At 51.6% G+C, this 43150-nt stretch carries 40 protein-coding genes, 1 rRNA gene and 1 pseudogene; 23 read left to right on the forward strand and 19 right to left on the reverse strand.

Annotated elements, in window-relative coordinates; all coding sequences use genetic code 11:
* Positions 1–66 (reverse strand): 16S ribosomal RNA (locus AB5Y68_RS05950); the annotation flags it as partial.
* Between the two features lie 492 nt (positions 67–558).
* Here AB5Y68_RS05950 and AB5Y68_RS05955 point away from each other — a divergent pair.
* Positions 559–1755: an NnrS family protein gene (locus tag AB5Y68_RS05955; protein ID WP_039040109.1), complete on the forward strand. Its 1197-nt coding sequence runs from the start codon at positions 559–561 to the stop codon at positions 1753–1755.
* Here AB5Y68_RS05955 and AB5Y68_RS05960 read toward each other — a convergent pair whose 3' ends face one another.
* Positions 1756–2328 (reverse strand): helix-turn-helix domain-containing protein, encoded by a 573-nt coding sequence (locus AB5Y68_RS05960; RefSeq protein ID WP_039040110.1) that lies wholly within the window; start codon positions 2326–2328, stop codon positions 1756–1758.
* Between the two features lie 113 nt (positions 2329–2441).
* On the opposite strand from AB5Y68_RS05960, the gene AB5Y68_RS05965 reads away from it, so the two are divergent.
* Together AB5Y68_RS05965 and AB5Y68_RS05970 are read left to right on the forward strand one after the other, a co-directional pair.
* Positions 2442–3593 carry a benzoate/H(+) symporter BenE family transporter gene (locus AB5Y68_RS05965; RefSeq protein ID WP_039040111.1) on the forward strand — a complete coding sequence of 384 codons (1152 nt, stop codon included), beginning with the start codon at positions 2442–2444 and terminating at the stop codon, positions 3591–3593.
* 147 nt (positions 3594–3740) lie between these two features.
* The gene (locus AB5Y68_RS05970; RefSeq protein ID WP_039040112.1) at positions 3741–4805 is read left to right on the forward strand and encodes a DUF3103 family protein; all 1065 of its coding nucleotides are present in this window, start codon (positions 3741–3743) and stop codon (positions 4803–4805) included.
* 63 nt (positions 4806–4868) lie between these two features.
* Here AB5Y68_RS05970 and metF read toward each other — a convergent pair whose 3' ends face one another.
* Positions 4869–5765, reverse strand: a complete 897-nt coding sequence (gene metF / locus AB5Y68_RS05975; RefSeq protein ID WP_039040113.1) for a methylenetetrahydrofolate reductase — start codon at positions 5763–5765, stop codon at positions 4869–4871.
* 327 nt (positions 5766–6092) lie between these two features.
* Here metF and AB5Y68_RS05980 point away from each other — a divergent pair, with 327 nt between their 5' ends.
* Complete coding sequence (locus AB5Y68_RS05980) at positions 6093–6884, forward strand: GNAT family N-acetyltransferase (protein WP_039040114.1); 792 nt, start codon at positions 6093–6095, stop codon at positions 6882–6884.
* 60 nt (positions 6885–6944) lie between these two features.
* On the opposite strand, the gene AB5Y68_RS05985 is transcribed toward AB5Y68_RS05980, so the two are convergent.
* The 3 genes from AB5Y68_RS05985 to AB5Y68_RS05995 all read right to left on the reverse strand — a co-directional run bounded on the left by AB5Y68_RS05985 (position 6945) and on the right by AB5Y68_RS05995 (position 11204).
* Positions 6945–8408 (reverse strand): extracellular solute-binding protein, encoded by a 1464-nt coding sequence (locus tag AB5Y68_RS05985; RefSeq protein WP_039040115.1) that lies wholly within the window; start codon positions 8406–8408, stop codon positions 6945–6947.
* A gap of 8 nt (positions 8409–8416) precedes the next feature.
* On the reverse strand, positions 8417–10396 hold the full coding sequence (locus AB5Y68_RS05990; protein WP_039040116.1) for a methyl-accepting chemotaxis protein: 1980 nt from the start codon (positions 10394–10396) through the stop codon (positions 8417–8419).
* A gap of 196 nt (positions 10397–10592) precedes the next feature.
* Positions 10593–11204 carry an OmpW family outer membrane protein gene (locus tag AB5Y68_RS05995; RefSeq protein ID WP_010674216.1) on the reverse strand — a complete coding sequence of 204 codons (612 nt, stop codon included), beginning with the start codon at positions 11202–11204 and terminating at the stop codon, positions 10593–10595.
* A gap of 325 nt (positions 11205–11529) precedes the next feature.
* Between AB5Y68_RS05995 and AB5Y68_RS06000 the strand changes: the two genes are divergently transcribed.
* Positions 11530–11655, forward strand: a complete 126-nt coding sequence (locus AB5Y68_RS06000) for a hypothetical protein (RefSeq protein WP_010674215.1) — start codon at positions 11530–11532, stop codon at positions 11653–11655.
* Positions 11656–11771: 116 nt separating this feature from the next.
* Here the strand turns inward: AB5Y68_RS06000 and uvrA are convergent, their stop codons facing one another.
* Positions 11772–14600 (reverse strand): excinuclease ABC subunit UvrA, encoded by a 2829-nt coding sequence (gene uvrA / locus AB5Y68_RS06005; RefSeq protein ID WP_039040117.1) that lies wholly within the window; start codon positions 14598–14600, stop codon positions 11772–11774.
* Between the two features lie 93 nt (positions 14601–14693).
* Positions 14694–15332 carry a LuxR C-terminal-related transcriptional regulator gene (locus tag AB5Y68_RS06010; RefSeq protein ID WP_010674213.1) on the reverse strand — a complete coding sequence of 213 codons (639 nt, stop codon included), beginning with the start codon at positions 15330–15332 and terminating at the stop codon, positions 14694–14696.
* 517 nt (positions 15333–15849) lie between these two features.
* On the opposite strand from AB5Y68_RS06010, the gene AB5Y68_RS06015 reads away from it, so the two are divergent.
* From AB5Y68_RS06015 to AB5Y68_RS06045, 7 genes are all read left to right on the forward strand, one after another.
* On the forward strand, positions 15850–16419 hold the full coding sequence (locus tag AB5Y68_RS06015; RefSeq protein ID WP_010674212.1) for a single-stranded DNA-binding protein: 570 nt from the start codon (positions 15850–15852) through the stop codon (positions 16417–16419).
* Between the two features lie 181 nt (positions 16420–16600).
* Positions 16601–17773 (forward strand): site-specific integrase, encoded by a 1173-nt coding sequence (locus AB5Y68_RS06020; protein WP_162624114.1) that lies wholly within the window; start codon positions 16601–16603, stop codon positions 17771–17773.
* Complete coding sequence (locus tag AB5Y68_RS06025; protein WP_235656026.1) at positions 17739–19277, forward strand: site-specific integrase; 1539 nt, start codon at positions 17739–17741, stop codon at positions 19275–19277. The genes AB5Y68_RS06020 and AB5Y68_RS06025 overlap by 35 nt, the downstream gene beginning before the upstream one ends.
* The gene (locus AB5Y68_RS06030) at positions 19274–21337 is read left to right on the forward strand and encodes an integrase (protein WP_235656025.1); all 2064 of its coding nucleotides are present in this window, start codon (positions 19274–19276) and stop codon (positions 21335–21337) included. Before AB5Y68_RS06025 ends, AB5Y68_RS06030 begins: the two co-directional genes overlap by 4 nt.
* On the forward strand, positions 21334–21753 hold the full coding sequence (locus tag AB5Y68_RS06035; protein WP_058059301.1) for a hypothetical protein: 420 nt from the start codon (positions 21334–21336) through the stop codon (positions 21751–21753). Before AB5Y68_RS06030 ends, AB5Y68_RS06035 begins: the two co-directional genes overlap by 4 nt.
* The gene (locus AB5Y68_RS06040) at positions 21750–22256 is read left to right on the forward strand and encodes a hypothetical protein (protein WP_058059302.1); all 507 of its coding nucleotides are present in this window, start codon (positions 21750–21752) and stop codon (positions 22254–22256) included. Before AB5Y68_RS06035 ends, AB5Y68_RS06040 begins: the two co-directional genes overlap by 4 nt.
* Positions 22253–24502 carry an AAA family ATPase gene (locus AB5Y68_RS06045; protein ID WP_113725419.1) on the forward strand — a complete coding sequence of 750 codons (2250 nt, stop codon included), beginning with the start codon at positions 22253–22255 and terminating at the stop codon, positions 24500–24502. Before AB5Y68_RS06040 ends, AB5Y68_RS06045 begins: the two co-directional genes overlap by 4 nt.
* A gap of 58 nt (positions 24503–24560) precedes the next feature.
* Here AB5Y68_RS06045 and AB5Y68_RS06050 read toward each other — a convergent pair whose 3' ends face one another.
* Positions 24561–25127, reverse strand: a complete 567-nt coding sequence (locus tag AB5Y68_RS06050) for a hypothetical protein (RefSeq protein ID WP_111875195.1) — start codon at positions 25125–25127, stop codon at positions 24561–24563.
* Positions 25128–25245: 118 nt separating this feature from the next.
* On the opposite strand from AB5Y68_RS06050, the gene AB5Y68_RS06055 reads away from it, so the two are divergent.
* The 3 genes and pseudogenes from AB5Y68_RS06055 (at position 25246) to AB5Y68_RS06065 (ending at position 27112) form a co-directional block, all read left to right on the forward strand.
* A complete protein-coding gene (locus AB5Y68_RS06055) occupies positions 25246–25452 on the forward strand; it encodes a helix-turn-helix domain-containing protein (protein ID WP_005895552.1) in 207 nt (68 codons plus the stop codon).
* A gap of 532 nt (positions 25453–25984) precedes the next feature.
* A pseudogene (locus tag AB5Y68_RS06060) lies at positions 25985–26218 on the forward strand (DUF4172 domain-containing protein); the annotation flags it as partial.
* Between the two features lie 66 nt (positions 26219–26284).
* A complete protein-coding gene (locus AB5Y68_RS06065) occupies positions 26285–27112 on the forward strand; it encodes a Fic family protein (RefSeq protein WP_235656027.1) in 828 nt (275 codons plus the stop codon).
* Between the two features lie 681 nt (positions 27113–27793).
* On the opposite strand, the gene AB5Y68_RS06070 is transcribed toward AB5Y68_RS06065, so the two are convergent.
* The 3 genes from AB5Y68_RS06070 to AB5Y68_RS06080 all read right to left on the reverse strand — a co-directional run bounded on the left by AB5Y68_RS06070 (position 27794) and on the right by AB5Y68_RS06080 (position 29155).
* Positions 27794–28201 (reverse strand): H-NS family nucleoid-associated regulatory protein, encoded by a 408-nt coding sequence (locus AB5Y68_RS06070; protein WP_111875117.1) that lies wholly within the window; start codon positions 28199–28201, stop codon positions 27794–27796.
* A gap of 342 nt (positions 28202–28543) precedes the next feature.
* Complete coding sequence (locus AB5Y68_RS06075) at positions 28544–28924, reverse strand: hypothetical protein (protein WP_235656277.1); 381 nt, start codon at positions 28922–28924, stop codon at positions 28544–28546.
* Positions 28925–28951: 27 nt separating this feature from the next.
* Positions 28952–29155: a hypothetical protein gene (locus AB5Y68_RS06080; protein WP_111874286.1), complete on the reverse strand. Its 204-nt coding sequence runs from the start codon at positions 29153–29155 to the stop codon at positions 28952–28954.
* 111 nt (positions 29156–29266) lie between these two features.
* Here AB5Y68_RS06080 and AB5Y68_RS06085 point away from each other — a divergent pair, with 111 nt between their 5' ends.
* Positions 29267–29722, forward strand: coding sequence for an antitoxin Xre/MbcA/ParS toxin-binding domain-containing protein (locus tag AB5Y68_RS06085; protein WP_111874371.1), 456 nt, complete (start codon positions 29267–29269; stop codon positions 29720–29722).
* Positions 29723–30196: 474 nt separating this feature from the next.
* On the opposite strand, the gene AB5Y68_RS06090 is transcribed toward AB5Y68_RS06085, so the two are convergent.
* The 4 genes from AB5Y68_RS06090 to AB5Y68_RS06105 form a co-directional block, all read right to left on the reverse strand.
* Positions 30197–30577 (reverse strand): diacylglycerol kinase, encoded by a 381-nt coding sequence (locus tag AB5Y68_RS06090; protein ID WP_039026395.1) that lies wholly within the window; start codon positions 30575–30577, stop codon positions 30197–30199.
* A 117-nt stretch (positions 30578–30694) separates the two neighbouring features.
* Positions 30695–32320 (reverse strand): MCR-3-related phosphoethanolamine--lipid A transferase, encoded by a 1626-nt coding sequence (locus AB5Y68_RS06095; protein WP_101531736.1) that lies wholly within the window; start codon positions 32318–32320, stop codon positions 30695–30697.
* Positions 32321–32386: 66 nt separating this feature from the next.
* Positions 32387–34009 (reverse strand): phosphoethanolamine--lipid A transferase MCR-3.18, encoded by a 1623-nt coding sequence (locus AB5Y68_RS06100; protein WP_111273847.1) that lies wholly within the window; start codon positions 34007–34009, stop codon positions 32387–32389.
* 205 nt (positions 34010–34214) lie between these two features.
* On the reverse strand, positions 34215–34649 hold the full coding sequence (locus AB5Y68_RS06105) for an EamA family transporter (RefSeq protein ID WP_033113892.1): 435 nt from the start codon (positions 34647–34649) through the stop codon (positions 34215–34217).
* A 134-nt stretch (positions 34650–34783) separates the two neighbouring features.
* On the opposite strand from AB5Y68_RS06105, the gene AB5Y68_RS06110 reads away from it, so the two are divergent.
* The 4 genes from AB5Y68_RS06110 to AB5Y68_RS06125 all read left to right on the forward strand — a co-directional run bounded on the left by AB5Y68_RS06110 (position 34784) and on the right by AB5Y68_RS06125 (position 38720).
* A complete protein-coding gene (locus AB5Y68_RS06110; protein WP_042865977.1) occupies positions 34784–35569 on the forward strand; it encodes a membrane protein in 786 nt (261 codons plus the stop codon).
* A 115-nt stretch (positions 35570–35684) separates the two neighbouring features.
* Positions 35685–36470: a hypothetical protein gene (locus AB5Y68_RS06115; RefSeq protein WP_111874288.1), complete on the forward strand. Its 786-nt coding sequence runs from the start codon at positions 35685–35687 to the stop codon at positions 36468–36470.
* 30 nt (positions 36471–36500) lie between these two features.
* Positions 36501–36686, forward strand: a complete 186-nt coding sequence (locus tag AB5Y68_RS06120; protein WP_080631783.1) for a hypothetical protein — start codon at positions 36501–36503, stop codon at positions 36684–36686.
* Positions 36687–37949: 1263 nt separating this feature from the next.
* Positions 37950–38720: an ABC transporter substrate-binding protein gene (locus AB5Y68_RS06125; protein ID WP_039040118.1), complete on the forward strand. Its 771-nt coding sequence runs from the start codon at positions 37950–37952 to the stop codon at positions 38718–38720.
* A gap of 46 nt (positions 38721–38766) precedes the next feature.
* Here AB5Y68_RS06125 and AB5Y68_RS06130 read toward each other — a convergent pair whose 3' ends face one another.
* Positions 38767–38889, reverse strand: a complete 123-nt coding sequence (locus AB5Y68_RS06130) for a hypothetical protein (protein WP_010675895.1) — start codon at positions 38887–38889, stop codon at positions 38767–38769.
* Positions 38890–39185: 296 nt separating this feature from the next.
* Between AB5Y68_RS06130 and yjbD the strand changes: the two genes are divergently transcribed.
* Positions 39186–39470 carry a DUF3811 domain-containing protein gene (gene yjbD, locus AB5Y68_RS06135; RefSeq protein WP_039040119.1) on the forward strand — a complete coding sequence of 95 codons (285 nt, stop codon included), beginning with the start codon at positions 39186–39188 and terminating at the stop codon, positions 39468–39470.
* A gap of 392 nt (positions 39471–39862) precedes the next feature.
* The gene (locus tag AB5Y68_RS06140; RefSeq protein ID WP_010675897.1) at positions 39863–40072 is read left to right on the forward strand and encodes a cold shock domain-containing protein; all 210 of its coding nucleotides are present in this window, start codon (positions 39863–39865) and stop codon (positions 40070–40072) included.
* Positions 40073–40249: 177 nt separating this feature from the next.
* Here the strand turns inward: AB5Y68_RS06140 and AB5Y68_RS06145 are convergent, their stop codons facing one another.
* Together AB5Y68_RS06145 and AB5Y68_RS06150 are read right to left on the reverse strand one after the other, a co-directional pair.
* Positions 40250–41635: an ATP-binding protein gene (locus AB5Y68_RS06145; protein WP_010675898.1), complete on the reverse strand. Its 1386-nt coding sequence runs from the start codon at positions 41633–41635 to the stop codon at positions 40250–40252.
* Between the two features lie 7 nt (positions 41636–41642).
* The gene (locus AB5Y68_RS06150; protein WP_010675899.1) at positions 41643–42365 is read right to left on the reverse strand and encodes a response regulator; all 723 of its coding nucleotides are present in this window, start codon (positions 42363–42365) and stop codon (positions 41643–41645) included.
* A gap of 199 nt (positions 42366–42564) precedes the next feature.
* Between AB5Y68_RS06150 and AB5Y68_RS06155 the strand changes: the two genes are divergently transcribed.
* Entirely contained in the window at positions 42565–42921 is a 357-nt protein-coding gene (locus AB5Y68_RS06155) for a hypothetical protein (RefSeq protein WP_010675900.1), read from the forward strand.
* Positions 42922–43150: the final 229 nt, after the last annotated feature.

The following is a 43150-nucleotide window of genomic DNA, read 5'->3' on the forward strand; positions in this document are numbered from 1 at the left end:
CTCGACTTGCATGTGTTAGGCCTGCCGCCAGCGTTCAATCTGAGCCATGATCAAACTCTTCAATTTAAGTTTGGTTGCTTCGAAAAGCGGCTCAACGAATTGCTGAATTAACTGCTGCAACTAAAAGTTGCTTTGGTCACTTCATCAGACATTGATATCAAAAATTGTTTTTGATGCTCGATGCTGCGAGTGCCCACACAGATTGCTTGATTCAAATTGTTAAAGAGCGTCACGCTTATCGCGTTGAGGAGGCGCATCTTACGCTCCTCACCTCGAAAGTCAAGCGGTTGTTTTCGCTTTTCTTTCGGCGCCCACTTCGCTAGGAAGCTGGCTCATCAGTTCGGCGTGGTCCGCCGTGCTGGTAGGGGCGCATTATAGGGAGCCGCGCCGTGATGACAAGGGCTTTTTCACCGAAAAGAACCGTTCGCTCAGATATACAGCAAAGCGGTTCTATTTCGTTCGCATCACCACCATTTCGGGCTGTCATTGGATTTAAATTGAACATTTGAAAAGCCACTTTATAATTGGCTTTTCAAATGTCCAATTAAGGTTTCATTCATGCACCAGATCCTGGATAGCCGCAAAGAGGAGAGAATCGTTCCTCTGTTCCGCCTCGGGTTTCGGCCTTTCTTCCTGTTCGGCGCCTTGTTCTCGGCTTTGGCGATGCTGGGCTGGCTGGGGCAACTCAACGGCTGGTTCGCTCTGCCCGGGATTAGCACCCCCATCTGGTGGCATGCACATGAAATGCTGTTCGGCTTTGGTGCCGCCATAGTGGCGGGTTTTCTGCTTACCGCCGTCCAGAACTGGACCGCTCACCCAGGTGTACGCGGTTGGCCGCTGGCACTGGTCGTGGGATTGTGGGCCATCCCGAGAGGCCTGCTCCCCTGGTTTGGAGAAAGCAATGTCACTCTGATGGTCATGGACCTGGCCTGGTTGCCCCTCTGTACGTGGTTTCTCGCCAGACCCATCATAGTGACGCGCCAGTGGCGCAATCTCTTTTTTGTTCCCCTGCTTCTCGTTTTGACCCTGCTCAATACCGCTTGCTGGCGGTGGCATGCCGAATGGCCATTGGTGGAACATATCCTGCTTGCAACCGTGCTCCTCTTCACGACCCTGATTGCCGTCATGGGAGGACGTGTCATTCCCTTTTTTACCGCCAGAGCCACTGAGACGGAAAAAGCATTACCACTGCCGTGGCTGGAGCGCATTGCCCTCGCGTCTCTGTGGCTCATCCTGCTGCTCTGGTTAGTACTCCCGACCCAGTGGGTCATCGGAATTCAGATGTTCCCTCTATATATAGTGGCGGCAGGGGCTCACCTCTACAGGCAGCTGCGCTGGCGACCCGGCATCACGGTGGCCCAACCCCTGCTGTGGTCGCTTCACCTGGCCTACCTCTTTATCCCACTGGGGCTGACCGCCCTGGCGGCACGCACGGCTGGCTGGCCGATTGCCTTGTCACTGGCCAGCCATCTGTTCAGCGCGGGCAGCATGGGGGCCATGATCCTCGGGATGATAGCCCGTGTATCCCTCGGACACAGTGGCAGAGCCCTGCAGATAGGACGCAGGATCACGGCGGCATTTGCACTGGTCATCCTGTCCGCACTGTTGCGGGTCTTGCTCCCCCTCTTTTGGCCAGACCTCACCCTCACGGGATGGAACCTCAGCGGATGGAGCTGGGTTGCCGCCTACGGTCTCTTTGTCTGGGTCTATACCCCCATACTGACCAGTCCCAGAGCGGATGGCCGCCCCGGCTAGTCATCGCGTGACCATGGCCGGATAGTGGATCAGATTGTGGAAGATGGCGGGAGCGACCCCAAGATTGCGATAGCCATGGGGACGATCCGCTGCAAACCGGACGGCCTCACCCTGATCGAGGGAACGCCACGCCCCGTCCACCAGCACCTCCATCACACCGCTGATGACGATGACATGTTCGGTCACCCCGGGTTCATGGGGTTCTGACTCCCGCTGGTAGCCAGGTAGCAGGGTCAGTTCGAACAACTCGAAACCAAAGCGGGCCTCATAGGGGAAAAGCGGGGCAACCTGCATCCCCTCTCCCGCCGGCTGCTGTCGAATATCATCGGCAATACGGTATACCGTCTCTCCCTGCGCCGCTGGTGTCGGCTCAATGAAACTGGAGAAAGAGACCCGAAAACCGGTGGCAATCTTCCACAATGTTGCCACCGTCGGACTGGATTCACCTCGCTCGATCTGTCCCAGCATGGCCTTGCTCACCCCCGTTTCACGGGCGGCCATATCCAGGCTCCATCCTCTTTCAGTGCGCAGCCCTTTCAATCGCTGGGCCAGATAGCGACTCATCTCCTGCATCTGTTCTCCGATTTCTTTGAGCCATATTGTGCGCCATAACGCACAGCGTTATAGTCAAAACCACATTGTACGCAATAGCGCACAAGCTATCAGCATCCACAAGGAAGTTTCCCATGCCCCTAGCCCTCCCCCACATGGTCGCGGGACTCATCGCCGTATTGGTGGGTTACACGAGTTCTGTCGTCTTGATCATCCAGGCCGCCACGGCCGCCGGTGCCGATGCAGCCCAGGTCTCTTCCTGGTTATGGACACTGGGTATCGGCATGGGGGTCAGCTGCATCGGCCTCTCCCTCTATTACCGGATGCCTGTCTTGACGGCCTGGTCTACCCCGGGTGCCGCCCTGCTCATCACCAGCCTGGGGAACTTCAGTCTGGCGGAGGCCATCGGCGCCTTCATCATCTCTTCACTGCTGATCACCCTCTGCGGTATCAGCGGCTGGTTCGACAGGCTGATGCGTCACATTCCCGCCCCCCTGGCGGCCGCCATGCTGGCCGGAGTCTTGCTCAGGTTCGGGCTGGATCTCTTCAAGGTGGCACCGCAAGATCCTTTGCTGCTTGGCACCTTGCTACTGGCTTTCTTGCTGGGTCGCCACCTCTGGCCCCGCTACACCATGGTGCTGGTCCTGGCTGCCGGCATGCTGCTCTGCACCCTGAGGGGCGAGCTGCAACTCAACGAGGTTCACTGGCAACTTTCCACCCCGGTCTGGATCTCGCCAGCCTTTTCCATCGACGCCCTGCTCGGCATCGCACTCCCGCTCTTTCTCGTTACCATGACCTCGCAAAACATGCCGGGCATTGCCATCCTGCGCGCCCACGGCTATCAACCGGCCACTTCTTCCCTGATTGGCTGGACCGGATTCATCGGCGTGCTGCTGGCACCGTTTGGCGGCTATGCCTTCAACCTGGCCGCCATCACTGCCGCCATCTGCATGGGCAAGGAAGTGGATCACGATGTCACTCGACGCTGGCCTGCTGCCGTGTGGGCTGGATGTTTCTACCTGCTCACAGGCTGTTTCGGTGCCACCGTGGTTGCCCTGTTCAGCGCATTCCCTGCGGTGCTGGTCACCTGCGTGGCCGGGCTGGCGCTGCTCGGCACCATAGGCAGCAGCTTGCACAGCGCCTTGCAGCAGGACGAGGAGCGGGAAGCCGCGCTACTGACTTTCCTCGTGACTGCCTCGGGGATCACCCTGCTCGGGGTCGGGTCTGCCTGCTGGGGATTGCTGATCGGAGTGACATTGCATCAAGTCAACCGGCTCCGCGCCTGACCTGACCATCTGGGGAGACTCCAGTGAGACGCAGCACATAATCCTGAGAAGAGCGTTCACATATGAACCTTATTCCTTTCTAGTGACAAAACGGCGCAGATCCTTCCCGACAAGCGCCGTTGTCAGACTCAATACCGGAGAACGAAGATGAGGAATCAGGCTGCCATTTTGTTACTGGCACTGCTGGGCGCCACCACGACCCAGGCTGCCGACACCGATCGGGAGCTGGCACGCCAGCTCGCGCTGCAGCAGAAGAACCTGCTGCCACTCCTGAACAATCAGGAATACCAGAGTCCACTGCCCAACCTGCTGCAAAAGGCCAGCCCGCGCCTGAAGCGTCAGGCTCGGGATGCCAACCAGGCGGCCATCAGTCGGCAAGGGCTGGATGGTGAGGTCAGGGAACTGATGCAACTGCGGCTGGCCAATCCGGATCAGGCGGATGCACTGCAACAAGGGGTTGAGCCACTGGTTGCCTACATACCAAGTGGTGACGAAAAGAGCTGGAGCGCCATCGAGGCGTTCGACAGCGCTGGCAGCCCGATCTATCTCGATGTGAACCAGCCGCCGGCGCGACCGGTACTGGTGGTGGAGGCCGATCCGGTCAAAGCCAAGAATGCCGGCCTGAAGGTGATGCGAAAGGCGCTGGCTGCCGCCGACATGCAGGTGACGCCCCGTGCCACCAGCAACACCACGCCCCTCAAGACCAGCATTCTCAAGAAGATCAGGCTCAACGATGATCAGGAGCCCTGGCTGCTGGGCGCCGCCGAGGTCTATGCCGTCGTGGCCGGGGTCAACCCTGGCAGGGACGAGCCCGTGGTGGATATCGTCGACATGCCCTATCTCGACTACGACAACACCGACTACACCCCCAACCAGATCCTGGTCTATTGGGATCGCTACCGCTGGGGAGCCGTCGACGTGGTCATGATGGAGCAGGATGACAACGTCAATTACAAGGAGCTGAGCGCCCTCCTGATTGACGCACTCAAACTCGGCTTCACTGCGGGCGGCGTACCCGAGGCCCTGCCCTTCCTCGACCTCGGCGGTCGTATCGTCAAGGCACTCCCGGACTCCTGGATGACCAACAACGACGACTACCTCGACACCTTCTATACCCTGGAGCAGGACCAGAGCTATCACCAGTATCCCGGTGCCGCCGGCAATGCAGTCATCGATCTCGAGCCCAGGGAGATCCAGCCAACCCGGCCCTGACTGTCGCCCAAAACAAAAAGCCAATGAGAAGACTCATTGGCTTTTCTGTATCAGAGCCACGGATCAGGCCTGACCTTTCGGCCTCACGCCCAGTGTGTGACAGATGGCGTAGGTCAGCTCTGAGCGGTTCAGGGTATAGAAGTGGAAATCCTTCACCCCTTCCTGACTCAGCACACGCACCTGGTCGATGGCAATGCTGGCTCCCACCATGTTGCGCGTCATCTGATCGTTTTCCAGCCCTTCGAAACGCTGGTGCATCCAGCGCGGGATCTTCACGTTGGTGAAACCGGCAAACTTGGCCAGGGTCTGGTAGTTGGAGACCGGCAGTATCCCCGGCACGATCTCCGCATCGATACCGATGGCGGCGCAGCGATCCCGAAAACGCAGATAGGTCTCCACATCGAAGAAGAACTGGGTAATGGCCCGGTTGGCACCGGCATCTATCTTGCGCTTGAGGTTCAGCAGGTCGGATTGCGCACTGCGAGCCTCGGGGTGGCCTTCCGGATAGGCGGCGACCGAGATATCGAAATCGGCTTCGGATTTGAGCAGGGCGACCAGGTCGGTGGCATACATGTCAGGCTTGTCGAGACCGGGAGGCAAGTCTCCGCGCAGGGCCACGATGTGGCGAATACCGCTGTTCCAGTAGTCACGGGCAATGGTGCGCAGCTCGCCACGGCTGGCGTCGATACAGGTCAGGTGCGGGGCGGCGATGAGGCCGGTACGCTCCTTGATGTCCTTGATCACCTTGTGAGTGCGGTCCCGGGTGCCCGAATTGGCGCCATAGGTCACAGAGACGAATTTGGGCTCCAGCACCTGCAGGCGCTCGATGGACTGCCAGAGGGTGTTCTCCATCCCTTCGCTGTTGGGCGGGAAAAACTCGAAACTGACCGATATGTCGCCACCCAGATCCGCCAAACTCTGGTTGAGTGCCTCAACCTGACGCGCGCTGTGAAATCCCATCTGCTCTCTCCCTGTCCTGCAACCCATTCCTTCACGCCAAAACGGATGTTTGGACGTCTAAACGTCTTTCTATCTTTATGAGAAAACGGATCAAAGTCAATACCGATTTGTCAGCGACAAGGGGGATTGCCGATTTTTTTATTTTGCAATTCAACCTAAGTAATGAGCGACCCCATCCCAAAATGCTGTCAGGCACGCTATGATGCGGGCGGATCGTCCTGGACGTTCTGAATCTGCGTGTGATTGTTTGGCCGGGTTTCCCGGCCTTTTTTTAACTTCTTTCCCCGCCTGCCGATAAGCAATTCAAGCGTTTGCAGGAGCCCCATCATGGAAGATCACCCCGGTTTTGCCACCGATCTGCTGTTCGATCGCTATCAGGGCGAGGTGACGGATCATGATGCGTTCTGGACCGTGCGCACCCCGGGCTCTCCAGACTACTACTTCGGCAACTACCTGTTGCTACCCACCCCCCCAAGCGATCGTGACAAGGGCTGGCTCGAGGCCAGTTTCGACAGGCTGATTGGCTGGGATCCCCGTATCCGCCACCGTACCTTCCAGTGGCCCCTCGCCGCAGGCCAGAACAGCCGGGTCGCCGGGTTCGTGGCGGCGGGATACCAATACATGGAGTGCGTGGTACTGGCGCTGAGTGCAATGGAGTGGCAAGCCCCCACCGGCAGCGACCTGGCCCCGGCTCGCCCGTTCACCGCGACGGACTGGGATCAGTGGCTCGCCTTCGAGCTGGCAGAGCGGGATCCCGCCCATTCGGAGGAGCGCTATCTTCCCTATCTCTTGTCACGCCGCCAGCTCTATCAGGCCATGATCGATGACGGGCTCGGACAGTGGTGGGGGTTATGGCACCAGGATCAACTGGTTGCCAGCTGCGGACTCTTCTTCACCGGCACCCTGGGACGCTTTCAACTGGTGCGCACGCACGCAGAGTGGCGAAACCGGGGGCTCTGTCGTCTGTTGCTGAGCCAGGTCGCACGCCAGGGACTGGCACGGGCCAGTTCGCTCATCATAGTGGCAGACGAGCACTATCACGCCCAGCGGGTCTATCGCGCTCTGGGTTTCGTGCCGGTGGCCCGTATCGGCAGCCTGTGCCGCTGGCCACGGGAATGACAGGTCATCACGCAGATGCAAAACGGGAGGCCAAGGCCTCCCGTTCTTCATGGTGAACCATCAGGGTTGTGCCCCCTCCAGTTCACTGGCGAGCGCCTCCTCCACTTCGGCAGGAGGCGCTGGAGCGACGGCTCCGGACACCGGTACTGACGGAGGCTGGGTCACGCTTGCTCCGGAGGGCGCTTGTCCATCCGGCACCACAGGTGCAGCAGGCTCGGTCCCGATGGCACCCGACACGGGGACGGCAGGCACGCTCGCCTCACACTGACACTCCTGTCCCTTGCCCTGGTTGCCCTGATGGGGGGCATACCACCCTTTCAACCCCTGTTCCAGGCGATCGGCCGCCGCCTTGGGTGCCACGGTTCCCAGCAATACCTGCTGGCTCACCTCGGCCAGTTCATCCCCGAGCTTGGGAGTGCCGCGGGAGAGGATCTGGGTGGCAACCCGGATGGTGGAATCGCACTGATCCCGCCACTCCATCATCTCTCTGGCCGCCGGATTGGTGGCTTCAAAGAAGTGGTTGGAGAGCGAGAAGAAGCCGGGCAGCGAGTTGGTATAGAGCTCGGCAAACTGGGGAGTGGTCAGCCACTGCAGGAAGGTCATGGCGGCCTCCTTGTTCTTGCTGGCCGGATTCATCCCCATACCGATATCGGTGTGATCGGTGAAGAAACAGCCATCCCCCTGCTTTGCCACGGGCGGGCGCATGACACCGAAGTCCACCTTGCCGGTGAAGGGGGCGATCTCCCAGGATCCCGCCGCATAGAAGGCAGCCTTGCCCGAGGTGAAGAGCTCGTTGGTGGTGGCGTAGTCGCGGCTCTCGCCCCCCTCCCCCAGGTAGTCACGCCAGCGGGCCAGCTCCTCGAACACCTTGACGTATTGCGGGTTGTTGAAGCGCTCCTGGCCCCCGATCAGCGCCAATCGACCATCCTCCCCCTTCCAGTAGTTGGGGCCTATGTTCTGGAAACCGAGCTCGGAGGCAACCCAGCTCTCCGAGCCGCTCACGGCGAGGGGAACATAGCGACCATCCGCCTTCACCTTGTCCAAGGCTGCGAAGAATGCCTCGCGGGTCTGGGGTACCGTCAGCCCCAGCTCACTGAATATCTTCTTGTTGTAGAAGAAGCCGTGAATCACCGATGCCATGGGTACGCAGAAAGTCTGGGCGCCGCTGTCGGTCTGCCAGGGGGATTGGGCAAAGCTCGGGAAGTTCTCCATCCCCGCCATCTCGCTCAGCTCCACCAGATGGCCCGCCTTGAACAGGGCCAGGGAGTCGTCAAACGGGCGGCAGGTGATGAGATCCCCCGCCTTGCCCGCCTTGAGGCTGGCCCAGAGGGTCGGCATGTACTCGACGTTCTGCACCCCGTTGAATTTCACCTGAATACCCGGGTGGGCGGCCTCGAAAGCAGGAATGATCTTCTGTTCCCACAAGGCCTTGTCATCAATGCGCCAGCTCTCTATCACCAGCTCGCTGGCCATCAGCTGGCCACACAACAGGAGACTCAGGGCCCCGATCCACTTATTAGCCATAAGTCCTCCTACACCTTGAAATGGGCGATCAATTGCTGCTGCTTGGCGACCAGATCCGCCAGCACCTCACTGCTGCTGGCCGATTCCCGCGCCTCCCGCTCGGTCTCGTAAGCCACATCCGCAATGCCGGCGACATGACGGGCAACCCCCTGACTCACGGAGATCTGTTCCTGGGCGGCATGAGCCACCTGATCCGCCATCGCCTTGATGGCGCTCATCCGCTCGGCAATGGATTGCAGTGCTTCGTCCATCACCCGGGTCTGGGCCACGCAATCCTGGGTCTGCTCCTGGCTGCGTGCCATCACGGCCACCACGTGCTTGCTGGAACTTTGCAGGTTCTCGATCATGGCCTGGATCTCCTCGGTCGAGGTCTGGGTCCGGTTCGCCAGTGCCCGCACCTCGTCCGCCACCACCGCGAAGCCGCGACCGGCGTCCCCCGCCCGGGCCGCCTCGATGGCCGCGTTCAGCGCCAGCAGGTTGGTCTGCTCGGCGATGCTGCGGATCACGTCGAGGATGCTGCCGATGTTGTCGCTGAATTCCCCCAGCTTGTGGGTGATGCCGACCGCCTCTTCCATGGCACCCGCCAGTTGTTCGGTGATCTGGCGCGTAGTCGCCACCTGTTTGCGTCCGGCGCGGGCCTCTTCGTCCGCCAGGTCCACCTCACGCTTCGTGCCGTCAGTGGAGCGCGCCACCTCGGTCGCACTCACCTCCAGCTCGGTGATGGCGGCAGCCACCTGATCGGTCTGGCTCTTCTGATCCTGCACCCGTGACATGGCCCGCTCGCTTATCTCGGCGGCGCGGCTCGCCTCGTCCACCAGATGGCGCGAGCCGGCATTGATCTGGGCGAGCAGTTCGCCAGTCTTGTCTGCCAGGGTATTGATCGAGCGGGTCAGGCTGCCGAACTCGCAGCGGCTCTGGTAGTCGATGCGCCGGGTCATGTCACCCGTGGCCATGCGATCCAGCTCCCGATCGATGAGTTGCAGCGGACGCTGGATGCTGCGGGCCGTGGTGTAACCGATGAGGAGCGCGGCGGCCGCGGAGATGGCAGACACGATCAGGATCCAGGCGCTGGCGCTGCTGACGGCGTCATCCGCCCCGACCCGGCTCGCGCTGGCAATGCTGCCCGCCGATTTGGCCATCTCGTCCAGCAGCGCCAGGCTGTTGACCAGACTGGTGTCGAGCTGCTGGTTCAGGGACTGCAGCGAGGCCGCCAGTTGCTGGCCATTGCGCATGGTCGCCAGCAACCCTTTCGGGCCGAGGGCCAGCTCCTGCATCCGATCGAGGTTGACGATGAAACGCTGCCTCACGTCATCGGGCACCTGCACCCGTTCGAGCCGTTTGCGTGCCATCTCGATATCCTTGCCGAGCACCTTCTCCAATTCATTGAGATCGGTCTTGGCATCGGCCCGGCGGATGTTTTTCAGATCCCGGGCAATGCCGGAGGTGATGAGTTCGGCCTTGTTGCGCATGGAGCGTTTGCTCGCAGTCTGCTGCAACAACAGGTCGGCGGCCCACTGGTAGGTATCTTCCAGCCGGATGAACGCCAGCTCCAGTTCATGGCGCCGATCGAGTGCGGCCACCCACTGGCCGTGCTGGGTCAGCACCTGATCCGCCAACCCGTAGAACTCGCGGGTCGCCCCGTCGACCTGGCGGAACCGCTCGCTCGCCTCCGCCACCCCGTCAAACCGGGCCATCTCCTTGCTCTGGGCCAGGAAACGCTCCTGCTGCGCCTTGAACTGGCTGGCCAGTTGCGGCAACTGGGCCGCCTCCTCGCTGGTTCTGTAGGTGAGCACCCAGCGGTTGCTGTCCTGCAGTGCGCCCTTGAGCCCGGCGACCGCGATCACCAGGGGGGTGGCACGATCAGAAACCTGGGAGAGCCCCTCGTTGATCCCCCGGATCTTCAAGATACTGATGAAGCCGAGCAGAACCAGCAACAACAGCATCAGCACGAAGCCGGCGATGATCCGCTGCACAATAGATAAACCCATGGAGGCATCCTCACTCGTTGGGGAAAGGGGTGAATGCCGAGGTTATCGGCAGCGGGATGCAATGGAATAGCGGTTCGTGACGCGATGGCGGGCCAGATCACAGTTGGCGTGACATGGCAGGCAGAAAAGGGCCCGAACAGAGCCGGGCCAAAGAGACATGCTTGTTGTCATGGCCGTGCACCGGCCACGTTTGTCATCAGAAGCGGTAACCGACGCCGAACATGAAGGCCACCGGATCGATGGAGGTGTTGATGGTGCCCACGGCGGTATGCACATCGGTATCGATGTCGATGAGCCAGGCAGAGGCGTTGACGAACCAGCGGTCATTGATCGCCATGTCCAGGCCCACCTGACCCGCCATCCCCCAGGAGGAGTCCACGCTCACATCCGTCCCGGCCAGGGCACCGCGCCCTTCCTCGTCGAAGAAGGTGGTGTAGTTGATACCGGCACCCACATAGGGGCGCACCTTGCTGTTGGCATCACCGAAGTAGTACTGCGCCATCAGGGTCGGCGGCAGGTGTTTGACCTTGGCGACCTCACCCAGGCCGGCAGTCGACACCGAGTGGGAGAAGGGGGTCGCGGCCAGCAGCTCGACACCCCAGTTGTCCGTCAACATGTAGGAGAGGGTCAGGCCAAGCTGCATGTTGCTGTCGATCTCCAGCTCGCCCGTCCCCAGCACGTTGTCACTGCTGGTCTGGGGAGAGACGAACGCCAGGCCACCACGGACCAGGATGTCACCGGCCTGATGTGCCATGGCGACGGGGGAAGCAAAAGCGGCTGCGATTAACAGAGGAAGGATCTTTTTCATCACATTATTCCTTTTTTGTTTTCTTTCTATGTTGCAAGCCCGAAAACTATAAAAGGATGTGAATGGCCGGTTATTGATTTAGCTCAATAGTTATCAAGAAATAGATAGATGTACACGGCAGCTTTGATTGGACAATCAAACCGCAGATGAAAATAAAAAGTCATTCAAATACATGATGATGCCTTAAATTACCGCATCATCATGAAATGTAAAATACCAATTAAATACACCTTAAACACCTTCATATCACCTTTCAATTGTTGTTTAATTATGCCCCGGGGCGTATTTTATTAATGCGATGTAACCACGCTGTAATTTGAATTTTATGAAACCACAGACACGCAAAGACAAAATTCTCGGCATTCTTGCCGCCATCTGGGGGATAGGTTCCTTCCTCTTCATTCTGCTGGGTTTCCTGTTCGCCCTCGCCTTCCTGATGCTGACACACTGAGTCTGCCGGACGAGTCCCTCTTTTCTCCCTCTCATCCCTGGCCGGGCGCCAGACCGGCGCACCTCGCCCACCGGCCAACAAAAAAGGGGCCCTGGCCCCTTTTTCTCGAGTGACGCTTATTTCTCCAGTAGAGGAGCGAGGAAGCGCGCCGTGTGGGACTCCTTGCAACGGCTCATCTCCTCAGGCGTACCCGTCACCAGAATACGACCACCACCAGCGCCCCCTTCCGGGCCCAGATCGACGATCCAGTCCGCGGTTTTGATGACGTCCAGGTTGTGCTCGATGATGACGATGGTGTTGCCCCGATCCCGCAGCTGGTGCAGTACCTTGAGCAACTGCTGGATATCGTGGAAGTGCAACCCCGTGGTCGGCTCATCCAGAATATAGAGGGTCTGGCCGGTGTCCCGCTTGGAGAGCTCCCGCGCCAGCTTGACCCGCTGCGCCTCGCCGCCAGAGAGCGTGGTGGCGGACTGACCGAGCCGGATGTAGGAGAGGCCCACGTCCATCAGGGTCTGCAGCTTGCGCGCCACCGCCGGCACCGGATCGAAGAAGGCACGGGCATCTTCCACCGTCATCTCGAGGATTTCGTGGATGTTCTTGCCCTTGTACTTCACCTCCAGGGTCTCGCGATTGTAGCGCTTGCCCTTGCAGACGTCGCACGGCACGTAGACGTCCGGCAGGAAGTGCATCTCCACCTTGATGACCCCGTCCCCCTGGCACGCCTCGCAGCGTCCCCCCTTCACGTTGAAGGAGAAGCGGCCCGGCTGGTAGCCACGGGAACGCGCCTCCTGGGTGCCGGAGAGCAGCTCGCGGATCGGGGTGAACAGGCCGGTGTAGGTGGCCGGGTTGGAGCGCGGGGTGCGGCCGATGGGGCTCTGGTCGATATCCACCACCTTGTCCAGATGCTCCAGCCCCTCGACGCTGCGATAGGGAGCCGGGGTGGACTCGGTGGCCTTGTTCAGCTCGCGGTGGGCGATGCGGAACAGGGTGTCGTTGATCAGGGTCGACTTGCCGGAACCGGAGACGCCGGTGACGCAGGTCATCACTCCGATGGGCAGATCCAGGTTGACGTTGCGCAGGTTGTTGCCGCTCGCCCCTTTCAATTTCAGCCACTTGCCAGTGAGCGGGGTGCGCTCGGCCGGGATGGCGATCTGCTTGCGCCCGGAGAGGTAGTCACCGGTCAGGGACTCGGGGTTCGCGATGATCTCTTCCGGCGTCCCCTGGGCGACGATGGCACCGCCGTGCACGCCAGCCCCCGGGCCGATGTCGAGCACATGGTCGGCGAGGCGAATGGCATCCTCATCGTGCTCCACCACGATCACGGTGTTGCCGAGATCACGCAGGTGAGTCAGGGTCTTGAGCAGCCGCTCGTTGTCACGCTGATGCAGACCGATGGAGGGCTCGTCCAGCACGTACATGACCCCCACCAGGCCAGCCCCGATCTGGCTGGCCAGCCGGATCCGCTGCGCCTCGCCACCGGAGAGGGTCTCGGCGCTGCGCGACAGGCTCAGATAGTTGAGGCCGACGTTCACCAGGAAGCCGAGCCGCTCGACGATCTCCTTGAGGATCTTGTCCGCTATCTGGGCACGCTGACCGGACAGGTTCAACCCTTCGAAGAAGGCCAGGGCATCGCCGATGGACTGCTCGGCGATGGCGGGCAGGTTGCGATTGTCCACGAAGACGTGGCGGGCTTCTTCCCGCAGTCGGCTGCCACCGCAACTGGTACAGGACTTGTTGGCAATGTATTTGGCCAGCTCTTCCCGCACCGCGTTGGATTCGGTCTCCCGGTAGCGGCGCTCCATGTTGTGCAGGATCCCCTCGAACGGGTGCTTGCGCACCACCACGTCGCCGCGGTCATTCATGTAGCGGAACTCGATCTCGGTGCGCCCGGAGCCGCGCAGGATCACCTCCTGGGTCTTGAGCGGCAGATCCTCCCAGGGGGTCTCCAGGTCGAACTTGTAGTGATCGGCCAGGGATTTGAGCATCTGGAAGTAGTAGAAGCTGCGCTTGTCCCAACCACGGATGGCGCCGCCAGCCAGGCTCTGGCCTGGATCATGGATGAGCTTGGCGGGATCGAAATACTGCTGCACCCCGAGACCGTCACAGGTGGGGCAGGCCCCCGCCGGGTTGTTGAAGGAGAATATCCGGGGCTCCAGCTCCGACATGGAGTAACCGCACTCGGGGCAGGCGAAGTTGGCGGAGAAGGTCATGGGGGCAACCCCATCCTCCCCGTCCATCGGCACCACCAGCACGATGCCGCCGGAGAGAGTCAGCGCCGTTTCGAACGATTCGGCCAGGCGCAGGGCCAGGTCATCGCGCACCTTGAAGCGATCCACCACCACCTCGATGGTGTGCTTCTTGTGCAGCTCCAGGGCGGGAGGATCCGACAAATCGCACACCTCGCCGTCGATGCGGGCGCGGATGTAACCCTGGGCCGCCAGGTTCTCCAGCAGCTTGGTGTGCTCCCCCTTGCGGTTGCGCACCACGGGGGCCAGCAGCATCAGCTTGGCGCCTTCGGGCTGGGCCAGCACCTGATCCACCATCTGGCTGATGGTCTGGGCCGCGAGCGGAATGGCGTGGGTCGGGCAGCGTGGCTCCCCGACCCGGGCGAACAGCAGCCGCAGGTAGTCGTAAATCTCGGTGATGGTGCCGACGGTCGAGCGCGGGTTGTGGGAGGTGGACTTCTGCTCGATGGAGATGGCAGGCGACAGCCCCTCGATGTGGTCCACGTCCGGCTTCTCCATCAGGGAGAGGAACTGGCGGGCATAGGCGGAGAGCGACTCCACATAGCGGCGCTGCCCCTCGGCATAGAGGGTATCGAACGCCAGGGAGGATTTGCCCGAACCGGACAGGCCGGTGACCACGATCAGCTTGTCACGTGGCAGGATCAGGTTGATGTTCTTGAGGTTGTGGGTGCGGGCACCCCGGATCACGATTTTTTCCATCTTGTTGCGCGCTCGATACGGGAACCAGAGCGGGCCAGTATGGCATAGAGACTACTGGATGAATAGACAGTCTTTCCTTCCGTGCCCCCTTCCTCAGAGATACTCCTTGGCCCAGCTCACCGCCTGCAACCGGTTCTTGACGTTCAGCTTCTTGAAGACGTTGTAGAGATGGGATTTGACGGTGTGTTCACTCACGAACAGGCTGTCGGCGATCTCGGTGTTGGAGGCCCCCGTCATCAGGTGACGCACGATCTCCTGCTCGCGGGCGGTCAGCAGCGTCTGCTGACGCTGAGGTTGCCCGCTCCCCTTGCGGTAGTAGTCCACCAGGTCGCACAGCAGGTGGCGCGGGATCCAGTACTCCCCCTGCAACACCTTGCGGATGCCGAAGACCAGCCTGTCCAGCGTGTCCTGACGAAAGAAGAGCCCGCTGGTATGGGGCCACATCAGCAGCAGCTCTTTGTTGGTGCTGGTCGGGGCATTGAGCAACACGGCACTGGCCTCGCCAAAGCGCTGGCAGATGGCATTGCTCCACAGCTCCTGCTGGGTCGACTTGAGGTAGTCCAGATCGATCAGCAGCAAGGTTTTGGGGGCGCCCTCTGCAACGTCTGGCAGGTCATTCAGCTCCCCCACCAGCAAGATGGGCAGACCAAGCTCTTCACTGAGGTGACGCTGGAAACGGGAGGCTTGTGCGTTATTTTCGGTGATCAGCACCAGGAGGGAGTCGGGCGTCATCAAGAGAACTTCCTTGCACATTCGAGTCGGGGCTTTTTGGCAAGGAAGAGTACCAATCCCCCTCCTGGCTGCAGCATTAAAAAAGTATTAGACGCATCGGTGGCTCCTTTGAAGCCCAGCAATTTTCCAGCCAATACAATTGGCTAGCACGCCCCCCCCATTTGGGGGGTCAAGTAGTGCCGGTGCGCACCATAACAGCTCCGCCCTCTTCACGCAGCCTGCCCCAGCCGCCTCCCCTTGCTGGTGACACCTGACCTCGGGTAAGTTACTCAGGCTGTGGCGATCCATTGACGCCACAGTGGCAGGGAAGATGTGCGCTCATGCCCGCCAACTGGTACTATGGCGGCCAAACGCTGCGGCCGATCCATGACGCCTCTGCCGGCAAGCTCCGGCGCAGCCAGGACACTGAAGAGAGATGACACCCAGCCAGGGCGCGCATCTCGTTGCAAACAAACACATTATTGAATGGGCCCAGGCATCTGGCCTGGCCGGTATACATAAGGGTGGAAGAGAGATTATGGCCAGTCGAGGCATCAACAAAGTCATTCTGATCGGTAACCTGGGGCAAGACCCGGAAGTGCGCTACATGCCGAGCGGCGGTGCCGTGACTAACATCACCCTGGCCACCTCCGATACCTGGCGCGACAAGCAGACCGGTGAGCAGAAAGAGCGCACCGAATGGCACCGTGTCGTCTTCATGGGCAAGCTGGCCGAAGTGGCCGGCGAGTACCTGAAGAAGGGCTCCCAGGTCTATGTGGAAGGCAAGCTCCAGACCCGCAAATGGCAGGATCAGAGCGGCCAGGAGCGCTACACCACCGAGGTGCTGGTCGACAGCTTCACCGGTGTGATGCAGATGCTGGGTGGCCGTCCGCAGGGCGGTGGCCAGGGCATGGGCGGCCAGTCATCCCAGGGCAACTGGGGCCAGCCGCAACAGGCTGCACCGCAACAGAACATGCAACGTCCTGCTGCCCCGCAGCAGAACATGCAACCGCAAGGCGGTTACGGCCGTCCGGCCCAGCAGCCGCAATCCGCCCCGCCGGTCTACAACGAACCGCCGATGGATTTCGACGACGATATTCCGTTCTAGGGCCGGATTTTTTAAAATGTAAAGCACCTTGTAAAGCAAAATGCCTAAAAACCCCGATATTTCGGGGTTTTTTCATTTCTAAACATGTAAAGATTGCACATTCTGAAAGCACGGAGTATACATTAGGGATGGGTGTATAAAAGTGTAAAGGAGTGATGCAGTGAAGCTCAGAACGGTCAACATGAAGCAGTACAATGAACGTAAGTATCTAATCGTTGATGAGAACGGACTCCCCATCCCAAGGCTATGTGAGTTCACACTGACACACCTGTATGGTGCGGAAAAAACACAGGAGAATAATGCAAACCACCTAATCCATATCGAACGATGGGCAGCAATGCTAAAAGTAGATCTAGCAGAAATTGTTGCTGACACAGGGTTTGCTGATACGGGCTTATACCAGAGTTTTCTCAAACACCTTGAGCATCACTCATACGATATCAACGGAGCAAGACCCCTCCGGCCAGATATTGTTAGTCCTGATTATTTCAATCAACGCCTTGATCTAGTATTGGTTTACTTTCAATTTTTAGCCGATAAAGCAATTTCCAAGCGCCGTAATACAGATCCTCTATTCCATCAAATACCCAAGATGATGGAAAAACTTCAAGTAAAACTAGCCAAGCTGAGAAGACCAAAGACAGCTCAAGGCCGCGCCCTTGGTTTGTCATTAGTCCAACAAGCAACACTGTATGATGTCATGGAAATGCCAAGTTTGCTTGGCTGGAATAAAGCTACTCAGTTACGTAACAAGCTAATTCTTAGATTACTTTTAGAAACAGGAATTAGGAAAGGTGAACTGCTATCACTTACAACATCAAACTGCCATACGAGCAAGCTGGTACATGGAGTTTACCCATTTATCCTGACACAACAGAATGTCGAGCATAACGATCCTCGTGGTAGATCACCTCGCGAAAAAACAGTTGGCCGGATCATACCTATTTCATTTCCTCTAGCATCACTGATTGATGAATATAAACAGGCCAGAAAATCTCTTGGCGACTCAGCTATGAAGAGCCCTTATCTACTCTTAGCGACAACCAAACCACATAATCCGCTATCAATAGCAGCACTGGATGATGTTTTCTCAAGTATTAAGAATAAGATTTTAGAGTTGTCAGATATCCACCCGCATAAATTAAGACATACCCTCTTTGAAAATCTTGACAGAATGCTCACCAAAATGGGAATTGATGCAGCTCAACAGAAAAAGCTAAAAAATAATGTTGGGGGGTGGACGTATAACTCAGATAGTAGTCTAATATATGAAGCTGGTTCAATAATGGAACAATGCAACTTAGTTCTAAACCAACTTCATGCTGAAATGGAATCACATAGAAAACTATCATAATATGATTGCCGAGGTGCTGGCTATGCCGACAAAAAAATTAGATAAAAACGATATTATGTTGGTACAAATAGACCAGCATCCACGATTTGCTTATGACCCATATCCTGTAAGCCAGTCAGGCCAACAACTGGATTTAACACAAAGTAAAATAGTTTTGGAACCGGAGAGGGAGACCTTATTCTTTGACAAAATCTCTCCCCAACTAAGAGAGCATGCCCGTGCATGGATTTCTTATGCTTGTCATATCTACTCTAACTATGCTCTTTTCTCACATCAACATTGCTGGCGATTAATAAACATCCCTGACGATATTGCAGCAGAAGACATCGCTGAAAAGATGCAAGAGATCTACAGAGAACTTATGAGTTCTGAACGTAGTGCGAGCACTAAATCTATTTTAAGAATGATGTATAAATGGTGCGTTGAAGAAGGTCACCCATACTTTGACGAAGACTTTTATGATTACTACCTAGCCAATATAAAGTTTGGTACAGACGAAGGTAAAGGTCTTGATGTCATTATGGAAATCCCTGACCGTGGCCCACTCACGATCAAGGAAGAACGCATCTTCATCTCCACATTAAACGCCATTTCTCCAGAAACACTAACCACGCATGCATTACAGGGATTGGTGTCACTGAAATGCGCGCAGGTTCTTGGCATGAGAAATATTCAAGTGATGAGGCTGAAGTTCTCTGACTTACAGCTCTCAGACAAAGGTGCATATACACTAAACGTTTTGAGGGCAAAACAAAGAGGGCAGGCCAATAATAATGTATATAAAATTCGCCCCATAACAAAAACACTTGCAAGACTACTATCATTAATGAAAGCACGTTACGAAGATATACTAGGTACAAAAATTACTGATGATTGGCCTGTTATCTCAGAGTACTATAGTGTTAGAGATGAATTAGTTAAGCAGCAAGTAAAGATAACAAAGATGACATACATCACCAATCTGTTCAGAATGGTTGTTGGATTGGACTTCAAGGTAACAAACCGTAGACTTCGTAAAACCTTCTGCTCACGGTTAATCGCCAAAGGCACTCCTATGTCTGTTGTTGCTGAACTAATGGATCATAGTGATTTACAACAACTAGAAGTTTATTATAGACAATCGCATACTGTTGCCAAAAAACTAGATGATGTACTGCGAAGTGAAGCCATGGATATACTCGATACATTTGCAGGTAAAGTTGTCACGCCTGATAATGCCTCTAAGCGAGGACAAGGCATTTTCGCGCCATCGAAAAATTTAAATCTTGTTCAAATTGGTAGCTGCGGTAGCGCGACCCCATGTTCTCTGCAACCCCCACTTTCTTGTTACAACTGCTCTTCTCTAGAAGCCTTTGAAGACGTTGACCATAAGGCAGTTGTAGATACGATGGTAGAGGAAGTAAAAACAGCATTTGGTGATGCTCACGCCATAAATATTCTTCAACATAAAAACTTTTTAGCTGCTCGCAAGTTTGCTGACATGTTTGACAGGGGTGAACTATGAATACCAGTCTACAATTATTACCATCAATTGGTGTAGATGCTGATAGCAATCTGGCTCAATTAGTTCACTTTTACAAAAAAAACACTCCCTTTGCAACATTAGAAGGTTGGGAATGGGATGCCTTTAGCTGGGATGCTAAAGGTATTTGTAAGACTCAAGCTAGAAAATCTGGAAATAATATATCAGTCAATTTTAGTCGAGATAACAATCTAGGTAAAAAAGTTAAATCATCACGTGATGCCATGAAGGCATTTCACAATCTAGATTTATCTGACATAGCTAAATGTCATATTTCAGCCTTGCAAATTGAGAAGTCAAAAGATGTAGGAACACTCAATTTCTATATTGTTGCATATCGGTATTTAGATAATGCGATGCTAAAAAGAAATATTACAACAAGCACTCTGACTACTTATGACTTCAAAGTCGCAGAGGCGGAAGCACACGATAAACTAGAAAGTTCTACCTTTTACCGTATTGGTCAGAGACTAGAATCCATTGCGAAATTCATTAACCAGAAGCGGCTCTCCATCCAAAAAATTGTCTTCAAAAAGACATCTAAACGCGGAGAAACCCATACCGCTAGTGATACAAGAATCGATTTTGAGTCAACTACCAAACGGCATGAGAAGCTACCTACCCATGAAAGTCTCATTGCAGTAGCAACACTTTCTAACTCTAATCTAGAAGGTGATGATGCACTGTTTCAGGCGATGGTAGAAATCATGTTTGCAACGGGTCTGCGATTTGATGAGGTGATCTGCCTGGATGTCGACTGCTTACAGGTTAGGGAGGTTGAGGAGCAAAACGTCTTCACAGGTGAAATGGACATATTATCCATTAATGAGATCCGCTACCGAGCCAAAAAGGGGGCTGGATATCAAACCAAACCAATAACCGAAAGCCTGTTACCAATCTTAAAGAAAGGTCTGACTAGCGCCCTTGAAATATTAGCACCTGTACGTAACACGATTAAATGCGTTGCTAATGGGAAATACGACTTCTTCCCAATTATCACTGAGGATTGTGAGTTGTTTATCACTGATATTTGGGAAAGATTAAACTGGTCATCACGTCCAAGTCTCACTTCCTATCTAAACAGAAGAAATATAAATCTGACGAATAAACGGAATCCAAATACAGGTAAAATTGCTGTCGCATTCCACTCAGCAGACTTAAAGGAAAAAACATTTTCATTAGCGCAGAAGTCTATCGAACAGTTATGGAAACAGATTTCAGCATTAACTGTAGCAAACTCACTGGATAAACTAATATTTGTTACCCAACATCAGCGTCATCATTCTATTAAGAGAGCTGAGCCTTGGGAATTCACAATGATATCATATACTCAAATATATGACTATATAGCGGGTCGTCCCGAGGTGGGTATAAAAAATGTATTTGAACGCAAAAATCTGTGCTATCAAGGTGAACAGATCCGGCTGACATCACACCAATTCCGTCACTTTCTAGACACTATGCTGGAGCTCTCAGATTCAGTAACCCCTATAGAGATTGCTCGATACTTTGGGCGAAAGTATACTCTAGACAACGTAGCCTATGACCACACTAATCCAGCTAAAAGAGTCATGGATAACGCAGACATACTCTTTGCCGCCTCAAATATAACACCAGAGCAAGCAAAAGAGGCATCCGTGATCTTTACACTGGTAGACCGTGATGAGGTTCTTGAAACGATAGAAGACATTGGTACAACACTCATCACTGCAATTGGCTTATGTAAACATGACTATAGTGACTCTCCATGTGGAAAATACTATGCATGCGTCCGTGGATGCTCTGAGTATTATCGTATAAAAGGAAATCAGGAAGAGATCATCCATTTACAAAAACTTCAAGCTGAACAAGAAACTCGAATTAAACATGTTAAAGCAGCAGTTGACGCTGAATATCATGGTTCCAATAACTGGCTACGCTCTCATGAAGAACTATTAAATGGTTGTCGTATAGCCCTCGCCATTGAGCAGGATAATTCAATTTCAGATGGTGAATTAGTGCAAGTTTTCCCTAATGGTAATAATGGGTGCGTTGCAATATGAAAAAAGAACAGAAACAAATTACAGCTGCACTAGAGCAAGACTTCTGCAAACTCATCGTAATCCTAGCTGCCCGCAGTGGGAAGAATAAAGTCACTTGGAAGGAGCTAGAACAGGAGACAGGATTTACTCGGCAAGCATTGTCAAAAAAAGAAGCTATCGTTAAGGCTTATAAAGAAGCCAATCAAAGTAGCAACATATTAGAAGATATTGGCAGGCGTGCAGAAGAAACCCAATCAAAACTTGATAAAATAAAAGAAGAAAATATCAAGTTAAAAAGACTATTAGCTGACTATGATGAGACTTTTGTCCGCTGGTTCGCTAATGCTACAAGTCGTGGTATGTCTATTGAGGAGTTGGAAGCACCGCTCCCACACTCCATGAAGACAAAAGCCAGATTGAAAGATCTTAAAAAATGAATAAAGCATTCAGTATTAGCCATGAACTGGAAGATTTTGAACTTGATAAAATGCATGCCAAGGCGCGTGAAAATCTTGTTAAGGTGGCTAATTTGGTCGGGCCACTTGACCTTGCTGAATGGCAATACTTCATAGAAAATGGCAGTTTAAATGCAACTGCCATAATAAAAGAGATTGGCATATCTCGCTCTAGCTATTACCAAAATAAGTACATTGTTGCGTACCTTAAAAGTAAGGCACAATGGCTAGCTGAGCAGAATACCTTACAGGAACTTCCCTACCAGGCTAGGGATACTTCAAAAGCACCTGCAAAGCGATACAGCCCGCAAGAAAAGAGCATTCAAGAGAAAGACAAAATAATTCGTCAATTACAGCTACGGGTTGCAGAACTTGAATCTCATTTAGAAGGCTTAAAGCAAGAATATAAATCTCTTCAATCAAATTCACATCGAGAACAGCATCGTATGGAATTGCTAGAAATATTTAAGCGGGTGCCTAGATGAATGACTTCGAGCAAGAGAAGTTTTTTCGCATCACGAGACCACCATATTCATCCAGAAAAGGTCGCTCATTTCATGCTGTGCAGATAGATCCTGACACTCTACGTAATTGCAATTACAAGCGCAATTACATCATTCACATAGTTGAAAATAACAGTGATCGCCTGTCACTAATATTAGCGAAGGGTGCATTGGTTAAATTAGCTGTCAAAAAGCAGTATAGTAGACGTGTAGAGCACGGAGGCATTCTCACTGTAATCACCCCTCAATACCTAGATCTAATTAGGCCATCAGGGGAGCAAATCGTAATCATGTTAGGCAGTCACGCCAGATTTAAAGGTGTTGGCCCAGTAAAAGCCCGTACATTATGGTCTACATTTGGTGAGTCCTTATTTGAAATCTTGGACAATGGTGATATTGTAAGCCTGCGTAAGATATTAAGTGAAAACACCGCAAAAAATACTATCGATGCATGGCGTAGCTATATAAATATTGATGCTATGCGTTTCTGCAATGCACATTTGGGATTATCAGTATCCACCTCATTTTTGGTATCAGATTATTATCAACAGGAAACCATAAGTAAGGTAAGCGAAGACCCTTACCGATTATTAGCGTTTGGTGTTGATTTTAATGAATGTGATCGAATCTCAGTGGCTCTAGGCTTTCAATTGGATGCTCCTATTAGGCTCGCAGCAGCAGCCGAGGAGGCATTGTACTGTCACCTTTCTAGCGGGAGTACATTAGCAACACGATATGATCTAGACATATGGCTGAAACAGCTCTTAAATATCCCCAATAATCAAGAGAAAACAGAGTGCTATGTTAATCAAGCATTCGCACTCGCCACATCGTGTGAAAATATCCTTGATGTTGGTGACAATGAATTACAGAGCGCTGGTGCTTTCACCATGGAAGCATATGTTGCTCAGCGATTGGTGAACCTCATCACAAACCCAAGTAAATTATCCATCGATGAAAAAAGGATAAACTTTTATATCAATCAATACGAAAGTAAAAAGTGTTTTAACTTAAACTCTCTTCAAAAAGAAGCTATCTTTGGGGCTATAAAACATCGCTTTTTAATTATTAATGGTGGTGCAGGTGTAGGTAAAACTACATTATTAGATGCGCTTTATTCAGTGTTTCATAAGTTAGATATAATACCAGTACAAGTCGCACTTGCAGGCAAAGCAGCAAAAAGGATGGCAGAGGCAACAAATCAAGAGGCTCATACTATCGCAAGATTTATTAAAAACTTCAATGCTAATAATTATGAAGGCAGACAACTTGTTATTGTTGTCGATGAAAGCTCAATGGTAGACTTGCCTAGTATGTACCGCCTATTGAGATGTGTTCCTAATTCTGCACATGTAATCATGTTAGGCGATATTGGGCAGCTTCCACCTGTAGATTTCGGTCTTGTTTTCCATGAACTAGTGCCAATGCACGATATTCCAAAAATCACATTAACAGAGGTTCGTCGACAAGATAAACACTCAAACATCCCTGCTATTTCAGCTTCTATCCGTAATGGTATTCTTCCAACATTTAGCTACGATGATGTCGTCCATATCGATATCAATGGAGCCAATGCAATTCAAAAGAGAGCAGTCTCATTATATTTAGAAAAACCTGATGAAACACAAATAATTTGCGCTACAACTAAAATGGTTAATGATATCAATAAACGCTGCGTAGCATTGAATAACAGTAAACCATTAAGAGTATTTATAGAAGAAGCAAATCAGTATTTAGATACTGAGTTTAAACTACATGACAAAATAATGTGTTGCTCCAACCTTTACGATCATGACCTGATGAATGGTTCCACAGGATACATTTGCCAAGTTTACAATGTAATGAAAATACTAAAGAATGATGACAACGATGACTCTTTGTCTAGCTTTGGCAAGATCCTGTGGGATGACGGCATAGAGCGAGAGATCTCGTTGGATATAATCAATGCCCTTCGCCACGCTTATGCTATGACGATTCACAAGAGTCAGGGGTCACAGTTTAAGCAAGTCATCATTGTTCTGGATAAGGCCCCAAATATTGATCGAACAATGTGTTATACCGCGATTACACGAGCTGTAGAAAAGGTCTACTTGGTCGGGCCTCTGAATATTCTGAGCCAAGCACTAACACATGAGTCAGCGAGTAAACGAAATGTTGATCTTGGACATAAGGTTAAAGCGTTGCTAATACAAGCAATGGCTGATTCTCCTTTAGCTGCTGATAGATAACGGCTTGAAATTACTAGCCCTTTGATTCTGAGACACGTCTATCGATTCTGGCCGTTCATCAAGAGGCGCTTCTGAACGCAATCAACCCCCTCAAAAGCCTCTCCACGGCCTCCAGCCTGCCCCGCAAATCGCGTCTCTCTGCAACGGTATTGTTGATGGCCCTTTCAATCGCTGGATCCAATATGGAGAAGTCCACTCTTAATTGCTGGTACTCAGCGAGCATTGAATCACATTCCTGCAACCCCTTACGGTAGTGCTGTGCTCTCGCGATCAGTCCTTCCAGAACGGATTCATACGTTTCCGTCTCACTCTCCTTACCCGATCCCGTTACAAGAGCACAAGGCCCAATAAATTCCTCTTTGAAATGCACTTCATCGAACTTGGGAGTCCTGATGAAATGAGAAAAGCGCCTCCCATCATCAACATGCTTCCTTTTTAGAAGTCCCTGATTTACGAGCTTGATCAGATGCCGATAAATGAAGGTATAACGCCGCTTACGTATCTGCGATTCTGCTTTGTCACCAAAAATGGCATTTACAAATCCTATCGCAGTGAAGTCATCCATCTGCAATCGAATGAGTGCGGTGTAGAGCGCGGTTGGTAACCACACGGTCTGGGAGCTCATAAGTAATCCTGGGCCTCGAACGAAAACACTTAGTGGAAATCTAAACTCGTTTGCGGATTATAATCCGTGGTCGTTAGCCAGACAACCAGAGATAGTGCTCGCCAGCGAGAGGCGAGACATGCAAGAGCTAGCAAAAAAATTTGGTGATGCTGTACGTGATAGACGGCTTCAATTGGGCGTATCGCAAGATGCACTCGCATATGCGGCCGAAATTGATAGAAGCTACGTAGGACGAATTGAGCGTGGTGAGGTCAATGTCACCCTGGAAAAGGCTTATCGTCTTGCCAGGGTTATGGGGTGTGACATTCGCGATCTGCTGCCATAGATATATTTGCCAAATAATTATCTCTTCACCCAGATAAAACTAAGGAAGGTGCGAATAAGTCATATGGCACGAGAGCATTTACTGGTAACCCATTGATATTAAATGACTAAAATTTTCATTTTTTGTTCGTGGGATACTTGTTCGCACTTTCCCTAAATTTCCCTATAATTATTCACAGTGATGGCATAGCGAGTACCATCAGGCATATGAGTGAGCAGACCTAAGGGCATCTGCGTGTGCGTGGCTTCATGCAGCGCAAGCTGCAAGCTCCCAAAAAGCATTCGAAACGAAAACGAGCTCCCGCCTTGTCTATCTACTGGTTGCTGTAGCGCCACACAGCAGCAATAAATCCAGTTTTTCATTAGCTCCGGTCTGAGATTTTCAGCCTGGATCTCCATCCTCATCACCAGCTCTACCAGCTCTACCAGCTCTGCTGTTCTGCTGCATGTGTTATATTCGGCTCAAACATTGAGCCGAATGATGGGCTGGGTCGGCTCATTATTGAGACCCTAGCACGTTGGATGAGGAAATAATGGAACCATTTTGGATTTGGCAACAAGCTGATTGGCCCCATTTTCGTTGGCAGGATAGCGAGATATTGCCCAGATTACGGCAGGTTCAACGCAGACAGGGAATTCTAATCGGTAGTCATTCCAGGTTGGGGAACCCCGACCAAACGTTGGACACGTTATTGGCTAACATCATCTCCTCATCCGCTATCGAAGGCGAACGTCTCAATGCCCAATCCGTGCGATCTTCCCTGGCTAGGCGGTTAGGGAGCTCACAAACTCAGTCCTATCCAGTATCAGAGCGCTCAGAGGGGCTCGCGGCCATGATGCTGGATGCCATCGACAACCATGAACAACCACTGACAATTGAACGACTTTACCAATGGCATCGTTGGCTGTTCCCTGTCAACGAATGGTCGGTACAGCCAATGAACGTAGGGCAGTTGCGAGGAGATGAGCCGATGCTGGTTGTCTCTGGGCGTGTTGATCGCCCTACCGTGCATTTTGAGGCACCGCCCAGAGCAACACTGGACGATCAACTGGCCGAGTTCATCCCCTGGTTTAACCAGACTCGGCATGACCCCACGATGGATCCCCTTCTTCGTGCGGCAATCATCCATTTCTGGTTCGTGACCCTGCATCCCGTTGATGATGGTAATGGGCGGCTCACGCGGGCATTGACCGATCTCGCGCTGTCACAGGCTGACAGCCAAAGTATCCGGCTGTATGCCATGTCAGTTGCAATTCTCGAACGGCGGGATCACTACTATCGGGCGCTTGAGTCAGCGCAGAGGGGCCCGCTAGATATTACCTCCTGGATCTGTTGGTTCCTCGACACACTGGATTACGCCATAGAGCTGGCATTACAGGTTATTGATCGTTCTCTTGCCAAGGCTCATTTTTGGTTGCGGCACTGTCATGACAGTCTGAGTCCAGAGCAAACCAAAGTGATTAACCGCCTACTGGATGGCGGCCAACAGGGTTTTGAAAATGGCATCAACGCCAGTCAATATCAAAAAGTCGCCGGAGTCAGCAAGGCGACTGCTACACGCCATCTTGCGCAACTGGTGGATAGGGGGTGCATTGAAAAATTACCTGGTGGCGGACGCAATACACGTTATCAGATCCAGGGCGTCCGCATGAGTGTTTGAAATCTGAGCAAAACGTAGCAAGCACGTGTCGTTGTAAAATTCAGCGAACTGGATCTTGCCATGATTGAACATTAAATAAACTTTTGACTGCGCACTAGGGAAGGTGCTAACAAGTCACTTGGCACAAAAACACACCATTCTAAATTATTGATATTAAATGGCTAAACTTTTTAGTTTTGGCACATAGGGTACTTATTCGCACCTTCCCTAGTTGTTCACATACATTCATCTGGCGTTCATGATCTTGCCCTGTTATCAGATCTGCTTGCACACCGAGGGAGTTTGAACAAGCTTCGCCACAGGGTGTTATTTTCATTTGGTAGATAAAATCTGCGATTAACGTACCAATGACGATCTTTAGTTAAATATTGACACCATGATGAGTACCGTCAGGCATATGAACGAATAAACTTAACCGACAGTCATGGCTCTCAACTGATTTTTTGAGCGACAACAAACTATCGAGAACATCGGGATCTATTGCAGGAACATCACCTGTACCGAGATTTGAAAGCAATTTGGTTATACTGAGACGTACCAGTTGTTATTCGGCAAGAGCCTTGGCTCTCTGGACAACCTCGGGTGATTCGGATGAGATGATGTCCTTTAATGTTCTCCCCATACGGGCTCCTACTAAAAACAGAATGAAAGGCCCACGCAATACTGCATGGGCTATCAGTATTAGATCAGGAAATCTTCCAGCGCTTTACCACCTTCAACAGCTGCCGCGATAGCTTTAGGCATACGACCCTGACCAGTCCAGGTCTTCTCCTGACCATCCTCGGTATAGCGGTATTTTGCTGGACGAGGAGTGCGTTTCGCTTTAGCTGAACCGTCAGCTTTCGCCGGAGCCGCAGTACCAACCAGCTCACTCGGATCTATGCCAGCTTCTTTCAGCAGCTCGGTAAACTCAGCCAGTTTTTGCAGGCGCTCGGCTGACTCAGCTCTGATTTTGCTCTCTTGATGCTCACGTTCGGCATAGATTTCGTCAAATTTGTCTTTAGCCTCGACCAACTGCTCAAAAGAGAGCTCACGCAATGCAGCACGAAGGCTACGGATATTCAGCAGAATTTTCAAAAAATCGTTCATTGATAGCCTCATGTATCACATTTTTATATCTGGAGAATTATCTCTCAATCCCAGCATCAGCTCCACTGTTTTTGGCACCAAGATGATTATAGAAATAGCATTATTCAAAAAGACGTGAGCGATATCGCGTTTGGATCTGCTGAGTGACCTGGCTCTAATCTTCTATGACACTGTGTAGCTAATGGTGGTAGTGAGCGTTGAGACCACCTCACCAGATGAGCCTATGAAGGATCTTGTTCGGCTCACGAAATGAGCCGATAGGACAATATCATTGGCTCACAGAATGAGTCGATGATAGGAAATAGTTCTCTCCACACAACCTCGAATATAGGGGCATACTATTCAGATTATCTCCCTATTAGAATAATCACGCCCAAATGTGTCTGGGTTTGCAGCCTCATAGTCATCGTCAAACATATGTTCCCCGCGATGCATCTCCCTCATTGTTGCGAGTGTACCGAAAAAGCACATTTCACACAGATGCACCAGATAACGCTCACCATCGTGACGGGAACCATAGCCAAAATCCGCCGATAACGAGCCGTATTGATTGGTTCCAAGATTCGTTTTTGTACTACGACCACAGACATCACAGAGGACATCGACAACTTGCTCTGTTGGCACAATTTCTTTTACGAGCATGCAAAGCCCCTTAAGTAATAAGTTATGAACTCTATAATATTCTTCTGTGGTGGATATAGGAATAGCCTGTGCAGGTTGCATATCACAGATATCACCTGTATTGAACAGTTATTTTACATTCTGCTTTTGGATATCTTTGCACTCAAATTTTGGAGGTGTTTTCCAACCTGTAACGCGCCCGCTGCGTTTGTTGATCCTGCGGTATTCATTCCCCAACAGGATTTCCCATTCAGAGCCGTTCTCCGATAGAACCTGAAAAGCAGTCCCCAACTCAATGCCTAAACCTGGTTCAGTACAGACCAACTCGGTCATCAGCCCTCCTCAATGTAGGGGCATTTGGTTGTTAATTTTCCACTCAAAACGACAGTTTGGGATAGGATAGCTCATGAGAGGTCGTGTTTGTACAATGAGGAATGCTACATGATGCCCTATGCAACCTATCATCCTAGTAGTGACGCAGCAGCTACTGCGAACTATCTCCTGGAAGCCCTTGGTATTCCTTGTGACCCACTAGGAGCACATCAATGGATCGTGGCTGGCGTAGCACCGGACATAGTCTATCGTCTTGCGGAATTGATGAAGACGGATGTGGGGACGGTTTGCCAGTGGGCTGATATTGGCCAGAGTACACTGGCCCGCAAGCTCCGGATTGCTGCCCCCTTATCAATATCGCAGGGTGCCAGGGTATACGGAGTGGCGCAGGCCCTCGATGCGGCACTCGTCTTTCACAGGAACGATACCGTCAAGACACTGTCGTGGTTAAACCGCACCGCCTGGGGCCTCGGTGGCGTAGCCCCAGCTAAATTGTTGGCTACACCAATGGGGGTTCAGGCTGTTGTCGATCTAGTGGGACGGATTCGGCATGGGGTGTGCCTATAAATTTAGGCAGCCTGCGGCCTCATCTTTCAGTTCAAAAAAACATCACGATAGTTTTTTTCAAATTTTTTCATTTTAGCCACTTGAAAAATACTGAAAACTGTCCATTTACTAATTATGAGAACAAAAGACTTTTTTAAACATTCCGCTGCTTCGCAGCGAAGATAAACCAGTTTTACTACTTCCCCACATACTATTTTATTAGAAGCGACACTCGCATTAGCATTGCAAACATGTCAAGCGTTTAATACGCAGGTTCAAACCTCATGTTGTCATTACTTAACTAAGTGTCAATTCTCGTATGAGTAGAATCAAGACAGAAAAACAGCCATAATAAAATATGGTTATTTTCGCACCTATGGTGCGGGCTAAACAGACAAAAGTTCCACCTTATAATTAGCATCTATTGTTTTTCATTAAACAGCCACTATTTATGGTGGCTGCCATGAATAATTAAAAATATTATTGATGATAACACTACCACCAGGTTAATAAATTACGCCCTGTCAATGCACCCCACACTATGGCATTCAACATCAGAGCAATGAAGACAGCCGCAGAGCCCATGTCTTTAGCTCGACCAGAAAGCTCATGATGCTCTGACCCTATTCTGTCTACTACTGCTTCAATAGCTGAGTTCAGGATCTCTACAATCACAACCAGCCAACTTATAACCATTAGGAGTAGTATTTGATTTAAACCATCTCCGACAAAAAACGCCAGAGGCATCAACAGCACAATGAGTAGCAGTTCCTGACGAAAAGCCGCTTCATGTCTCCAAGCTGAAGAAAGCCCCTTCATACTATAATTGGTGGCATGAATGATTCGGGTAATTCCAGTTGCACCAGGCTTTGCCATTTTAGCTTCCTCTTTCTGATTTGCCCGTTAAAAATTTCAACCATGAAATACACGGACAATAGTAATAAACCTATTATTTAACAGATGATTGGGGGCCTGAGCCCCCAATAATGTAATTTATTGAACATTACGACATTGACTGAAAATATCTAGACCCTTTTCGTAAACTGATGTTTTGACGTCCCAGATACCCAATACAGATGAGAAAATATTATCGTGTGAGTAACGAGTATCAGCGGCTTTCTGCTGCAAACACGCCATATCAACGCCTTTCTCTTTGGTAAATCCAGGTGACATCCACACCTGCATAGGAACACGGGTCTGATCATCCGGTGCAAACTTGTACGGTGTACCGTGTAGGTAAAGCCCTAATGCTCCCAGTGATTCACCATGATCGGAGACGTAGAGCAACGCGGTGTTGTACTTATCTTCGTAGGTTTTCAACTTGGCAATCATCTCTCCAATCACGAAATCGGTGTAGCGGATGGTGTTGTCATAGGTGTTGGTGAGCTCTTCATCTGTGCAGTTTTCAATATCACTGCGTGGACAGTCAGGGGTGAACTGACGATGAGCATCAGGGTAGCGCTTGTAGTAGGTTGGGCCATGGCTACCTATCAGGTGGAAGCCAACCAGCTTATCCCCTTTCATTTGAGCAATTTCACTATCGAGGTCTTGAAGGACAACCTCGTCATAGCATGTGTTTTTATCGCAGAACTTAGGGTGATCCTTTGGTTCGATTTCGATGTTAGGTACTCGGTCGCAGACGCCTTTGCAGCCTCCATCGTTCTCCTTCCAAAAAATGGAGATCCCCGTTTTTTGCAACACATCTAGCAGGCCCTCGCTATTGCGAGCGCGATTATCATCAAACTCCTTTCTCCCCATATTGGAGAACATGCAGGGGACGGATACAGCGGTTGCTGTCCCGCAGGAGCGGACATCGTTAAAGGAGATCACACCACCAGACTTACTTGTGAATGGGTTGGTATCTTTCTCATAGCCATTCATTGAAAAGTTCTTACCACGAGCAGTCTCACCAACAACCAGGAACATCAATGTTGGTTTGTCCTTTTTCGTAACCCGTGTGGCATCATCACCTAAAGTAACAAAAGGGATGGGCTCTGCCATATAGCGTCTATACAGGTACTTACTGGTGCTATACATGAAGTTAGCTGGAACGATTTCACGATTTAGAGTCTGATTGTTACGACCAATTGATGCGTAATCTTGGTAGTACAAGGCAGCAATTATCCCAACTATTACCAAAGAGAAAAACATAGATAACAATCGCTGGGCGATACCTTTGTACCAGGTAGATGCATACTCAATTTTCACAAAAAATATCAATGCTGCGGGTAACAAACCGGTCAAAATAACCCAGATTATTATTGGAGCGTTAACGTATGCAAAAGCTTCGCTTTGGTTTGTTTCAAATATATTCTGGATCATATCACCATCAAACAACACACGATATTTCATCATGGTGTAACTGGCGATAGAACCTGTAACAAACAGGAATGCAAAGAACGGCTTCATCAGAAAGCGGATCGAGAATGGCATGAAGACGAAGTTTAATGCAGCAACAAGTAGGAATGGGATTGAAACTACAAACCCTATTTTGAAGTGCTCGATGTTAGACAATATGTCATAGAAATGGAGCAGAACGGGCCAGTTCAGCAAAAATGCGAATACCAAAGCCAATAGCAGTACAAATGGAACAACTTTTATTCTGACAGCTGAAAACATAACAATTACCTGTTAAACGTCTATTTCTATAAAAACCACTTCATTAAAATATCAACGATTCGCAACTCAATTATTCCGACATTGCTTAAAGATATCTAATTCTTGTTCGTAGATAGCCGTCTTCACATCCCATATTCCCAGGACAGAAGAAAATATGTTGTCATGAGAATAGCGATTGGCTGCGGCATTTTTCTGCAAACATTCCATATTCATGCCTTTTTCTTTGATGAAACCAGGTGACATCCACACCTGCATAGGAACACGGGTCTGATCATCCGGTGCAAACTTGTACGGTGTACCGTGCAGGTAAAGCCCTAATGCTCCCAGTGATTCACCATGATCGGAGACGTAGAGCAACGCGGTGTTGTACTTATCTTCGTAGGTTTTCAACTTGGCAATCATCTCTGCAATCACGAAATCGGTGTAGCGGATGGTGTTGTCATAGGTGTTGGTGAGCTCTTCATCTGTGCAGTTTTCAATATCACTGCTTGGACAGTCAGGAGTGAACTGACGATGAGCATCAGGGTAGCGTTTGTAGTAGGTTGGGCCATGGCTACCTATCAGGTGGAAGCCAACCAGCTTATCCCCTTTCATTTGAGCAATTTCACTGTCGAGCTCTTGAAGGACAACCTCGTCATAGCATGTGTTTTTATCGCAGAACTTTGGGTAATCCTTCGGTTTGATCTCGATGTTAGGAACTCGGTCGCAGACGCCTTTGCAGCCGCCATCGTTCTCCTTCCAAAAAATGGAGACCCCCGTTTTCTGCAACACATCTAACAAACCCTCGCTATTACGAGCGAGATTATCATCAAACTCCTTTCTCCCCATATTGGAAAACATGCAGGGGACAGATACAGCGGTTGCAGTCCCACACGAACGAACATCATTAAAGGAGATCACGCCACCAGATTTACTGGTAAATGGATTGGTGTCTTTCTCATAGCCATTCATCGAGAAATTTTTACCACGAGCGGTTTCACCAACGACCAGAAACATCAACGTGGGCTTACTTTGATTAGTATCCCGTTTTGCATCATCACCTAAAGTTGTAAATGGGATTGGTTCAGCAAGATAACGATTGTAAACGTATTTAACGGTACTATTAACGAAATTGGCTGGAACAATCTCACGCTGGAGGTTTGAATTGTTGCGCCCCACTGACACATAATCTTGATAGTATAGTGCTGCAATAACCGCAATCACTATAAGTGATGCAAACATCGATAGGGCACGAGTTAGAATCCCTTTGAACCATTTTTCCTCATATTCAATTTCAACAAAGAAAAGTAAAATGGCAGGGATAAAACCAGCAATAGTAACCCATACTATAATTGGTAAGCTTAAATATGCTAACGCCTCATTTTGATTGGTTTCAAAAATATTCTGAATCATGTTTTGATCAAACAAGACTCTATACTTCATCATTGTGTAACTAACGATTGCACTAAGTGCGATAAGAAGTGCAAAAAAAGGCTTTATTAAATACCGTATCGAAAATGGAACAAATACAAAGTTAAGCGCTGCAACAAGCAATATTGGTAATGAAATGGCGAAACCAAACTTAAAATCTTCTAATTTGTAAAGGATTTCGTAAAAATGGAGAACTCCACGCCAGTTCAGCATAAATGCAAAATACAGTGCCAAAAAGAACATAAGCGGAACAATTTTTATTTTTATAAGGGAAGGCATACTTACTCCATTAATAGTCCAACAATCACTTTCTAACGAGACATCTTGTCTTTATGTTGAAAATGAATGGTAACAAAGCTGTACGTGAGCTTAAGCGGCATTTTGTCATTTACTGATAAAAATGCGATCTTAATCACAAATGTCTTATCCGAAATGATACACAGCTAAAATTAAGGAAGTCTTAAGATGCGCTTCGTTCAGCTTTCTATCGCTTGAAAGCCAATAGCAAGACACCGCCAGCGATCATGCCAATGCCCAGCCATTCTCTGACCGATGGTCGTTCACCAAGGAAAGTGAAAGCAAAAATTGCAACCAGGACAAGGCTGAGCTTGTCTACTGGGGCAACCTTAAAAGCCTCACCAATCTTTAGTGCTCGAAAGTAGCAGACCCAAGAAGCGCCTGTTGCTAAACCTGACAGAGTAAGGAAAATCCAAGTTTTTGGTGTTAGACCAAAAGGGTTGGCCCACTTCCCTGTGTAAGCAATAAATGCTGATAAAACAACGATGATCACTCCTGTGCGGATCAAAGTTGCAAGGTCAGAATCAACCCCCTCCACCCCTACCTTCGCAAAAATTGCAGTCAGAGCAGCAAAAATTGCAGACAAGAAAGCCCAGTAGAACCACCCAGTTTGTGAGTCCATTTGACACTCCACAATTCGCTACGCATCAATGTTAAATTTTTTCGCATGGCGCTATCCAGCTTAAGTGTTTCTTAATAAATCCCTGACACTCTTTCATGGACGGCGATTCGTCTAACCAAATGATAGGGTGAACTATGCATAGCAACACCGATAACATCGTAAGCAAGGTGCCAGAAATCACACTGGCCTTTTGGATGATTAAAATTTTAGCAACAACGCTTGGTGAGACAGGCGGTGATGCGTTATCGATGTCGATGGATCTAGGCTACCTAGTGAGTACAGCAATTTTTGCAGTCATTTTTTTTGCTGCTGTCAGTGCTCAGATATCCGCCAAGTCTTATAACCCTACGCTGTATTGGGTCACGATCATCGCAACCACCACGGTGGGTACAACGCTGGCTGACTTTGCAGACCGTTCTTTGGGAATTGGTTATGCAGGTGGTTCGACCATACTCTTCCTTTTGTTACTTGGTTCCTTTGGGGTGTGGTATCGAGCGCAAGGAGAGATATCATCCAGTGTAATTTCGTCACCCAGAACAGAAATGTTCTACTGGATCACCATCATGTTTTCACAAACTCTTGGCACGGCATTGGGTGACTGGACTGCCGATGATGCCGGATTCGGGTATGCAGGGAGTTCCGTTGTATTCGGTGGCATGTTGCTGGCCATAGTCGCAGCCTACTTATGGACTAAGATCTCTCGTACATTCTTGTTTTGGGCTGCCTTTATTATCACACGCCCCCTTGGCGCTGTTGTTGGAGACTTCCTGGATAAGCCATTGAGCAAAGGTGGGTTGGAACTTAGCCGCTATTCCGCCTCAGCTGCATTACTATTAGCAATTGCTGTGCTGGTATTCATATCAAGTACAAGAAGCAAACAAAACAGCACTGTAGCATTGGATTTAGATACTGATAACTAAGTGCATGAAAGTATAGTGTTGGAGCAGTGTCATATGTTACACATGCCTGCTCCAATTATAGTTAGTAAAAATAGATAGTGGTGATTTATAGTAGGCACGATAAATAGGTAATCATATGAATAATATCAATGTATGGGAAAAGGGCTTATTTAATAAGGTTCCAGAAGTAACAATGGCTTTCTGGATTATTAAAATGATGTCCACTACCGTTGGGGAAACGGCAGCTGATTATTTGATTTTTAACATGAGGCTTGGGCTAACAGTTACATCTATTATCATGGGGGGAATTTTAGTCATTACCTTGGTGATGCAACTTCACTCTAATAAATATGTCCCATGGAAGTATTGGTTAGCAGTAGTGCTTGTTAGTATCTTTGGCACTTTGGTCACTGATAACCTAACAGATCAAGTTGGCGTTCCATTGGAAGTTTCAACAATTGTTTTTACAATTATTCTTCTTGCTACATTTTGGCTCTGGCACTCCCAGGAAAAGACTTTATCAATACAGTCTATCGATACACCTAAGCGGGAGTTGTTTTACTGGAGTGCTATATTGGTGACTTTTGCGCTGGGAACCGCTGCGGGTGATTGGGTCTCAGAGGGTATGGATATAGGATACATGAATTCAGTCTTTTTGTTTGGGGGACTCATATTTATCATATATACAGCCTACTTGATTTTAAAAACGAACGTCGTTTTAACCTTTTGGATTATTTATGTTTTAACTCGCCCGCTGGGTGCTTCTATAGGCGATTTGTTGTCACAATCTGAAAAAAATGGTGGGTTTGGATTTGGGGTGACAAGCACTAGCATCGTATTCTTTGTATTTATTTTCGTTCTTGTTTTGTATCAATCATATAAAGTATACATAAGCAATAAAATGAATCAAAATAGTTTATAGAAGATTAATCAAACGTCACTAAGGTAGAAAATGACTAAGATAGATTGGCTTATTAAATTCAGACGTGCAAAAACCTTAAGCACTTTAGATGTGATGTTGGATGCAGCGTTAAGAAAGGTAGAATCCATAACTGATAAATGTGAAGCAATTAAAGGGCATGAACTACGTCAGGATGAACTTGAGCTTGGTAAGCATTGCAGACCGCTGATTAAGTAATGAGCAAATCATTAGCCAGCTTATTTGAAAAAAGGGCGGATCGAATCAATATCAAACAAATGTAAACCTGCCATCAATAGAGCTAAGGAAGGTGCGAATAAGTATCCTATGTGCCAAAACTAAAAAGTTTAGCCATTTAATATCAATAATTTAGAATGGTGTGTTTTTGTGCCAAGTGACTTGTTAGCACCTTCCTTAGGTACACCCGTTATTTCGAAATTTGGGTATAAGGCCCTTATCAATTCGATGGACTCTTGATTTCCTTCTAGCATTAGCAAATCTCTCGCAAGGCTGAATAGAAAAAGATCTACTACAATATTTTCGTAAATAAATATATATTTCTGTTTCCAGGTTTTGATCTTCATCAAGATTCAATTAGAACTAACATCTGGACTCATTTTTTCACTTGACTATTGTTTGAACTATCACTGTCTTACCTCAGGGGCGACATTGCTCCGATCGTGTGTACCAATCCCGTAGGCCATGACTTTATTCTGGAGGTATGCCTGATGGTGAAGCCATGTAGTGGGGTGATTACAGCGGCAGTTATGCGGTAGGGGCTTATTTGAGCTGTAACCCTGGCACCAGTCTGTGACTTTCCAGCCCATACAGTCATAGGTCATTCCGCTAGCCGATGACGTTATCTCATACGTTCACCTGCTATTCGGTTCAGCTCGGTGTCTTCGACCAGCTCCTGGTAGCAGACAAAGATATAGGGTGACAAGCAGTTGAAGGCGGGGTAGTTACCGTTCAGGATGGCAACATCAGACCCGTTACCCTTTTTCAGGAAACGCCCCATAGGGAGGCGAACAATGAAGCCAAAAACCACCTTCGATTTTCAACATCACAGCCCCGAGACATCAGAACTGGTGTAGTATGACCTCTATAAGCAGAGGAAGACGTTCGACAAGTTGTGTAAACTTTTTTATCGTAAATGTATCAGATGTTGACACGAACAGCATTAATGATAGGTTTAATGCGATTTAAGAGCATGTGGGTGAGATAGCAAGATGGATGGAAACAGTGTTTACTAGGCTTGCACTCAACCAACTCACACACACAGTGGCAGTTACACTGAAAAGTTCCTGCCCTTCCGTTCTGATCCCCTGCGGCAGGCCCTGATTCATCAGGGCCTTTTTTTACCTGTTTCTGACGCATTCACCTCCCCCGACGACCATGTTGCTGCCACTTTCCCCCGCTTTACGTCCCCTTCGTCCAGGCTTGTGGCTATCATCGAGACGATTTCTCCCTTCGGGAACCTGCATGAACCACTTGAGCCGTCTGCTGTGCTTCGCCCTGCTGATGTTCGGCGGCCACCTTGCTGCGGAGCCGCTGCGGGTGGGAGTCAGCTTTGCCATTCCTCCCTATGTCATCAGCCACGAAGACAGGGGCATTGAACTCGATCTCATGCGAGAGGCCTTCGCAGGCAGCCCCCATGAGCTGCAGGTCGTCTATCTTCCCCTGGAGCGCACCTTCAGGATGCTGGAGGAAGGCAAGCTGGACGCCATCATCAACGTCAAACCCGGCATGCTGGAAAGCGCCTACCTCTCACAGCCGGTGATCACCTTCCACAACCGGGTCTTCACCCTGGCGCCGACGGCAGTCCACACCATGAAGGATTTGCAGACCCTGCGAGTCAGTGCCTTCCAGCGTGCACGACAGATCCTGGGAACGACCTTCTCCGACATCGTCGACCAGAATCCCCGTTATGAAGAGGTGGCGAGGCAGGAGGGACAGGTACAGCGGCTCCTGCTCGGGCGCACCGATGCCGTGATCCTGGAACAGCGGGTGTTCTACTACTATCTGGCGCAGTTGCTCGGGGATGACCAGGAGGGCGACCGCTATCCCAAGAACAGGGTCAGACAGCACGACCTCTTCCCCCCGACTCACTACCACTTCGCCTTTCGCGAGGCGGGCCACCGGCAATGGTTCGACAGACAGCTCGCCAAGATGAAGGCGGACGGGCGCTATGAGCGGATCTTTGCCGCCTATGGCACCACCTCTACTGCCGGAGACAAAAAAGCCAGCCCATGATGGACTGGCTTGATACCGGCTCCAGGGAGCCGCAGTGGATGGAGCGTTACTTCATCGCGCTGCCGTTTTTCAGCTCTGCTTTCTGACGTTTGGCTTCGCGTTTCTCTTTCAGTGACATCTGCGGTTTTTTCTTGGCATCTTTGCCGTGATGCTGTTCTTTGTTGCTCATCATCAGACTCCAAAAAGGTTACCTGGACAGTTGGAACGGGTGTTCCAGCATGTCAGCCGAATCGTGGATTTCAGTACGCCAACAGTGACGATCGGGGATCGCACTGGCCTCAGCATACCCCCAATCTTCCGCCGGGATCCAGCCTCCCGGCAGCGCCTGTCAGCCAGGCGTTCCCGTCGCGTGCTCCCCCGGGAAATGACGACCGGGCGACACTTTTGGCATCCGGGGACGGATGGTCAGCCTGTCTCCGATGGATGTGTGTTAGGGTGGGCATTCAACGATCGCAGGAGCGCGTCATGAAGAAGCTGGAAATGAAGGATCTGACCGAGGCCGAGAAAGCCGAGATTGCCCTGCTGGTGCAAAAGGCCCAGGCCAATGCCGATCACACCCTGACCAACGGGGAGCGCAACAAGATCCGCGAAGCAGGACGCCAGAAGATCGCCGCCGATCGCGCCCAGGCCGCCAAGGCGGCTTCCGCACTGGCGCGGGAGAAAGCCAAGGAGCGAGCCAGTGCCCAAGTACTGCCCGACACCTTCAGCTGGTCCGATTCCGTCAGCAACAAATACCGTGGCAGACGGTAACGGCAGCATGAACGCACGCAGATGACGCTGCTGCAAAAAAGGGGGCTGGCAGAGCGTCATGTCATCTCCCTGAAAAGGGCAGCAGGAGGCGCCTGGCAGCTGATGCACACCCGGATAAAACCCCGATCCAGTCATCACTGACTGAAACGAATACCAAGATAAAGATTGCCATGACAGGGTGTGCGTGTTCTAATCGTTTTCGATGGTTCGGTAGTTCAGACCTGATTATGTTAGGCAGTCATCTTAAAGCAGTGATTTGTGCAGGCAGTTATCCCCGATAATTCTTGCCAGATAATTCTCCTTCTTTAGTGCTCCCCATACGTATTTCTGACGAAAAATCATGGATTGCCGCTCCGGTGGCGTTTCACTAATCACTACTCAAGGAAATTATCATGTCCAAAATGACTGGTACCGTAAAATTCTTCAACGCCGAGAAAGGCTTCGGTTTCATCTCCCCGGCTGACGGCAGCAAAGACGTGTTCGTTCACTTCTCCGCCATCCAGTCCAACGGTTTCAAAACCCTGGAAGAAGGTCAGCGCGTTGAGTTCACCATCGAGCAAGGCCAGAAAGGCCCGGCTGCTGCGAACGTCGTTCCGCAGTAATTCAAGCCGGAGCACCTTCCCCTCTTTGGGCAAGGGCCTCAGCAAGAATTGAAAAAACCCGCTTCGGCGGGTTTTTTGTTGCCCGTTTCCGGGTGACCGGCGTGTTGCCCTGCTTCCCTTTCGCCACGGGGAGCAAAAAGGGCACCCTGGTGGTGCCCCATTTCCTGGTCAGGTTCCTTACAGGGGCAGGCTGATCCGCGCCTCCAGCCCCCCCTCCTGGCGATTGTGAAGGCTGAGCTCACCGCCGTGCTGGTGCACCAGGGTGCGGGCGATGGCGAGCCCCAGTCCCACGCTGCCAGACTCGGTGTTGCGGGCTTCATCCAGGCGCACGAAGGGCTTGAACACCTCCTCCAACTGGCTCTCCGCAATCCCCGGCCCCTGATCGCGAACCAGGATCAGCAACTCGCCGTCACCGCGCACCAGAGAGACCTCGGCCCCCCCTGCGTACTTGATGGCGTTGCCGATGAGGTTTTGCAGCACCCGGCGCAGGGTGTTGGCGCGGCAGGCGTAAACCTGTTTACCCTCGGCCAGGCAGGTGACGGGCTGGCCCATGTCGGCATAGTCGTCACACAGGCTCTCCAGCAGGCTGACCAGATCCAGCTCCCGGGTCGCCTCCTGCTGCCCCTCCTCCCGGGCAAAGCTCAGGGTCGCCGCCAGCATCTGCTCCATCTGCTGCAGGGTCTGCTGGAAGCGCTCCTTGTCCTCCCCGTCCGCCAGAAACTCGCTGCGCAGCCGCAGGCTGGTGATGGGGGTGCGCAGGTCGTGGGAGATGGCGGCCAGCATCCGGGTTCTGTCCTGCACGAAGCGATCGAGCCGGGTGTGCATCCGGTTGAAGGCCTGGATGGACTCGCGGATCTCGGTGGGCCCCTCCTCGCGCAGGGGCTCGATGTCCTCACCACGCCCCAGCCTGTCGGCGTTGGCCGCCAGTTGCTTGAGGGGACGGGTCGCCCGGCGGAACAGCCAGATCATCAGGCCGATCACCAGGCTCGCCACCAGCAGCAGGTTGAGGGTCGTCTGCCAGGACCAGCTCGCCGTCTCCTTGTCCACCAGGGAGCTGAACTGGAGCCAGCCGCCGTTGGGCAGTTCGATGGAGCCGTAGAGCCGCATGTCCTGGGGCGGCGGCATGCCGTTGCGATCCTTCATCATGCGGTTGTGGTGCTGCCAGGCCCGGCTGCGCTGGATGTCCTGCTTCAGCTCGGCGCTGATCTCCACCGCCAGGGAGGATGGATAGCCGAGCTTGGCCCGCACCAGCTTCTCGAAGCGGGGGCTGCGGTTGTCCGGCTGCAACGGCTCGTCGGCCAGACGCAGCAGCAGGGTCTCGCTGCGGCTCGCCTTGAGGATCTCATGATAGAGGGAAGGAGGGGAGAGGGAGAGCAGGCGCACCACGGAGATGATGCGCTGCATGGCGTTGCGGCTGTTGACGTAACCGAGGGCCTCCTCCCTGTCCGAGCGGTAGATCTGGATACTGAGCAGCTGGATCAGCACCAGCCCCGCCAGGGCCACCAGCACTATCTGGCCGGTCAACCCCTTGGGCAGCAGCCTGGCGAAGACGCGCTTGATCATGTCGGCCTCACTCCTGGGTCACGTCGGCGGCGAACAGGTAACCGCCACCCCAGATGGTCTTGATGAGCTCGGGATTCTTGGGATCCCGCTCCAGCTTGCGCCGCAGTCGGCTCACCAGGGTATCGATGGCGCGATCGAAGGCCACCGCCTCCCGGCCACGGGCCAGATCCAGCAACTGATCCCGGCTCAGCACCCGCTGGGGCCGCTCCAGAAACACCTTGAGCAGATCGAACTCGGCGGTGGAGAGGCTCATCCCCACCCCCTCCTCGTCCACCAGCTCACGGCGATTGACGTCGAGCAGCCAGCGATCGAAGCGCAGATCCCGGGTCAAGGTCTCCGGCACGGGCAGGCTCTCTGCCTGGGTACGGCGCATCACCGCCTTGATGCGGGCCAGCAGCTCCCGCGGGTTGAACGGCTTGGAGAGGTAGTCGTCCGCCCCCATCTCCAGGCCGATGATGCGGTCCGTCTCCTCCCCCATGGCGGTCAGCATGATGATCGGCAGACGGGATTTGACCCTGAGCTCGCGGCACAGGGTGAGGCCATCCTCCCCCGGCATCATCAGATCCAGCACCAGCAGGTCGAACTCCCGCTCATCCAGCAGCCGCTTCATCTCCTTGCCATCGCGGGCGCAACTGACGCGCATGCCATGCTGCTCCAGAAAGCGCTTGAGCAGATCGCGGATCTCGCTGTGGTCATCGACCACCAGAATATGAGGGCTGCCTTGGTTCATCATCATCTCTCCGTTATCGGGCTGGGGCGATTATACGAAAATCAACCGGGCGGGTTGTGTCAAAGTGTGCCAGCACGCCTCTGTGCCACACTCTGCTACAAAATAGGCTTCTACTGGCAAATTTCAGACACTTCCACGGTGTTTACTGGATACCAAGGCGAAAGAGCCTCTACCCGTACACATCCGACAGGAGTTACCCATGAAAAAGCTGACCAAGACCCTGCTGACCGCCACCCTGATCCTCGGCCTGCCGCTGGGCGCCTATGCCGCCAGCGAGGCGGTCTCCACCGCACAACCGACCCAGGCCACGGCGACCGGTTGCCCCATGGACGGTACCGGCATGATGGGCGGCAAACATCATGGCGGCCGCCACGACAAGATGGCCCGCATGAAGAACATGACCCCGGAACAGATCCAGGCCCATCTGCAACAGCGCTACGACAAGATTGAAGATCCGGCCAAGAAGGCGGAGTTCGTGAAGAACCTTGGTCTGCGTGCAGACGGCATGATCAAGCACGCCGAGGTGATGAAGCAGTTCGCAGAAGCAAACCAGTAAATCGAAGTAATGAAGCCGTTTGCCGAAGCAGACCAGTAAGTCGAGATGATCAAGCAGTTCGCAGAAGCAAACCAGTAAATCGAAGTGATGAAGCCGTTTGCCGAAGCAGACCAGTAAGTCGAGATGATCAAGCTGTTCGCAGAAGCAAACCAGTAAGTCGACGTAATGAAGCGGTTTGCCGAAGCAGACCCGTGAGCCGGCGGGGCCCTGCCCCGACACCGGCGAAAAC

This window comes from Aeromonas sp. R6-1 (assembly GCF_040908165.1).
GTDB lineage: Bacteria > Pseudomonadota > Gammaproteobacteria > Enterobacterales > Aeromonadaceae > Aeromonas > Aeromonas caviae.

Excerpts from the sequence above, each read along its gene's own strand:
- AB5Y68_RS05955 (WP_039040109.1), top strand. The coding sequence starts at position 559 with ATGCACCAGATCCTGGATAGCCGCAAAGAGGAGAGAATCGTTCCTCTG.
- AB5Y68_RS05960 (WP_039040110.1), bottom strand. The coding sequence starts at position 2,328 with ATGCAGGAGATGAGTCGCTATCTGGCCCAGCGATTGAAAGGGCTGCGC.
- AB5Y68_RS05965 (WP_039040111.1), top strand. The coding sequence starts at position 2,442 with ATGCCCCTAGCCCTCCCCCACATGGTCGCGGGACTCATCGCCGTATTG.
- AB5Y68_RS05970 (WP_039040112.1), top strand. The coding sequence starts at position 3,741 with ATGAGGAATCAGGCTGCCATTTTGTTACTGGCACTGCTGGGCGCCACC.
- metF (WP_039040113.1), bottom strand. The coding sequence starts at position 5,765 with ATGGGATTTCACAGCGCGCGTCAGGTTGAGGCACTCAACCAGAGTTTG.
- AB5Y68_RS05980 (WP_039040114.1), top strand. The coding sequence starts at position 6,093 with ATGGAAGATCACCCCGGTTTTGCCACCGATCTGCTGTTCGATCGCTAT.
- AB5Y68_RS05985 (WP_039040115.1), bottom strand. The coding sequence starts at position 8,408 with ATGGCTAATAAGTGGATCGGGGCCCTGAGTCTCCTGTTGTGTGGCCAG.
- AB5Y68_RS05990 (WP_039040116.1), bottom strand. The coding sequence starts at position 10,396 with ATGGGTTTATCTATTGTGCAGCGGATCATCGCCGGCTTCGTGCTGATG.
- AB5Y68_RS05995 (WP_010674216.1), bottom strand. The coding sequence starts at position 11,204 with ATGAAAAAGATCCTTCCTCTGTTAATCGCAGCCGCTTTTGCTTCCCCC.
- AB5Y68_RS06000 (WP_010674215.1), top strand. The coding sequence starts at position 11,530 with ATGAAACCACAGACACGCAAAGACAAAATTCTCGGCATTCTTGCCGCC.
- uvrA (WP_039040117.1), bottom strand. The coding sequence starts at position 14,600 with ATGGAAAAAATCGTGATCCGGGGTGCCCGCACCCACAACCTCAAGAAC.
- AB5Y68_RS06010 (WP_010674213.1), bottom strand. The coding sequence starts at position 15,332 with ATGACGCCCGACTCCCTCCTGGTGCTGATCACCGAAAATAACGCACAA.
- AB5Y68_RS06015 (WP_010674212.1), top strand. The coding sequence starts at position 15,850 with ATGGCCAGTCGAGGCATCAACAAAGTCATTCTGATCGGTAACCTGGGG.
- AB5Y68_RS06020 (WP_162624114.1), top strand. The coding sequence starts at position 16,601 with ATGAAGCAGTACAATGAACGTAAGTATCTAATCGTTGATGAGAACGGA.
- AB5Y68_RS06025 (WP_235656026.1), top strand. The coding sequence starts at position 17,739 with ATGCTGAAATGGAATCACATAGAAAACTATCATAATATGATTGCCGAG.
- AB5Y68_RS06030 (WP_235656025.1), top strand. The coding sequence starts at position 19,274 with ATGAATACCAGTCTACAATTATTACCATCAATTGGTGTAGATGCTGAT.
- AB5Y68_RS06035 (WP_058059301.1), top strand. The coding sequence starts at position 21,334 with ATGAAAAAAGAACAGAAACAAATTACAGCTGCACTAGAGCAAGACTTC.
- AB5Y68_RS06040 (WP_058059302.1), top strand. The coding sequence starts at position 21,750 with ATGAATAAAGCATTCAGTATTAGCCATGAACTGGAAGATTTTGAACTT.
- AB5Y68_RS06045 (WP_113725419.1), top strand. The coding sequence starts at position 22,253 with ATGAATGACTTCGAGCAAGAGAAGTTTTTTCGCATCACGAGACCACCA.
- AB5Y68_RS06050 (WP_111875195.1), bottom strand. The coding sequence starts at position 25,127 with ATGAGCTCCCAGACCGTGTGGTTACCAACCGCGCTCTACACCGCACTC.
- AB5Y68_RS06055 (WP_005895552.1), top strand. The coding sequence starts at position 25,246 with ATGCAAGAGCTAGCAAAAAAATTTGGTGATGCTGTACGTGATAGACGG.
- AB5Y68_RS06065 (WP_235656027.1), top strand. The coding sequence starts at position 26,285 with ATGATGCTGGATGCCATCGACAACCATGAACAACCACTGACAATTGAA.
- AB5Y68_RS06070 (WP_111875117.1), bottom strand. The coding sequence starts at position 28,201 with ATGAACGATTTTTTGAAAATTCTGCTGAATATCCGTAGCCTTCGTGCT.
- AB5Y68_RS06075 (WP_235656277.1), bottom strand. The coding sequence starts at position 28,924 with ATGCAACCTGCACAGGCTATTCCTATATCCACCACAGAAGAATATTAT.
- AB5Y68_RS06080 (WP_111874286.1), bottom strand. The coding sequence starts at position 29,155 with ATGACCGAGTTGGTCTGTACTGAACCAGGTTTAGGCATTGAGTTGGGG.
- AB5Y68_RS06085 (WP_111874371.1), top strand. The coding sequence starts at position 29,267 with ATGCCCTATGCAACCTATCATCCTAGTAGTGACGCAGCAGCTACTGCG.
- AB5Y68_RS06090 (WP_039026395.1), bottom strand. The coding sequence starts at position 30,577 with ATGGCAAAGCCTGGTGCAACTGGAATTACCCGAATCATTCATGCCACC.
- AB5Y68_RS06095 (WP_101531736.1), bottom strand. The coding sequence starts at position 32,320 with ATGTTTTCAGCTGTCAGAATAAAAGTTGTTCCATTTGTACTGCTATTG.
- AB5Y68_RS06100 (WP_111273847.1), bottom strand. The coding sequence starts at position 34,009 with ATGCCTTCCCTTATAAAAATAAAAATTGTTCCGCTTATGTTCTTTTTG.
- AB5Y68_RS06105 (WP_033113892.1), bottom strand. The coding sequence starts at position 34,649 with ATGGACTCACAAACTGGGTGGTTCTACTGGGCTTTCTTGTCTGCAATT.
- AB5Y68_RS06110 (WP_042865977.1), top strand. The coding sequence starts at position 34,784 with ATGCATAGCAACACCGATAACATCGTAAGCAAGGTGCCAGAAATCACA.
- AB5Y68_RS06115 (WP_111874288.1), top strand. The coding sequence starts at position 35,685 with ATGAATAATATCAATGTATGGGAAAAGGGCTTATTTAATAAGGTTCCA.
- AB5Y68_RS06120 (WP_080631783.1), top strand. The coding sequence starts at position 36,501 with ATGACTAAGATAGATTGGCTTATTAAATTCAGACGTGCAAAAACCTTA.
- AB5Y68_RS06125 (WP_039040118.1), top strand. The coding sequence starts at position 37,950 with ATGAACCACTTGAGCCGTCTGCTGTGCTTCGCCCTGCTGATGTTCGGC.
- AB5Y68_RS06130 (WP_010675895.1), bottom strand. The coding sequence starts at position 38,889 with ATGAGCAACAAAGAACAGCATCACGGCAAAGATGCCAAGAAAAAACCG.
- yjbD (WP_039040119.1), top strand. The coding sequence starts at position 39,186 with ATGAAGAAGCTGGAAATGAAGGATCTGACCGAGGCCGAGAAAGCCGAG.
- AB5Y68_RS06140 (WP_010675897.1), top strand. The coding sequence starts at position 39,863 with ATGTCCAAAATGACTGGTACCGTAAAATTCTTCAACGCCGAGAAAGGC.
- AB5Y68_RS06145 (WP_010675898.1), bottom strand. The coding sequence starts at position 41,635 with ATGATCAAGCGCGTCTTCGCCAGGCTGCTGCCCAAGGGGTTGACCGGC.
- AB5Y68_RS06150 (WP_010675899.1), bottom strand. The coding sequence starts at position 42,365 with ATGAACCAAGGCAGCCCTCATATTCTGGTGGTCGATGACCACAGCGAG.
- AB5Y68_RS06155 (WP_010675900.1), top strand. The coding sequence starts at position 42,565 with ATGAAAAAGCTGACCAAGACCCTGCTGACCGCCACCCTGATCCTCGGC.